The organism is Anaerolineae bacterium (assembly GCA_016931895.1).
Classification (GTDB): Bacteria; Chloroflexota; Anaerolineae; order 4572-78; family J111; genus JAFGNV01.
Genome location: JAFGDY010000091.1, coordinates 1 through 50,423, shown reverse-complemented (window position 1 = coordinate 50,423; position 50,423 = coordinate 1). Strand labels below are relative to the sequence as shown.

Here is a 50,423-nt window from a genome sequence, read left to right as displayed (position 1 = left end):
TGCGGAGCGGGCAAGACGGGCAAATTGTGCGTTTGCATGGTAACCTGGAAAAACTGCCGCCGGAGTTTGTTGAGAAGATCAGTAAGATTGGAATGGCGCTGGTCACCACTACAATTCACGACGATTATTTTATGTTCATCAAGCTCAATTTCACTATGCCGGTCAGCCCTACCAATAGAGATGAGGTGGTCAGAGCGGAATTGGAATTGAGAAGGCGTCAGGCCAAAGCCATAGACCTGATCAAAACATCCATTCCCGGCTGTGAAAAAGCCTTCATTGCCAGAACCAGCCCCTCGTTGTGCATCAGGCGCGGCAGGCTGATTGCGTGCGATTATGACATCACCTTGAGCGACGTGCTTGAGGGTAGACATTTTGACGACGAAATTATGGTTTACGGCTTTCACGACTCCGCCCCTCGCTTGCAGATTAAAAACGGCGGCACGTACGGCATCCCATATAGAGCGTTGTTGGTCAGAGGCATAGATAACCTGTTGGTGGCCGGGATGATGATTACGTCGGACCATGAGGCCCACATGTCTACCCGGAATACGGTGAGTTGTATGGGCCAGGGCCAGGCGACCGGGACGGCCGCAGCCTTGAGCGCAGCGCAAGGTATAACCCCGCGAGACCTGGATGTGCAGGTTTTGCGCCAAACCCTGCTCAGAGATGGCGTATATCTGGGGAAATGATAATGGCCTAATCCTAACCGTCCAGCACGGCGCGCACTTTGCGGGCCAGGTCCAGCGGGCTGAACGGTTTAGGGAGCAGTTCAACATCGGGGTCCAGAATGCCGTGTTGGGAAATAACGTGGCCGGGATAGCCGGACATAAAAAGCGTTTTCAGATTGGGGTGGGTTTGGGCTAACGCTTCGGCTAGGGCTTTGCCGCTCATTGTAGGCATGATAACGTCGGTCAGCAGGAGGTGAATGGGGGCGGCATGGCTAACTGCCAAATCCAATGCTTCTGAGCCGTGTTTCGCTTCTAGCAGGGTGTAGCCGCATTCCTGGAGCACGCGCTGCGCCAGCAAGCGCACCACGGGGTCATCTTCAACCAACAGGATTGTTTCGTCCCCTCGGGGTATTTCCTCCGCAATATCCGGCCTGAAAGATAGCGGCCTGGTTTCGGCGACGCGCGGTAGGTAGATCTTAAAAGTAGCGCCCAGCCCTTCCTCGCTATACACCCAAATATCCCCTCCGCTTTGTTTGACAATGCCATAGACCATGGCTAAGCCCAGGCCGGTCCCCTGGCCGACCTCTTTGGTGGTAAAAAACGGTTCAAAAATGCGTTCTTTAACCTCTGCGCTCATGCCCATCCCCGTATCGCTAACGGTCAGCAGCACGTAATCGCCTGGCGGCGGCCCCTGGTGATTGGCAATAAACGCCTCGTTCAGCGTGGTATTGGCCGTTTCAATGATCAACTGCCCCCCTTGAGGCATAGCGTCGCGGGCATTGACAACCAGATTGACGATGACCTGTTCAATTTGGGTAGGGTCTACTTCAATTGGCCACAGATCCGACGCCAAAATTGTGTTTATTTGAATATCTTCCCCAATGATGCGACGCAGCATCTTCTCCAGATCAAGCACAATGTTATTGAGATTAACTACCTGCGGCTCAACAAGTTGCTTGCGGCTAAAAATCAGCAGTTGCCGAACCAGGTCGGCGGCGCGGCGGCCGGAGCTTAATATCTTTTCGGCCAATTCATGGAGGGGGTCATCCGGCGATAGTTCAGATTTCAGTAAAGCCGCAAAGCCGTTGATAGCGGTCAGCAGGTTATTGAAATCATGGGCAATTCCCCCGGCCAGTTGGCCAACAGCCACCAGCCGATCCTGACGCCGCATCTGTTCTTCGGCCTGTTTGCGGTCGGTGATGTCAACCGATGTGCCTTGAATAATAGAGGAGGCCGGGTCTATCCCCTTGATCAAGTTTACATTCTCCAGAATCCAAACCGGCGTGCCGTCTTTGCGTCGCAGATACGTTTCAAAGCTGGTTAGCGTGCCTTGCTCCTGTAGCCGGGCAATAAATTTGTTCCGGTCGGCAGAGTCGAAATAGAATTTTGTAGCCTGGCACTCAATCAACTCTTGCGGCGAGTCATAGCCCAAAATCTGGGCAAAGGCCTGGTTACATTCCAAAATACGCCCGGCCAGGGTGGTGCGATAGACCCCGGCCAGGTTTTGCTCAAACAGCATCCGGTAGCCTGCCTCGCTCTGGCGTAAGGCATCTTCTGTTTGTTTGCGTTTGATGGCGGCGGTCAATTGTCCAGAGATAGCTTCCAGCCGGCGCATATCTATTTCCGCCAGAGGTTCTTGGCTGGAAATATCCAGCAGGCCAATGACTTCGCCTTCAGAAACCAGGGGCATATTGATAACCCCATGTACATTCAGGGTTTTTTGAATTTGGGGAATCAGCTTGCGGAGCGCGCGGCGCAATTGCCGATTGGGAAGATGGACGGTATAGGTGAATTCTTCAATTAAGGCCCGGATTTCGGCCGGATCATTGACGAGCCGCGGCTTGCCATTTTGGAGCAAGGCCCTGTAAGGACCGTTAGGTCTCAGAGGGATTTTGATGGGTGGGATCTGGATGTGGATGAGTTGCTCAATACGCTTGAGCACAGCGGGCGAAGGGGAAAGGGTTTGCATGACCAAATATTTTTTGTCTTCGCTGAGCAGATACACGGAGGCTTCGTAGCCGGAGAAAAGCTCTTTGGTGGCGTTAGACAGGAGGAGAATAACGTCTGACAGGCTGTCGCCGCGATTGATGGCTTCGTTGAGCGCATTGATCAGGGCCAGGTCTGCCGTGCGCTGTTGCGCTTCTTGCTCGGCCTGTCGCCGTTCGGCGATTTCGCGTTCCAGGGCTTCATTGGCCGCTGTCAGGGCGGCGGTGCGTTCGACCACCCGAGCCTCTAACTCCGCGTGCGATTGGTGCAGTTTAGCCTCCGATTGCTGGAGAGCGGCAAATAAACGCGCATTGGTTAAGGCAATGGCCAGGTGATTGGCAAACACCTCCATCGCCGGGATGTCGTTTGGGGTGAGGCCGGGGCCGGCTACAAACATAACGCCCAGAAAACAACCCCCCGCTATCAGCGGCACGTAGAGGCAGGGAAACGAACCAAAGACCTTGAGCAAGCGTTCTATCATGGCGGGGGGTATTTCAACCGGGAACATTTGCAATAGGGCCTCTTTACTGTCCGGCGAAAAAATTGGCTCGCCTGTTTGCGTTATCTGTTGGTAGACCTCTATTTCGGCAACGTTGTAGACATATCCTTCGGCCTTTAAGCCCGCCATTTTTTCAAATTTGACCACCCACTCCATTTGACCCGGATAAACAATGGCGTGCAAGGCCATCTGTTTCCCCGTCTCATCAAACAGGCCGAGGCTGCCGTTCAAGCCAAGCCGGGCAATCTGCTCTTTGAAAGCGTCAAAAACTTCGGCTTCGGAATGGGCCGAGCGTTGTAACGAAGCTGCGGCAGCATTAAGGGCGTGCAGTAGTTCCGCCTCCCGGCCTTGTCTGGACCAATCAATCCCTGGCTGTGTTGTTTTTTGTCCCATGCTGTCCCTCATGGCGGCGCTTTGTGGATTATTGGCTTATGCTCAAAGTTACCTTAATTCCGTCGCCATCATCGGCGGGCGTAATAATGATGGTCAGCAACCGGCCTTCGCTGCTGAAAAGTAGGCGTGCTTTTTCATTGAAGATGGCGGCGTCTTTTTCGGCCCATTCCAGTGTAGCCAGGGTATCTTGATAAAAGATCGTCGCGCTGATGGCGCTGATGGCGCTGGTGTATTCAATGAGAGTTGGAAAAACTGAAATCGGTTTGGCGTCGGGCAGTTGGGGCAGGTTGCTCAAGATGTTGTTGGTGGCAATGTTTGTTGGCGGCGTAATGGCGGTATCGGCGTTTATGTTAGTTAGCGTATAGTATAACCTGAGTTGCCCCTGGTCAAAAATATGGGCCTGCGGGTTGGGCACAATCACCCGCAGGCTGGCGGAGATGACATATTGGGCCACGTAGTCTCCGGCAATCCATACTTCGCCCTGGGCCTGGTGAAAAATTACGTTGGGGTCATGCAGATCGTTTTCACTGAAACGGTAATGCTGCACGCTGAGGCCGTGCAAGGTTTCCGTAAGGGGAGGGCTGGAAACCAGCCGGGGCAGGATGATGAGTTGTTCCGGCGTGGGAAAGCCAAACTGCACAGGGTGGCTGTTTTCATCGGCAAAGTGGGACCAAATATTATCGCCTGCCTTTTTAAGATACACCTGGCCGTTTAGTTGATAAAACTCTGACACCCCAACCGGCAAATTTGATTTAGGAAGTTGGCCCTCCAGCTTGAGATAAAGATGCCGGGCGGGCGGCGATTGGGTCACTTCGGTTAAGGACTCGATGCGCCCGGCTACCGGTTGGCCGTTGTAACCGCCGGTGAAATCTACGGTTAAATTGGCCCGGTAACTTTTTAATTCAGCCAGGCCGTTATTGATCGAAGTGGGGCCAGGGCTGAATTGGGCCGGGGTAGGGGTGGGCGCAGGAGAGGTATCGCCTATGGGCCAGAAATGGGGGGGGCGGTTCAGGCCACAAGCAAGAATGATAACGATGGTGAGAAGTAATGCGAATAAACGGATGAGCCGGGCCATTTTTTCCTTTCCGGGTTACTGCCAGTCCCCCTGGCCTTCTTTTGTTTGTAAACCGATGCGACTCACCGCAATCTGGCTGCCGGGATCATCGGCCTTAAAGGTTAGGGCAACCACATCTCCGGCCAACGGCGGTAAATCCACCGCCCAGGTGGAATAAGTTTGGGTTACGGTAAATTGGCCTGCCGGTTCCGCCTCAACAAAGAGGATTAATTTTTGCGTTATAGGGGCGGCGGCAGTTATTGCCAGAATAAACGTTTGTTGTTGGGGATGATGCAGAAATAGCTGGGGCGGGCTTTCCGGCCTTGTTGAGAGAACCCGGAACGGGCCGGCTTCGTTTTTTTGGGGTTCGCTCCAGCCGGTGCCCAGGGTGAGATAGGGTTGGCAGCCGGTTTTTGGGGGAGCCTGGTACACCTTCAGGCGGTCGTCGGCATAAACCGGCGCAACGCCGGGCAAAGCTACCGCCACCCATTGCTCCGTGCCGTTCCGTTCGGGGCCGGGCGGCATTTGCCAATAATCAAGCACAATGTAACGCAGGTTATAGTCGGCAAAAATCGTTGGCGCAATCACCTCAAGCGGCTGGGTTATGATGTCCGGCCCTAAATAACGCCACTGCTGAAACACAGGCGTGCGCCGGGCCAAATCTAAGGGGTGGTCGCGGGAAGTGTAGGCCGTGAGCAGGCGTTTATGGTGCACCGTTTGGTGCAGCAACGGTGTTGGCCTGTCCCAATTCATAGGTAATTCGGCAATTACATAATCTTCTGTCTGCGTGGCCAGGTCAAAATACAATTGCGGCACCTCTATTTTTGAAACAGGATAGGGGGCAGGCAGAAATTCAACACAGATGAGCAGGATAGCCAGGGGCGTACTAAAACGTGAAACGAAAAGGGCAAAACGTGATTTGGCCGGCCGGTTTGACAGGTGGGCCAGGGCCAGAGCCACCAGCACGCCCAGCCCCAGCATCACCATTAAATCGTAGCGGCTGAGAGAACGGGTGAGGCCAATAAAGGGAATGGTTTTGTAAAGCAGAAGGTAGGGCATGGGCAGGGGCCAATGGCCAACGGACACAACTTTGCCCATAAGGTGCAGGTATGGCCCCAGGGCCAGGATAAAAAATGTGGCAGACACCAGCAGCCAAAATTTAACAATATGGCTGACCCACCGGCGAATGATAATGAACAGGCCCAAGGCCAGGGGAACAAACCCGGCAAAAATGAGTCGCTCCGAGGTAGTGCTACTGAAATTGTGGGCTATGCCGGCAGCCCACCGGCCCCACAGGGGGTGCATTTCTGAAGGTAAAACAAAGGCCAGCAGGTCGGCGGAAAGGGTAATATTTTGGGCCAGGCCGGTTTCCAAATCGGGCCGGACGTTGGCTTCCTGGATCATCGGGATGAGCAGGGGGGAAAGAACAAGGGCAAAGCCAAAGCCGATGAGCAGGACAATCCAGAGGGGGTGGAAAAGCAAAGCCGATGGCGCATAACCTAAATCCTTTGTTTGGTTTTGAGCCGGCTCTTTGGTATTTTTGTTCCTCAGCGCCGGTAAACGCCGTCCCCACAACCACAGGAGAACCAGCCCGGTAAAAATGAGCAGGTACAAAGTATGGTACCAATCAACCAGGGTGGCGAGGACGAGAAAGAGCGTGGTGAGGGCCACGTCGCGCGGCGCATAACGGGGCGGCGGTGAAGCGGCCCACGGTTTCAGCGTGCGCAGGAGCCACAAAACGTAAAAGGGGGGCCAGACCATGCTGAACACTTGCATGTGCCCCAGCAGGTGGGCCAGGTGAAAGGGCGACATGGTAAACACCAGCCCTCCTCCAAACGCCGCCGGGCGCAGCCCTTTAGGCCCGGGCGGTCGCCATTGACTCAGCGTATGCAGCGAGAGCAGATAGCCGCCATAGCCCGCAAACACAAAACTAAAAAAAACAATACTGTTGTAGGCCACAGCCAGGCCAATGTTCAATTGCAGGGGTAATGTCCACCCAAAATTGAAGATGTTGAGGGTGTGAAAAAGCAGGTTGGTGCCGGCCGGGGGGTAGAGATAATCCGTAAAGTATGGACTTTGGCCCAATACCAGCGCGGCCTCTTTGCTCCACCATAAATTCCAATAGTTTTGCCAGCCGTCAAAGCCGTCGCCAGGGATACCGTCGGTCAGGTGCAGAACGGTGGGCCAGGTCATTAATACGGTGAGCAGAAAATAAGCGGCCAAAACGAGGAGATGGGAAGTGGAAGATTTGAGTTTGGAAGTGATTGGCGATTTTGTCATATTGATTTCCTTGCGTATCTCAAACAATTCTGGCCTGCTGCCTGCATTTTGTCAAAAATGGCTGCCCCAGACCAAAATCTTCAAAGCCTGGGATAGCTCGTAAATGATTGACTTATCTCATCTACCTGAGTAAACTTGTCTCAGAACTTAATTTTAAGGGAAGTTTATGTTTGGTTTAAATATTGATCCCAGAAATGCCAAGGGCAATCCCACCCCCACCGAACTGCGCGAACTGGGGGTGGAAATGGTCCGTTTTACCTATGCCGATCCCGGCAGCGGGGACCGGCTTGATCCGGCCCAGCTTCAATTCTACCGGGAAAGAGTGCGGGCCTATCGGCAAGCCGGTATTGAGTCTTTGCTTATTTTAAACTATGAAACCTATCCCCACAAGCCCGACCCCAACGCGGGAGAGGGGGAATGGGATGCTTATATTGACCGGCTGGCCCGTCGTTGCGGGCAGATTGCCGGGGAGTTTCTGGCCTGGCAACCGGCCTTTCAAATCTGGAACGAGCCGGACCATCCGGTTCACCCCGGTTACGCTCCCACCATCCGCGAGGCGGTATTTGGCCGAATGTTGCGCCAGGCCAACCAGGCCATCAAGGCTGTTAATGGCAATCTGTTTGTGGTGGCCGGGGGATTGGCCAAGGGCGATCCCGGTTGGCTGGAGCGCGTGGTCCAGGCGGTGGGGGGCAACTTGCCCGTTGACGCCATTGCCGTTCATCCTTATGGCCAGCGTCCGGCCCGCGATTGGCCCAGGCCGGATTGGTTTTTTGGGTATGTAGGGGATTTGCTGAACAAATATTACCAGGTGGGCGGCCAGCGGCCCATCTGGATCACCGAAATGGGGGTCAAAGAAGAAGACCTGGGTCACAACCGGGATTTGGTGGCCGAGTTTCTGCGTCGTTATTATCGCCTTATCACCACCTACTATAGTAACAAGGTGCAGCAATTGATCTGGTTTTGTTATAGCGATGGGATGGTGGCGCCTTTTGGCTTGCTTGACAGCGCGGGCACGCGCAAGCCGGCCTATCAAGCCTACCGTGAGGTTGCCCCCAAACGGTTACAACCGGTTACACCTTCATTGCCGGTCGGCCCGCCGGTTATTACCCCCCCCGTTACGCCTTCGCCGCTGCCTCCCCCGCCGCCTCCTATTTTTCCGGGTTCGCTGGTCAGCCCTGCCGGGGGCGCTCCGCCCGCGATTAGCGAGGAGGCGTTAGGACAACTCATACAGCAAGCTGCGGTGTGGCAAGCGCAAGCGCAGCAGTTACAAAATCAAGTAGCTCAATTCCAGAGCCAATTGCAGCAGTTGCTCAATCAGCAATTACAGAATCAGCCAGGGCTGCGGCCACCAGAAACCGGAGAACCGTCTGTTCCCCCTCCGCCGGGCCTGGGTATGCCCCCCATCCAAAATATCACCAACCAACTCAAACGCGACCCTAACCGGCAATTTCCTGCCCGTCCTTTAAGCCAAATCCGGCGGATTATTATTCATCACACTGCCATTGCCCCCACAATTGGGGCCGAGCGTATTGCCGAACACCGGGTAGATAAGCAGGGCTGGCCGGGTATTGGCTACCATTATTTTATCACGCCCAATGGCCTGATTCAGCAAACCAACGAATTGACCACGCAGGCCAAACATGCCGGCGCTTACGACCCTGTGGCCATCGGCATCTGTTTTGCCGGAGATTTTACCGAGGCCACACCCTCGCCGGCCCAGATTGAGGCCGGGGCGCAGTTGATTGCCTGGCTCATGGTTCAATTTGGTTTGGCCATGGCCGCTGTGAACGGTTACAAAGAATTGGCCAACACCCAAAGTCCCGGTTTGCAGTGGGATAGCGGGGCCAGGTGGGGAGATCGGCTTAAGGCGCGAGTTCAAGGATATGTAGAAAGCAGAAATTAGCCTCAAAAATCTGATTTAAGAGTGTTAAAAATATTAAAACACTAAACTTGTCAAAATTAAGATTTTAGGGTACGATGGAGTTAACATAAGGTAGCAAAGGGTGTTTGCCAGGCGTGATTTGTTAATGAAGACAGAAATAATCGCCGTTAGAATCCACACTTGTACTATCATCCCTCAAGAAAGGAGATGAGATATGGCTTATACTTACACAAATTCCAAAGGGCAAAGCTACATCCTGCACTCTAAAGAGATGACGCTCAAGAACGGCAATCCGCAAACTATCTACTTTTTTGCCAAAAATAAGCGAGAGTCCGCTCTGGAGACAGTGCCCACGGGATATCAGGTTTCCGAAAGCAAGAACGGCCTGCCTGTCCTCAAGCGCGTTAAGTAAGGGGTTGTCTTAAAACAGTTCAGTTCCCCGGCTTTGTCTGTAAATGGTAAGCGTAAAGCGCAAGCTTCTTGCGCCCGGACAAAGCCCGGATTGACGAGGGCGCAGTTAGGGGATGCAACCTCGCCATCGGTTGTAAGTTGCAATTGGGCAACGAGGCGTACATGTAAGGAATAGTCGGTGTGGAGATCACCCTCTGCCTTTTCTCCGCAAGGAGTCAAAAAGGTCTTCCGCAAGATAGGGAAGACCTTTTTGACTGGATAGACCATTAGGGTTTCTAAAAAGCCTGATGGTTTTTTAGTGATATGGCGGCAGCCAATCACCGTGAGCCTCAATCAGTTCGTCTACCAGATTCCAGATTTGTTCCAGGTCGAGTTCGGCTCCGGTGTGTGGGTCGAGCATGGCGGCGTGGTAAATATGTTCCCGTTTTTGGGTGAGCGCGGCTTCCACCGTGAGCGCCTGCACGTTGATATTGGTTTGCATCAAGGCGGCCAGGTGGGGCGGCAGGGCGCCAATTTTGACCGGCTGGATGCCGTTTTTGTTTACCAGGCAGGGCACTTCTACGCAACAGCCTTGGGGCAGGTTGTCAATCAGGCCGGTGTTGGGCACGTTGCCATAAACCACGCGCGGTTGGCCGGTTTCAAGGCTGTGAATGATGCCCGAGCCGTACTCGTGGCTGCGGGTGATTTGGTCCATCTCCTTAAATGCGCCGACCGTCCACTCGATGGCCCCTGGCATGACGGTGATTCCTTCTAGGCGGCGGCGAAGTTCCGCTTCCGAATAAGCGCCGGGGTTGCCCTGGATTTCCTGAGCATAATCCCAGGCCTTTATCTGTATTTCGCAGCGGCCCAGGTATTCATCCAGGGGAATGTTGAACTTTTCAATCAGGTCAGGCCGATCTCGTTTGATGAACCAGGGCGTGTATTCGCTGAAGTGCTCGCTGGATTCGGTGACAAAGTAGCCCAGCCGCTTGAACATCTCGTAGCGAACACGGTTGTAATCCGGCACGCGACCTTCATCGGCCACCTTCTGAACCAGGGGGTACAGGTTCTCGCCGTTACGCTCAAATTTCAGGTAAAAGGCCATGTGGTTGATGCCCGCGCAAAGGTAATTGATCTCTTCAATGGGCACACCAATATCATGGGATAATTCCCAGGCCGTGCCTTGCACGCTGTGGCATAGGCCCACGGTTTTAATCTTGCTGACCCGGCTGACGGCCCAGCAGAGCATGGCCATCGGGTTGACGTAATTCAAAAAAGTTACGTCCGGGCAGAGTTCTTCCATATCCCGGCACATGTCCAGCAGAACAGGGATGGTGCGCAGTCCGCGCATAATCCCGCCGATGCCCAGGGTATCGGCAATGGTCTGGCGCAGGCCATATTTTTTGGGGATTTCAAAGTCAATTACGGTGCCGGGTTTGTAGCCCGCTATCTGGAACATACTAATCGCGTAATCGGCGCCATCAAGTGCGGCGCGCCGGTCGGTGGTCACTTGAAAAGTAGGATTGACCTGGAGCTTGTCGGCAATCCAGTGCGCCACCCCCTCAGATTCCCGCAAGCGTTTCTCATTAATATCGTGCAGGCTGATGGTGGCGTTAGCCAATTCCGGGTAACTGAGAATATCGCCCATCAGGTTTTTGGCAAATACGGTGCTGCCGGCACCGATAAAGGTGATTTTGGGCATGGGGTTTATCTCCTCAAGTCATGAATAGGGGTAAGGGATAGGAATTAGGCGGCATGTATCCCTTTCTGATGCCTACTTATTGGCCGTAAATGTTGGTGTAGCGATAATGCAATTTTTTTACATCTTCCGGGTCAATCTCATCCGGCTGGCCGATTTGCAGGGCCAGCCACACCGTTTTGGCTACGTCTTCCACCATCACCGCTGCTTTGGTGGCCTTTTCTACGGTTTCGCCGATGGTGAAGACGCCGTGATTTTTCAGCAAGACGGCCGGCGAACGGCCAATTGATTCCACTACTACTTTGCCAATGTCTTCGCTGCCGATGAGGGCAAAACCGCCGCAGGGAATAGTCCCGCCAAATTCGTCGCCATGGGCGGTCAGGTAAACCGGAATGGGTTTGTTGACCGCGGCAAAGGCCGTGGCGTAAGGCGAATGGGTATGCACCACCCCGTTCACGTCGGGCCGGTGGCGGTAGATGTAAAGATGGCTGGCTGTATCGGATGAATATTTGAGCCGGCCTTCAATCACTTGACCCTGCAAATCCACAATAACCATGTGTTCCGGTTTCAGGGCCTCGTAGCGCACCCCCGAGGGTTTGATGACCACGTAACCTGTTTCCGGGTCGCGGGCGCTGATGTTGCCGCCGGTCCATTTGACCAAATCATTTTTGGGCAGCTCCATGTGCAGCTCCCATACCTCTTGTCGTAAAGCTTCAAGCATGGCGGGTTGGTCTCCTTAGCCTCAAAAAATTGCTATTTATTGCGGACTTCTGCTTTCAAAGCCTTGAGCCGTTTCATTACGTCGTTGGCTCCCCGGCCAAAATAATCGTGCAGCGTAACGTACTCGGCAAAGAGTTTGTCGTAGACTGCCTTGTTTGCGGGAATGGGTTCGTATTTGTCGTCGCGCAGCCAAGCCATTTTCTGGCTGGCTTCAACAATGGTATCGTAGCCCCCGGCTGCTTTGCCCGCTGCCACTGCTCCGTGCATGGCCGAACCAAGCGCGCCGCCCTGGCTGGTTCCGGCCACGCGAATGGGCCGGCCGGTCACGTCGGCATAAATCTGCATCAATAGCTTGTTCCGGTCGGGCAGGCCGCCCGTGGCCACAATCTCGTTGACCGGCACGTCGTTATTGGCAAAGGTTTCAATAATGATGCGGGTGCCGTAGGCCGTGGCTTCAATCAGGGCGCGATAGATTTCTTCCGGTTTGGTGGCCAGGGTTGCGCCCAGCAGCATGCCGGTCAGATCAACGTCTACCAATACGCTGCGGTTGCCGTTCCACCAATCCAGAGCCAGCAGGCCGCTTTCGCCCGGTTTCAGTTGGCCCGCTTTTTCTTCCAGCAATTCATGGACGGAAAGGCCGCGTTTTTTGGCTTCCGCTTCATAGGCCGCCGGCACGCAATTTTCCGTAAACCAGGCAAAGTGGTCGCCCACGCACGATTGGCCGGCTTCGTAGCCGTAAAATCCGGGAATGATGCCGTCTTCCACATAGCCGCACATGCCGGGCACGATGCGCTCTTCCGTGCCCAAAACCATGTGGCAGTTGGACGTGCCCATAATGATGACCATCCGGCCCGCTTCGGTCACGGTAGAAGCCGGCACGGCCACATGCGCGTCAACATTGGCCACGGCCACGGCAGTGCCGGGCTTAAGGCCGGTCCACTGCGCGGCTTCTGCGGTGAGGCCGCCTGCTTTGCCGCCCAACGGGGCAATATCGTGGCTCATTTTTTCATCAATAATGTTTTCCATACGTGGGTCGAGCGCCTTAAAAAATTCCTTGTCCGGGAAGCCCTCTTTTTTGGACCAGATGGCCTTGTACCCGGCGGTACAGGAGTTGCGCGTTTCGTTACCCGTAAGCTGCCAGACCACCCAATCTGCGCCTTCAATAAGCCGGTCGGCAGCCGCGTATACTTCCGGCGCTTCGTCCAGAATTTGCCATGCTTTGGGAAAGAACCATTCGGAGCTGATTTTGCCGCCGTAGCGGTCGAGCCATTTTTGTCCCATCTGGCGGGCAATCTCGTTAAGTTTGTTGGCCTCCGGCTGGGCGGCGTGGTGCTTCCACAGCTTTACCCAGGCATGGGGATTGTCGCGCCATTCCGGCAAAAAACGCAGAGGCGTGCCGTCGGCTTTGGTGGGCAGCATGGTGCAGGCTGTAAAGTCAATGCCCAGGCCAATTACATCGGCGGGGTCCACGCCGCTCTCTTTAAGTATCGCCGGGATGGCGTGTTTAAACACTTCCAGATAATCGTTGGGGTCTTGCAGCGCCCAGTCGTGTTCCAGGCGGATACCGCTGCCCGGTAGTTTTTCGTCAATTACGCCGTTGGCGTAGATATGAACATAAGCCGCAAGTTCCTGGCCGTTTGCCACATCCACTATCACGCCCCGGCCGGATTCGGTGCCAAAATCCACACCAATGGCGTATTTGCTGTTACTCATATTGACCTCCTCAAATTATACTGAGATTAGTTTGAAACCGTTACTTTCAGTAACAATGGGGGATATGTCATTCGATGCCGCTACGCTTACAGGAGAAATCTCCTCAAAACCGTATCTCTAGAAGGAGATTTCTCGGCCTATGGCCTCGAAATGACATTCAGCTTGTCGCTCAACAGAAGTATCGGCCTCATTCTGTTTTTATAGTATCAAGTGTCACGTATCATGTGGCGATTTTATTGATGATAGTACACATCCCAACCCAGGTATTTGCCCAGGGCTTCGTTGACGGCGGCCGCGGTTTGGGACAGATTGATGGCGGTGTGGTGTTCGTAGCCATTTTCACAGATGTAGGCCAGTAATTTTTGCAGGTTGGGCACCTTTACCACGCCGTAACCGCCAAAGGTTTTGAGCGGGTCGGTAGTCAGTTCGCCTTCGCCCACGTAGGCCAGGATTTTACCATTGAAGTCGTCGGTGGATACGCGGCAGTAAGTGAACGGCTTGGCTCGCACGCGACCCACCAAGGTGCCATAGGTGTTCTCTTTGCCCACCGTACCGGCAATAATCTCTTGATAATCCATCACCGGGATGTCATCGGGCGAGATGAGACCAGGGTCGTCTTTATCGGTGAAGACGCCTTTGGGTAGGTTAGAGCAGTGAAAGACAACGGCTTTGTTTGGGTCGTCGCCGTAGTTATTGTTCCAGTCCACAATGGCGCTGGGTTTCTGCGAGGCCAGGGCCATAACGTACATGCCCATCACTCCGGCGATGTCTGTTTCGCAGGCCGAAGGCATCAGCGTGTTGCTCATCATGCTCATCAGGGCACAAGGCACCACGCCGTAAAACTCCTGCATAGCGGTCCAGCATTGAATGGCCGTGGCTTGCAAGTTGTTTTCGGCCATCCAGTTGTCAATGACCACGCCCAATTTAGCCATTTTTTCCAGGGCCTCGGCGGGGATGCCTTTGGTGGGCACGTAATCTTTGATTTGCTCAATTTTGGCCTTGAGCTTGGCGTCGCCAGAGGCAATGCGGCCGGCCAGGCCAAAAAGTTCTGATAGGTCCAGGGTATCCACCGAGATACCGGAGCGGTCTAGCAATTTTTCGCTGAAGCGCACAGTCTTAAAGGCAGCCGGTCGCGCCCCAATCATGCCAAAGCGCGCCCCCCGGAGACCGCCGACCACCCGGCAGGTGGCGGCAAAACGGCGCAGGTCGGCCCGGAAGCTATCGCTTTCGGGGTCAACGGTGTGCAGGCTGGTGAGCGAATATTTAATGCCGTATTGGTAGAGGTTGTTGCAGGCCGACATTTTGCCGCAGAAAGAATCGCGGCGGTCGGCGATGGTCATTTTGGCAGCGTCATCGGGAAACGCCTGGATCAGCACCGGCACGTTTAGTCCGGCAAAGCGCAGGGTATTGGCAATGCCGCGCTCGTCGCCAAAGTTGGGCAGCGTAACCAAGATGCCGTCAATCTCATCCCGGTGTTTTTTGAAGAGGTCGGCGCACTTTTGGGCCTCGCTCAAACTCTCCACACTGCCGTAAGGGGTGTCATCGGGCGAAAGCGCGATGGCTTTGATGCCCTCTTCCTGCAACACTTTCAGGATGATTTCCCGGCCAGTGCTGCACAGATGGCTGGGGAAAAATCCACGGTTGCCAACAATAACGCCTAATGTTACTTGTTTCATGTTTAAGTCTCCTTTGCACTTAATTTAAATTGGGTTTTTGAGGGAACTTTCTCTAACAATTAATTGCGGTTTGAGCCAAACCGTTTCCGGCTGGTAAACACCTTCAGCAGACTCCCGGCTGGCTTCAATCATGCCGATGATTTCTTGGACAGCCGTGCTGCCTAACTCGTGCAGATTGTGTTGGATGGTAGTCAGGGGGGGATAGAAGTAAGCCGATTCGGGAATATTGTCAAAACCAACCACGGCCAGGTCCTGGGGCACCCGCAGCCCCCGGCAGTGGGCCACCTGCAAAACGGTCAAGGCCATTTGGTCGTTGGCCGCAAATACGGCATCCATTTCTGGATATTGGGCTAATAGTTGGGCGATGGGCGTGACCGCACTTTGGGAAGACCAATCGCCTTCAAGCCGGTGATTTTTTTCTACCTGCCGGCCGGCATCGGCCAATGCATCATGCCAACCGGCCTGGCGCTGTCGAGCCTCCCACCAGGTCAAGGGGCCGGCCAGGTGGCCAATGTGCTGGCAGCCTTGCTTAAGCAAGTGTTCTGTAACCAGCCACCCGCCCAGGTAGTTATCAACGGCCACAGTGGAGAGGGTGCTTTCTTGGTGCATAGTCAGAAAGATTATCGGGACCGGTAAACCGGGCAGGCGTTCATGCAGCCAGTCGCAATTGTTGCCTACTTCGGGCACAGCCCAGATGATGCCGTCCACCTGGCGGGCCAACAAATCGTTAAAAATGGGTTCAACATTGCCGGTATCAAAGCGGGGCAATTTTTTAAGCAGAAGGGAATAACCCTTTGCCTCGGCCTGGGTGGTGATGCCGTTGAGTGTTTGCGAGGGGCCAATGTAACGCAGCCCGGCGATGACCACGCCCAGGGTATAGCTTCTTTGTTGGATGAGGCTACGGGCCAGGGCGCTGGGTTGGTAACCCAGCCGATCAATGATGTCCAGGATTTGCTGCCGGGTTTGAGAAGCCACGTCGGGCCGATCATTGAGCACGCGGGAGACGGTTTGGGTGGATACGCCCGCCTCTTGCGCCACCTGTTTGATTGTGATTTTTCTGGGTCTTATAGCCATCCGCAAACCTATTCGTTATCGTTCACGGGAACGATAACAGTTTAGTACAGAAGGTTTTTAGAGTCAAATGGCCTAGAGGTTGAGGGCTTATCCCTCCGCAGAAATTCAAAGTCGAATGTCTGTATTTATTCCCCCTCAAGATTTTTCAACACAAAACACCAATTCATGCTCAAACATGATCTCGGTCACCGGCCACGGCCTGTCTTTGATGAGAGCAAAGAATAGCTCTCGATACTGTTCGGTCAGGCTGCGGCGGCCGCTCAAACTGCGGGTAGGAAAGGAGATCACCAGGTGGCGGACGCGCAAGGCATCTAGCAGGGGGAGCGTACAACCCGGCTGGCGCCGTTCAAAACGATGAACTTCTTTTAGAATCAAGGCCACGTCGCCTGTTTCTTGGGGAAAATCAAGCAGAATATCTTGATGTCTGGCCAGGGGCGGCAGGCCCTGGCCGCGGAAAAAGTGATTCAAAAAATCTATGCGGGTTTGATGAATATCGTAGGCGTAGTAAAGGACGGCGGGAGGCAAATCCATCCAGGGGAGGGCCAGGGGATTCAGACCGCAGGCCAGGTCCAGCAGGCGGGCGGGCCGGCCGGTTATTTGAAAAATACGTTCGTAAAAATCGGCCAGAACGGGCAGCCGTTCTCGGGTGGTGGCATGGGTCTGCATCAGGCGGGCGCAGGTGGCTTTGAGAGTTTCCGGGTGGGCCGTTTGAAAGGCGGCGTTTAATTCGGCCGTAGCTGTGGCGTAGTTGGGATCGCCCAGGTAAGGAGCGACGACTTCGTGCAGTTTTTTTCGGGCCGCTTTAAGGACATCCGCCTTTTTAGAATGGCGGGCCAGTTCAGTGGTTAACAAGTCCCGAATGGTTTCTTCGCAGACGCCGAGGTGGCGGTATTTTTTGGATTGTTTGATCTCGGCCACAAGCGCTTCGAGGTCAACCTTGGATTGGGCTGAAGTCATTTTTTGTTTACCAGAAATACCAGTTCATGGGCAAAGGCAAACCGTTTCATCGGCCAATCTCTGTTAGCCATCATCTCCTCAAATCTGGCCTCGTAGCTAACGGCCATCCCTTTTCGGCTGCCCCCTAAACTATGCGCCGGAAATGAGACCAGTAGATAGTCAGCCTGGAGGGTGTCTAGCAAACGAGTACCCGCCGCTTTGTTCACTTGTTCTAGACAGGGAATGGCCTTGAGCACCAGGGCTAAATCTACGGAGTGGGTGGGACAGGCATGGATCACGTCGCGGGCTTCGGCCCGGCCGTTGACGCCCGCGAGGTCCATAAATTGGGTCAAAAACTCTATCATGTCCCGGTAAATGTCGTAAGCAAAATATTCCACCTGGCCAGGCAGCGACATCCAGGGGATGGACAGCGGATTAAGGCCGCAGGCAAGGTCAATGACCGAGTGGATAGGGGGCAGGCCGGCCAGGACGGTGGGGTAGAATTTTTCCAGGCCGGGCAGCCGTTCCCGGGTGGAAGTGTGGTGGCTTTGGATGCGGAGACAGGCCCGGAGAAAGTCTGCTTTGCCGGCGGCGCGAGCTTCACGCAGTTCGGCCAGCCAGGCGGCGTAATCTGTTTTGCCTGGCCAGTAGGCCCCGCCCACCTGGTGCAGTTTGTTTTTGGTGACTTTAACGGCTTCTTTTAAATTGCGCCGTTTGGTCAGTTCCTGCACGCCAATGTTACGGACAAAATCCCGGCAGATATGTTTGTATTTGGGGCTGGCCAGAATGGTTTCCACCAGCCGGTCTAATTGATCGGCGTTCATAATTTTTAGAGAATCTTAAAAATCGCGCAACCGTTCGGTCAGTTGGGTCATAAAGCGGAGATTGTGGATGGTGGCCAGCCGGAAGAAGAGATTGTCGTTAATTTTGAATAAATGATGCAGATAACCCAACGAGTAATTGGCGCAGCACAAACAATCGCAATAGGGCGATACGGGCGCATCGGTTTTGATGTGTTTGTTGTCGGGAGCGTAAACGTAGGTGAACCATTCCCCGGCCAGGCCGGTTTCAGTCGTAAAAGCGTACAACCGGCCGCGCCGGGCATCGCGGGTAGGCATAGCGCTGTCGAATAGATCGTAGCCCAGCCGGGCGCAGGCGACCACGTTGGCCGGGTGTCCGACGCCCAGGGCGTGCAGGGGATACTCCGGCGGTACCAGTTCCCGGATGTAAGCCAGGGTTTCGGTGAGTAAATGGCCGGCCGCATCCAGGGGCCAGCCGCCGTAACCATACCCGTCAAAGCCAATGGCCAGTAACTCCTCCGCGCACGCCCGCCGCAGGTCGCGGAAATCTCCGCCCTGGATCACGGCGTATAGTTTGGGTTGTTGTTCTACAGCAAGGTTTTTTTGTTCAATGAGCCGCCGGAAGGTGTTTTGGCCGCGTTTGGCCCAGGAAATGGTCCGGCGCACGGAAATCTCCTGGGTTTCGCGGGGGTCGTGGGGATGGGTGCAGTCGTCCAGGCAGATCACAATATCGGCGCCGTAGTTCATTTGCAACTGGATGGTTTTTTCCGGGGTGAGTTGGTATTTCCGCGCGGCGCCTTCCGGCCAGAAGGTGAGGCCCTGCTCGCTCAAACGTCCGTTTTTGGGGTTTTGTCGGATCAGGGAGTAAGCCTGAAAGCCGCCGGAGTCGGTGACAATGGGCCGCGGCCAACCCGCCATTTGATGCAGCCCGCCCAGGGCCTGCACGGTGGACGAGCCAGGCCGCTGCATCAGGTGAAAGGTGTTCATCACCAGGGCCTGCACGCCGCAGCGTTCCAGGTCGGCGCTGTCCACGGCACGCACCACGCCGCGGGTGGCGTCGGGCAGGAAAGCCGGGAGGGATAGCCGGCCGTAGGGGAGGTTTAAAATGTTTCTGGCCGGAGGCATGGTTTATACTCTACTTTCGGTGCCCGCAATCACAATGGTATACTCGCCGCGGGGTTCAACGTTTTCCGTTTCGCTGACCAACTCGGCCAGGGCGCCGCGTTGGACCGATTCGTACAGTTTGGTCAGGTCGTTGGCGATGGCGGCTTTGCGATTGCCAAAGATCTCCAGAGCGTCGGCCAGGCAGGCTTTGAGGCGGTAGGGACTCTCGTAATAAATCAGGGTGTGGGGCGACTCCTGGTCTACCTGGAAAAAACGCCGCCGCGGGCCGGCCTTGCGCGGGGGAAAACCGCGAAAGGTAAAGCTGTGCACTGGCAGGCCCGACAACACCAGGGCCATCACCAGGGCGCTGGGACCCGGAATCATGGTCACTTCCAGGCCCGCGTCAATGGCCCGGCGGACCAGGGTGAAGCCGGGGTCGGAGATGCCGGGCGTGCCGGCGTTGGTGACCAGGGCCACGGATTGACCTTGTTCTAGCAACGCCATAATTTTCTCGCCGGCCCGCGTCTCGTTGTGTTCGTGAAAGGAGAGTTGGGGTTTGCCGATCTGGTAATGTTTGAGCAGCCGACCGGTTTTGCGGGTGTCTTCGCTGGCAATCAGGTCAACCTGGCCCAGCGTTTCTAACGCGCGCAGGGTGATGTCGCTTAAATTTCCAATGGGGGTGGCTACCAGATAGAGCATGGCCTCTCTTGGCGCGTTGGCTGTTGGCTAGAGCCAGGACATTGTTGTGTTTCTGCCCGGCAAAAAATAAAAACTTTTTTCTAAATACCTGTCGGAAGGGAAAAGAATACATTCAAGTTTGGGACGTATCCAACCAGACAACTTCCTGGCGCAGGGTTTGGGCAAAACGTCCCCCCCTGGCTTGTAGTTGCTCCCACTCGGCCTGAGTATAAACCAGAAGTTCCGCCGGAACCGGCAGGGAGGTTAGGTTCCAGGTTAACGCTCGCCGTTCAAACGGCTCATCTGTTTCGCTGACTACGGCAATCAAATCCAGATCGCTGCCTACGCCCCAATCACCGCGGGCATAAGAGCCAAAATATCCCAGCCGTATCAATTCAGCGTGCCGGGGTGCTTCTCGGTTAGCCCATTGTTGCACTGCCCGGCCAATCTGGGCTTGATCAGGCCATTTGAGTACGGACGAATTCAAGGATTTCACCGGCATATTGAATTGCCTCGCGACTTTGTAAATCTCCATAGTGGGCAAAGGGTGGGCCTTCCGGGTGTCCATTGGCGTATCGGGTGGGAATGTAGAAACCATCTAACACTTGCGCTTTTTCAATCAAATTGGTTGTCACCGGAACAGGTAGTTCTTGCAGCAAGCGGGCCACCATGTGACCCCAGGCCTCTTGTCCCAATGCCAAATGAAGCGCCTTCACTGCTTTTTCAGCAGCTTGCTGAGCGGCAAAACAGGCCCATTCGTGGCGCTTTTCTGCGCGCGACGAATTGGCCTGTTCAAGGTCCCGTTCTGCCTGGACAAACCAATCCCCAGACCGATTGGCCATCATGGCTCTCCTCTCTGCATATCGGTATAAGGTATTGTAACCGCATCTTGGTATATCCACAATTGCGGTTCAATCATTCATTATCCCCCTCCGGCGCTATTGGCGCCACCCGCAAAGTAGATTCGTTACGGTAGGTGACCAGGCCCGGGGCAGCGCCTTTGATGGCCCGGACGTGTTTTTTGAGGGTTACGTCCACTTCTACGCCGGTATCGTGGCGGGCGCGGGAGTAATAAGCGGCCACACCGGCGGCCCAAAAAACGTCTGCTTCGGCAGGCAAACCCTGGGCGGTAGGGATGACAACGTGCGCGCCAGGGACGTTACGCGCGTGTAGCCACAGGTCGTCCGGGGCGGCGCGGTTAAAGGTGAGGTGCGCGTTTTGCAGGGCGTTTTTGCCCACCCACACGGTGGCCCCCTTGGGCGCGGCCAGGCGCAGGTAACGGCCGGTCGCCTGTTTTTGGCGTTGTTTGCGCTCTTTTTTGGAGCGATAGTAGCCTACTTCGGCCAGGGCCTCGGCAATCACGTCAATTTCCGGGCGGTCTTCGGCCATGGCTAAATCCTGCTCTAACTGTTCCAGGTAACTTTCTTCCAATTCAACATTTTTAAGTTGGGCCGGAATTTCTTCGGCGGCGCGTTGGGCTTTGCGGTAGCGGTTGAAGTATTGTTGGGCGTTGTCGCCGGGGGAGAGGGCCGGGTTGAGGGCGATCACGGCGGGCGACTCGCCGGGCAGCCAATCAACCACCAATTCTTTTTGCCCCGGTTGAATTTGATGGGCGCAAGCCAGGATCATTTCGCCCTGTTCCTTAAAGGCCAGGGGATTGGCCAGGGCGGCGGCATCTTCTTGCAGCCGTTCGCGGCGGCGGGCGAGTTTTTGGCGGGCGTCGCCAATGGCTTGCGCTAAGGGCGTTTTGGCGGCGGCGTACCCGGCAGCGGCTTCGGCAAAGTAGGTTTCTACGGCGGCAGAGAAGGTGGTAGTGGGTTGGGTGTGGGCCAGGTGGTGGAGGGGATAAGGGGCAAAGGCCGTCGGCAGGCCATCTTTGTCAAAAGCCAGGGTGGGCTGCCACTGGTTTTGCCGGAGGTGGTCAAACAGTTCGTCAAAGGCCTTGAGCAGCGGCGTTAACTCGGCAAGCTGGGCCACTTTGGTATTGGCGTGGCCGGTAGCCCGGTAGACAATCTCCCAGGCCAGGAGAGGGCTGACGCCGGCCAGCACGCCGGTGAGCAAACGAGACAGGTGAAGCTGGGGCGAGGCTTCGCCCAGTTCCCGGCGCAGGGTCAATTCGCTCAGTTCGGTGGGTAGCAGTTTATTCTGGGCTGGTGGGGGTTGGTAGGGCCGGTTGGGGGTGAGCAGGCGCTGACCGGTGGGGGCGGCGGGGTGGGAGAGACGGGCTACTCCCAAGATGGTTTGCCCGGCATCCAGCAAAATCAGGTTGCTGCGCGTGCCCAATAATTCGGCCACCAGGCCGGTGGGGCCAAAGGGTGTGTCGAAGCGAAAATGCAGAATACGCTCGTAGGGCGGCTGTTCAATGGCCTTGAGCCTGGCCCCGCGCATGTATTTGCGCAGAACAAGCATTAAGGGCGTATCGTAGCCGGTGCCGCGGCGTGTTTTGGCCGCTGTCAAATGTAAGCGCGGGGCCTGGGGTTCAGCCGAAAGAATCAGGTAGTGGCGAGTGGGATGGACGAATATCTCCAGGCCAAAGGTGAGCGAGTTGATTTGGGTGACCCGCTGCACCCGACCGCCCAAAATAATCTGGCGTAATTCGGCGGCCATAGCGGCTATAGAAAAGGTATCAAAGTTCATGGGTAACGTAAGGCCAACGTTAAAACGAATTTAATTTATGCGCCAAATCCGCCGCCGTGTCGGTGCCGCGCACGCGGAGACGGGGCAGCTCAAAGCGGTTGGCAAAAGCGTGCTCAATGCCCCATTCGGTGGTGACGGCGTTCCAGAAGTGGGCGGAGTCGAGCACCCGGATGGTCAGGTCATCGTAGCTTCCGGCGGGGTAGGAGAAAAAACGGACCGGCTCGCCGGTGTGGGCCTCAATGGCTTCTTTGGAAGCCAGGATTTCGTAGACGAGAAAGTCAACGTCTTGCCCGCGCATGTCGTAATGGCGATAGCTGTGGGAGCCAAATTCCATGCCGGCCCGGTGCATCTCTGCGACCATATCCCAGGTGAGGTAGTGGGGATCGGCAAAGTCAAGGGGGTAGGTAAAGATGAAAAAGACGCCGGTGTAACCGTATTTGCGTAGCAGGGGGAAGGCATTTTCGTAATTGTCGCGGTAGCCGTCGTCAAAGGTGATGATGATGGGTTGGGGCGGCAGGGGCGTTTGCCGGCTGAGGGCATAGGCGAGTTGTTGCATAGTGATGGTTTCGTAGCCGGCCTGGCGCAGATAGGCCAGGTGGCTTTCAAATTGTTCCGGTGTTACCGAAAGGTCCAGACGATAGACGTCGGCGTCGGCCGGGGGCGCGGAAAGGTAGTGGTACATAAGAATAGGCACTTGCAGCGTAAAACCCTGGCCCAGGGGCGTTGGTTCCGGGGTGGGGGTCAAGGTGTTGGTGGGCGTGGCCGAAGGCGTGGGTGTTTTGCTGGGCGTGAGCGTGCCGGTGGGGGTGTGAAGGGGGGTGGGGGTGCGGGTAGGGCTGGGGGTAAAGGTGGCGGAGCCCAAAGGGGCCGGCGTTTTGGCAGGCGTGGACGTTGGCCGGCCCGGCAAGGACAAGGAGAAGGGCGGTAGAGAAGGCGGGGCGTCGTTTTGTTGCCCTGCCGGCCCGATGATTTGCAGGCCCAGGCCAATACTTTTGAATACCATAAAGCCGGCGCCAAGTTGCAGGCCTACGATCAGGATAAAAATGGGAACAATAAACCAATAACGGGCCAGTATCCGCCTGGCCAGTCCCCGCGTGATTGACATAATTTAAAACACCTGACGGTAATAAAATCAAACTTAAAGTATACGTGGAGGGCGGGGGGATGTCAAAATAGAAGGGATGAGTGTCAATAAAGTTTATTCTCCGGTTTACAATTGGTTTCAGAATAAGTTTTACTCCCCAACACCTCATACAACTGGCCGCTGGCGTCGTCGCCCGCCGGCAGGGGAACGTCCAAACAGGCAATGGGCCGCAGCCGGGCGGCGGCAGCCAACCGGGCAATGGTGGGCTGCACCGAAGGGCCGTCGTTGAGCAGGAAAACAGGCGTGCCGTGATGGGCCATGCGGGCCAGAAAACAAGATAATTCGGCTTCAGTCCAGCCGCCGGGATAAAATATCCAGCGCTGGCTATGCAGGGTGATGGCCCCACCATTATAGTGGACGCCAATAGCGGCGGGGTCAGGGGTGAATAGGTTTATTTTGGCCAGCGCCGCTCGTTCAGAGATGGTGACGTAACCAAATGAGGCACGGTGGGGTTGCCAGGCGCGCGTTACCAGGGGCGTAATGCGCACCAGGGGCAACAGCAGGGTCAGGCAGATGGCGCCCATAATCAGAAGATTGGCCAGGCGGGGGGGCATTTTTGCCGGACGCAGGGGCGCGTTGACCAGTAAGCGCCACGTCCAGGTCCAGCCCAGGCCGGTCCAGACCGCCAATAAAGGGAATAAAGGAAGCAGATCGCGCAAGCGCAGCGACTGGTAGGGCAATTGCAAAAGCAGCACGGCCAGCGCGCCGGCGGCCAGGATGAGCCAGCCGCGCCGGTCTTGTCGCCAGTGCCAGATAAGGCCGACCAATAGAAAGGGAGCCAGCAGGCCAAGTTCAGGCCCTCGGAACATCTCTTGAAAAATACCGGTGAAAGTAGGCCCGATATTGGCCGGGGCAAAGTGGGCCAGTTCACGGGCCTGCGGGTTAGCCAGGGGGCTGCCAAATACGCGCCAGCGGTAGACGATGTCGGGCAGAGCGGTGAGCAGCGCCCCCGCCCCGCTCAGGGCCAATAATGCGGCTTGTTGCCGGCGCGTAACTCCTCTTAACCAGGCCAGGCCAAGGATCAGGCTGGCGCCCAACATCAATTGGGTATACCGCACATCAAAGGCCAGGCCCAGGGCCAGGCCGGCAATGAAAGCCGGCATGAGATAAGACCCAAAGGGCGGCAAAAGCTCTTTTGATTTGTGATGCACTTTGAGCAAGGCCAGCCACATAAGCGTGGTGAACAGGGCGGCGGCCACGTCGGCCATTGGCACCAGGGCGCGGTCAACCACTTCGTAAGAGGTGGCCCAAACTAACAGGGCCGCGCCTCCGGCCATAAAGGCCCAAGCGGGGGGCAGGCCATCCTTAAAGCGGAACCGGTCCATTGCGGTGACCAGGGTGAGCCAGCCTACGCTTAAGGCCGTGAGCAGAGCCAGCAGCGGCGTTGTGATATACAGGCCGGATTCGCCGAATAAACGGTATCCGCCGGCCAACAGGATAGACATACCTAACGGCCACACGCTGGCGGCCTGGCCGGCGGCGTTGAGCGGCAGGTGATACCCCAGGGCAATCACCGGGGCCCAGGCCAGGGGTAAATCGGCAATACGGGGGAACAGATCAAACTGATGCAAAACGGTGCCGCGCTCAACTAGGTCAACCGCCACCTGGGCGTAACCGTAGGGATCGGTGCCGGTGACGCCGTGGGTGCGATGGCTGAACAGTTCAAAGGCCAGCCAGCCCAACGAAGCTGCAATAAGGAGGCCGGCTAAGGGGTAAACCATTATACGGGTGAGGTTTCGCTTTAAGTAGAACAGTTCCAGCAGCAGGGTATACAGCACCGCGGCCACGGTCATACTGCTCAGATAGAAGGGCAGCCAATAGAGCGTGGCCAGGCCGGGGTAGGTGGGCACAGGTAGGGTGGATTGGGGCAGGTTGAACAACAAACACAAGCCGGCGCTGAAGTAGGCCAGGCCCAGCGGCAGTAAGGGCGTTACGTAGATTCGCCGCCGGTGAGGGGAAGTCAGCCCGGCCAGTAATAGCTGAAGGGCCAGGAGGGCGTTCCACAAAACCACACTCCACCAGAAAGGCCGGCCCACAGCGCGCACCCACCCGGCCAGGCCCGCCAGGTGGAAGGCCCACAGCCCTAGCTGCCAGCGTAACGGCAGGGGCGGGCCAACCTCCCGGAAGGTCAGCAGCGCCCAGGCATGGTCCAGGGGGGCGGTGGGACGAGAGGCCCAAACTCTGAGGGCCGGCCCACTCAAGGTCAGGCCCAGCAGCAGCGGCGGCCAGATGCGGGCCGACCAGCCCGGCACCAGGGCCAGCCGCGCCCCCACCAGGGCCAGCCCCGCCAGGCCAATCGCCAGTTCAAAATGAGGCAGGTGAAAAGCCGCGCCTCCACTTTTATGAACCGGCGGGCGAAGTAGTTGCCAACCTGACCAGGCCACCCACCCCAGAAAAAAAAACACGTAAAAGGCATAAATCAGCCAGGCTTTGGCGGTCAAGGGGCCGGGGTCGGGCTGGAACCAGTAAACCGCGTTCAGCATGGCCGGGCCACTTAGGCTTCTTCGTCAAAATCGGCCAGGTCGCCGGAGGGGGATAGGGCTTGAATGGTCAATTCGGCCTGGTCCAATTGCCGGCCGCAGTGTTTAGCCAGGGCCATCCCCCGCTGGTACAGGGCCAGGGCTTCGGCCAGGGGTAAGTTGCCGGCTTCCAATTTTTGCGTTGTTTCTTCCAATTCACGATAGGCTTGCTCAAAGCTCAATGCTTCGATATTGGTTTGACTCTGTTGGCTCATGGTCTTTCCTATTCTCTCTCCCAGGCCAGCGTCCAATTGATGGCCCGCCTGATCCCTTCCGCAAAAGGGACTTTGGGCTTAAAGCCCAGCAATTCTTCCGCTTTGCTGAGGTCGGCAATGTAAAAATTGATCTCGCCGGGCTGGGTGGGTTTGTCAATGATTTGGGGCGTAAGGCCCAGATTGGCGGCAATCGTTTCGGCCAGTTGCAGCAGGGTGGCCGGGCTGCCGGAGCTGAGGTTAAAGGTTTCGTTGATCACGTCTCCAGTTTGCATTTTTTCAATGCCCAACATCAGGCCGTCAATGCAATCGTCAATGTAGGTAAAATCAAGCAGTTTGGCCCGGTTGTAAATGGTGATGGGTTGGCCCCGGCGCATCCGGCTGATGAAGATGTGCAGTACGCGCGTCATACGCTCCAGGTCGCTATCGTAGCGGCCGTACACGTTGCTCAAACGGAAGATGAGGTATTTGAGATTGTAACAATTGGCGTAGGCATAAATCAACATCTCGTCGGCCATTTTGTAGGCGGCGTAGGGGCTGAGGATATGAAACACGTCGGCGGTGATTTCTTTTACCGCGGGGGGTTCGGGCCGGCCATACACTTCTCTGGAACTACTGAAAATAATGGGCGTTTGCTGGCAGCGGCAGAAATCCAGAACATTAAAGGTGATGGTGGCGTTTTCGTGAGCGCGGCTCGGCTCCTGGACCAATTCATGCACTTTGGCATTGGCGGCCAGATGCACCACCAGGTCGGGCCGGGTAAAGCCCGGCTGAGCCATTGCCATTTCCGCCGGAGTCGGCATCCCCTGTTGGGCCAGGTTACGCCGGAGGGTGGGGATTTTGGCCGTCCAGGTGTTTTCCCGCCAGTCAATGCCCAAAACGGAAATGCCTTTTTGAATCAAGGCCAGGCATAAATTGGTGCCAATCTGGCCGCTACTGCCGGTGACAAGAATTTTCAAGGGTGTTTTCTCCAGAGGTTTGTAAATGGCAAATTATTTTACAGTTGCGCCAAACTCACCGTTGCTCACCTGAATAAGCAGGTCATCTCCCGGGCACACCTGGCCGGTTTGGGTGATGACGCTTTGATTTTTCTGCACAATGGCGTAGCCTCGGGCCAGGGTGGCGGGCGGGTTGAGAGCCTGGAGTTGAGCAGCCAGGGTTTTGACCCGTTCTTGTTGCAGGGCCAAGTGATGCCGCAGGGTTTGGGTGGCGCGATTGACGACGACGTCAATACGCTGGCGGTAATTATTGACCTGGACCTGGGGCGAGCGTTGGGCCAACGCCCACTGTTGCTGCTGCAAATGGGTTTGGGCAGTGGCTGCCACTTGTTGGGCGGCGTCGGTTAAGGCGAGTTGGTGATTATAGAGCAATCGTTCCAGTTCCAAACGGTCAGGGGTGGCTAACTCGGCTGCGGCGGAAGGAGTGGGGGCGCGGACGTCGGCCACAAAATCGGCAATGGTAAAGTCAACTTCATGCCCTATCCCGGTAATAATGGGCACGGGACAGGCGGCAATGGCCCGGGCCAAAGCTTCGTTATTAAAGGCCCACAAATCTTCCAGGCTGCCGCCGCCCCGGGCCAGAATGATTACGTCAACCCCTGGTTGATTAACCCCGTATCGAGCCACTGCTTCCAAGGCGGCAATGATTTGAGGCGGCGCCGTTTCGCCCTGAACGGGGGTGGGAGAAAGAATGACCTGCACTAGGGGATAACGGCGGCGGAGAACGTTGAGAATATCGCGCAGGGCGGCTCCCTGGGGTGAGGTGACCAGCCCCAGCCGTTGGGGGAATAGGGGCAGGGGTTTCTTTAGTTCCGGGTCAAACAGCCCTTCGGCGGCAAGCCTGACTTTGAGGCATTCAAATTGGGCGTAGAGCGCGCCCTGCCCGGCCGGCTCAAGATCGTCTACGTAAAATTGGTAATTGCCGCCCGCCTCGTACACGGAGATTTTGCCGTGGGCCAGCACGGCCTCGCCGTCGCCTTGGGGCAAATAAATCAGGCGACTGGCCTGCGAGCGCCAAATCACGCAGCGGATGCTGGCCTGGTCATCCTTGAGGGTAAAGTAGATGTGCCCCGAGGCAGCCGGTTTCCAGTTAGAGATTTCGCCTTCAAGCCACAGGTCTTGCAGGGTAAAGTCGGCCTCCAGTTTTTGGCGGAGGTAGGCATTAATGGCGCTGACGCTGAAAACATGCGGCGAGTCGTCAAAAAGCGTTGGCTGGTACATGGGGATGATGGAATCCCTCTAATCACATTCTATATCGTCTGGGTCAACAATTTCAAACAGGCCCTTTGTCGCCGGGTGTGTTTCTAAGCCCTGGCGTAGTGTTTCGGCTTCATCACGAGGCATTGAGGTGGACACCAGTAAAACTTTGCCCTCTTCTGGCCCTTCAACTCTGCGGAAAGTAACCCTGGTATATTGGCCATGCATGGGGATGGTGAAGGTTTGGTCCAGGAATTGAACAACGTAGTCGCCGGTTAAAGGGGCATAAATTTCAAAGCCGCCCACGCCATACTCCGGTTTGCTGCCGCTGGTTACCGTTGTCTGAAAGCCTTTGGGGTCGGTCATCACAAGGGGTTCGTTAGCCAGGCCAATATCCCCCACCAGCAGCGGCAAGCCGGGGCCGCGTTCGATCTCAACATCCCAACCATCTGAAGGCGGGGCGGGCAGTTGCAGGGTGAGAGTTACTTTATTTTGGCCGGTGATGGTCATGGCCTGGCTGAGGTCGCTCTCTTCAACGGTAACGGTGTAATTTCCGGCGGGCAGGTTCTCAAAAAGAAAGTAGCCTTGCTCATCGGTAGCGTCGGTCAGTTCAACCGTATTGCTGGCCAGGTAAATCAAACGGTTGGCAACGGGTTGGTTGAGGTGATCCGTTAAAGTGCCTTCAATTACGCCAGCAGGTTGAGGCGGCCCGCCGCGCCGGAAAGTGAGTTGGGTGTATTGGCCGTTCATGGGAATTTCAAAGCGATAGGTTTCAACTTCCAGGATATACGTGCCAATTTCGGTGGCGTAGGTTTCAAAGCCGCCGGAACCATATTCCGGTTTGTCGCCGGCAATCACCCGGTTGGTAACCTCGGTTGGACTGGTAAATAGCATTGGCTCGCCGGGGGTCAGCCAATTGCCCACAATCAAGGGCAGGCCGGGGCCGCGGGTAATTTCCATAGTGACGGTGGCATTGGGATCGGGCAGCATCAGGTCAATGACGATATCCTGACCAGGGGTGGTGGTGATGTTTTCTTGTTTCACCTGGTAATCAGGTAACTCAAGCGTATACACCCCGGCGGGGATCTCCATCAGGCGATAAGAGCCGTCGGCCAGGCTCATTGTATCGGCGGCGTAGGTTTTACCGGTTAGAGTAACTTTCACCTCGGCGGCGGGCTGGCCGGTGTGATCCAGGATGGTTCCCAGGATGGTGCTGGTGCGCACGGAAGTGGGGGGGCCAAGCGTAACGCCGGTGTAATAATGTTTGATAATGTCTGGGTAAGAGAGGCCCTGTTCGGCCAGGGCCCGGGCGCCGTATTGACACAGACCCACGCCATGCCCGTGTTTTTCGTCTTTATCGGGGCACGGCACGCCGCGCAGGTAAGGTATAGGCGTAGCTCCAGCAAAAACATCTTCATTGTTTTGGGTATGTCCGCCGCAATTAGCCGAGAAAATGGTATTTGCCGTAGCCCCATCATAACGGGCAATAATATTTTTGGTTTGGGCAATGGCTTCATCTGAGTTGGGATGAATCTTGGCGGGGTCGTAGTTTTGGCAGTGGGTATGGTCGGTGCAGATGTCGGCGTTGGGATGGCGGGGATGTTCAATGGCATATTGGGCAAAACTGCGCGCCGCGACGGCCTGGGCTTTCACGGCTTCGGCCGGCCACAGGGCGGGCATTTCGCCTGGCACTACAGCCCGCAGATACTCTTCCAGGGGCATCACTTGTACGCTGCCGTCATCAAACAGAACGCGGATGGTGGTTTGTTCGGCTTCGTCAGGGGGGTATTCGGTAATAGGCACCCGGGGCATATTCTTCAGGCGTTCGAGGTGTTGACTCAGGTTGACGATGCCTTGCACCCAGGAGTTGGGTAAGTTGCCGGGGGTGTTGGTGGGGTCTAACCAGAGGAAGTAGGTGAGGCAAATTACCCGGCCATCTTTTAAGCAGTTTTCGGCATGATAAATCAGTTGGTCGGTAAAGTCCAGGTCCGACGTGGCAAAGTTGCCGGCCTCGTCAATAATCATTTTGGCGTTGAGGTGGTAACGGGTTTCAAATAATTTCAAGACCCGCCGCCAGCGAAAGGCGTACCAGGAGGAGCGTTCGGGATCGTAGAGCCACTCGTGGATAGAACCGCTGCCGTTGCCCCAATAAGCGTGAAACGTAAGGATGTTGTCAAAGTAGTCGCGCACGGTTTCGTAGAGATAGTCGTATCCGGCCCAACCGAGCAGCGGGTTGCCGTTGTCATCCGGGCTGCCATCTTCATTGTGCCCAAAAGCAAAGGGAGGGGTAATTAGTTTCATTTGGGGGGTAATATCTTTGATGATATCCGCCGTCAGTTGCACCCAGTGGGCATATTTTTGGTAAAAGGCAGGCGTAGTGTAGAGGTGCTGATTATTGGGGTCGGGGTCGCCGTTTTCATAGTGCAGGTTGACCTCGTTGGCAAAGTAAACGTAGGGGTCCAAAGGCCGGATTTCGTTCCATTTGCTGGCGACGGAGCGCCCCAACTGCTCGGCGTAATAGGCCGGGTTTTCATGCCAATTGAGCGGGTGCTGGAAACGGATAACAATGGGGACTTCGGGATGGGCGGCCTTGTATTCGTAAACCCGATTTGCCGCCAGGTAGTCGAAAAAGCAGGTCAGGGCCGCAGGATTCCAATTGAGCATTTGGGCGGGGTTACCGGGGTGTCCATTTGCAACCCACAGCCCAGGCCGACGCATCATTGCTATCTCCTTAATTTAGGGTATCTGGAATTTGCCGGTAGCGCGGACAATTTTGAAATTGAAATTGGTAACGTAGTCAAAGAGTTTTTTTTGCAGTTGTTGCCAATCTTGGCTGGCCAAAATGGACTGCATCGTCTCCATATCTTCGGTGACGCCGCCGGTGAGGATTTGGGGACCGTCGCCAAAAATGGTGTACCAGGCTTCAGTGGGCTGGATGCCCAATTTCATGATGCCGGGGATAAATTCACGCACGCTGAATTCAAAGTAGTCGCTTTCAGAACCAGGCTTGAGGTCCCAACTCATCAAAAGTTTAATCATAAAAAAATCCTTAGGAGCGGGGTAAATTTTACATCAGGAAAGATAGCAGAATAAAGCCGATTCCGCAAGTTGTTTTAAAAAACCAGGCTGCATTTCTATAGAAACGCAACCTGGGGACGTCAAGAGAGGGTCAAGGTTATTCCTGGGGCCACCGTGAACGCAGGCGATGAACCAAAAAGGCAAGGCCCGCCAAGCCCAATCCGCTCAAGGGCAAAATAAGGCCAAGCCCTGTATTGGGGAGAGAATTGGGAATTTCCGCCGTGTCGCCGGTAACAGGCAAAAAACCAGGCGGCACAAATTCCTCGCCCGTGGTGGGTAACCCATTGGGCGGCACAAACTCCTCGCTACTCTCACCCTCTGGGGGGGAAGCAAGCGGGGTAGGGGTAGATGTTGCCTCTAGGGAAACAGGCGTTGGTTCAATCTTGGGAGTAGTGGTGGCAACAGCGGTCAGCGGGGTGGCCGGGATGATGACTGTGGTTGCAGTTGGCAGCAGCGGCGCGCCGCCAGAGCCAATGCTAAAATCAAGGGAGGCCTGGTCGGCTGCGCTTTCCCGATAGAAGAGGGTGGCAGTGTTGGTCAATTGGGTGCGGATGGGCAAATCTGCCGCAGCAATTACGGTAATTTGAATGGTAGCCTTGGCTCCGGCCGCCATGCGCTCAAGATAAACGGCTACCAATTGTCCATCCGGGCCGTTAATGATTTGAGTGTCCCTGGCCTCAACAGAAGTAGAAACATCCAGGGCAATCAGGCCGGGGGGAATCAGGTCGGTTACCACCACGTTGGTAATGTCGTTGGGTAGGGTGTTTTCAAGTTTAAGCGTTATCTCGGTGCCGCCGCCGGGAGGAATAACTTGGTGCAGCGCCGACATCTGGATAGTAGCTGGCGGCGTAAGGGGAGGCTCGCTGGCCAGAGCGATATTGGCAATGGTCGGATATGCACAATTGAGATACACGCCGGCGTCTTGCAGGTGCGGCTCAAATTGTTCTGCCTGACCGGGAGTCAGGGCCACATGTAACACAGCTACGCCTTCCCCCAGGCCGCCAAAGCCATAGTTGCCGTCGGTGGCGCTGATGGTAGAGATTTGCCAACTGCCGGTCTCTAGCTCGGTGGTAACACCGCCTTCGCCACCGTACCCCCAATTGATAATCTGGCCGACCACGGAGGCGCATTTGGTTCTAGTGGTGCCATCGCCGGAACCAACTCCACCCCCAGCACCGCCAGTGCCGCCGGTACCACCACCTCCGCCACCGCCATCCCCCGGTACAACCGTGGGCCGGAGGAGTTTGGCCGGATCAGGCGCGGAATTTACCGGCGCAGCTACCAACAGTAAGATGATGACCACCAGCAAAACAATGAAGCTGACAAAACCAGAAAACTTTGTAGGCATGCGGCTCATTCTCCTGAAACTACGCCTATTCTATTATGACAAGTCTTTGTGGTTTTGTCAAATAACTTAACATAAAAGATATGTTCTATTTTGGGGGCAATAGATCGGGTCTGCCGTTCAACCGGCGGTCTTTTTATGCTGCTTTTTCTAATTCGGTTTCGTTTTGGCGGGCGCCAATGATGCGGCGGGCGTTTTTATAACACTCAATCAACTGTTGATCATTGCCCTTAAAAGTGATAATGGTGTGTCGAGCGCAACGGGCGCAACCGCGCTGGGCGCGGTAGCTATCTCGCTCACAAGAGAGGCAGCCGTTCAGACCAATCATCATAATGGCAAAGGCCAGCACATCGGTATGTGTCTCAGGCAAAGCGGAAAGCGTGTCCATCAATTCAGACCAGGTTTGATTTCTTAAATTGCGTAGTTGGGGGATTAAGTGGGGGGTAAACAGCAGATCATAGTTTCGATAGATACCAACAGGATTGCCCATCACGTACCAAGTCCTGATTTTTAATGAGGCGTTCGCTAATTTTGTTAGCTCTTTAATTATACCCTTTCCGCATTATTATGTCAATATATTTTTGCCGTGTGGGTGCGTCCCAAAATCTTGGCAGTAAGGACAGGACATTGTCCTGTCCCTACCCTATGATCTAAAAATTGGGACAAATCCTTGCCGGGTGGATGTTGGTTTTTTAAGGGTCTAACCAAATCAGGAGTAACTCGGTTCAACTTCCCCCGCCCAGGTTTAATCCTTGGCCCTAACGCGCCCAGTCAAGCTGGGCCATTAACCAATCGGGCCGATTACCATCCCAATCGGCCACCTTAACCGGCGCGCCGCCGGCGGCATTGACCACGTAAATGCCCCAACTGCCCGCCGCATCCGAAACATACGCAATTTGCGTTCCATCGGGCGACCAGGCCGGCAGGCCATTGTTGCCCGGCGACATTGTAATCTGGCGGGGGGCGCTGCCGGCGGGGCTAACGGTATAGATGTTCCAATTACCGTCCTTGGTAGACATATAGGCCAATTGCGCCCCATCAGGTGAAAAATCAGGGGCGCGGTCGCTTTCGTGGTTGGTCACGCGTGTCGGTTCGCCGCCGTTGGCGGGCACCACATACAGGCCGGGATTGTTGCCGTCAGGGTCGGCTCCCTGGTAGGCAATCAGCCTGTTATCGGGCGACCAATCCGGGGTGCGCCCGTCGCCCAAAATAAGGGGGGCGCTTTTGCCGTCGGCAAAACCCAGGTGAATCAGCCAGCGTTGGGTAGCCGGTTCCTGGGCCGCAAACAGAAATTGATTATTATCGCCACCCCAGCGAGGCAGAACGTGTTGCTTATAAAGGGTAATCCGCCGGTCTTCGCCGCTGGTTAAATCATAAACGTGAAACCCCTCGGCCTCAATCAGTTTGGAGTGGTACACCAATAATTTACCGTTAGGGCTAAGGGCGGGCATAGTGCCATTGACCACCAGCGTTTTCGGCGCGCCGCCGTTCACTGGCGTAGACAAAATTTCCCAGCGAGTTTCATTGGGATTAAAGACGGAAAAAAGAATTTGGCCTTGGCCGGATGAGACGACCGGCGTGGCTGATGTTGTGGCGGTGATGGCCGGTGTTGTCGCTGCTGAAGTAGTGTCGGCGCCAGGAGTGGCGGCGCTATCCGTTGCGGGCGAGGTGGCTTTTACCGCAGGCGAGGCGCCGGCTGATCTGGCGGCGGACGTATCCTGGCAGCGGCCGTGGATTTGATCAGACCTGGCCTTAAGTGCATCGTTGGGCTGCAATAAAACCGCTTCAATATACTGTGCCTCGGCCAGGCACCACTCTTCCTGCGCCGCCAATTCATCGCCCCATTGCACATGCAGTTTTAAGAGCCGCTGTTTGACATCCAGATAATTACCATCTTGCAGGTAAAGCCGGCGAAAGGCGTCAACGGCTTTTTCCAGGTTGCCCTGCGCGGCATAGGTTTGGCCGTCCCGGTAAAGGGTAGCTTTGGCCATTTGTTGGTTGGCGGCCTGGTCGTCAGGGCGCTCAACCAAGGCCCGCTCAAAAGAAAGCAGAGCCTCGTCAATCCGATCCGGCGAAATCAATTGCAGGCCCAATTGATAGTTGGCCTGGTAGAGCAATTCCGATACCCGCTCAACCTGGTGGTCGGGGTCAAGGTCGCGTACCTGGGAGAGTTTCTCTACGGCCTCAAACCACTTTTCTTGGATTATCAGCGCTTCGGCTTCATTCAAGAGGGCGGTGGCCGCTGCCAGCCGCGCCTCAGATGTTGGCGTGGGCAGGTTTTGCGAGATGCGTTGCGCTTCGTGTAGCGCCTCGCGGGCAATGTGCAGATTGGGGTTGAGACTGAGGGCCAACTCAAATTCGGCAATGGCCAATTCAATGACCTGGTTGGCCAGATGCTCCTGCCCCCGTTGATAATGTTCCTCGGCTTCGGTTTGGACAACTACTGTGCGTTCTTGCAATCCCTGGCGAATAGCGAGCAAACCAATGCCACCATAAAACACAATGATACATGCCACAATGCCAACACAGCCCAAAAAGATACGTGGCCAGGTGCGGCGGCGCGGCCCAGCCTCCAGGTCATCGAGTTCTTCGTCATCCTCGTCGTAAAATTCTTCGCCGTACTCGTCGTATTCATCCGGCCACGCCTCTTCGCCGGCTACGGCAAAAATATCGTCTTCGGCCAGGGGTTCGTCGAACGGATAGGGAGCCGGGTATTCATCGGTATCCTCATCTGTCACCGGCATGCCAGTTACAGGCGGAAAATATGCCTGGTCAGGTTCGTCACCCTGCCCCGGATAAAATTGGTCGGCAAATTCCTGGTCGGGCAGCAGGTCTTCTGCATAGGGTGGTTCCGGTAAAGGCTGCGGCTGGCCGCAGTAAGGACACACTTCGTCCGTGGCCGGGTAGATGGTGCCGCAGTTTTCACATTGAATGGTTAAGTCTTCGGTCATTTTCTAAAACAAAAACCGTAAAACGTTAATAAGGCTCAACGTTGATACTCTAATAAGGTTGAGTTGTCTTCATCGGCCAGGCGAATCTGTACCGGCTTCTCGGCCGTGGCAAAGTGCCCTTGCCAGGGCAGCGCCGGGTCAGCCGCAAACGTCTCGGTTAAAATAGGTGTCTTCCCGGTAGAGACGGTCACGGTCAGGGGGCGGGGTTGGCTGGTCAAAACCGAAAGCGTATAAACGCCATCCGTCCCTTCCAGATAAATGGCGGCATGGTGATTGGCCCAGGTTACTCCACCCAGGCCGACCAGGGGCCACCAGCTTTCTTGCCATTGCAGCACGCTACCGCTGGTTACAGAAATGTCATCCTCCGGCCAGAAGCCGGTGTTGGCCCCACCCCAAATCTCAAAGTATTGGGAGTCATTATTGGTATAGCTCCGGTCGGGAAAGGTTGGGCCAAAGGCGAATAATTTGTTGCCGGGCACAGCGCCGGGTTCAATGAGGCGCACGATCCCCAGGTTGGTTTCGGGATTGTGGGCGCCCATAAAGGGGACGGCCATATTGGGCATAAAAAAGCCCAGGTAACCGGCCCACTGGCTGTAATCGCGCAGATCGGTTTTGCCAACCCAAGGCCAGGGCGACTCCTGATGGGCGTCCGGCACAGCCCAATCTGTTTCGCCCCGGCTGTGCACCAGCACCTTGTTGGTAGCCGCAATAAACTGCGTGTGCGGCGACATGGTTTCGGGAGCCAGGGCCAGCGCCGCATTGACCCAAAATTGCACCGGCACAGCATGGGCGGTGGCGTTGGTTAGTTTTGGACTAACGGTGAATACCGCGCTCTTGGCCGGTAAGGCAACTTGCACTTCCACGCCAACCCGGTTGGGGGCCGTATCACTGAGGGTAATGGTAGCGCCGTTAGCATTTTGGCTGACCTCATACTGCCAGGGCACGCCCCAACGGTAGCCGTGCTCTTGGGTGGGGTAGGCCCATTCCATGCCCCCGATGGCCAGCCACCAGTTGGCCTCGTAGGGTTGCAGCACCCCGTAGCGGGAGGGTTTGACTACCTGGTTATGGTAAAAGATTTCCTGGCCCGTAGATTTGACCACGGCGCTATACAAGCGCCCGCCCAATTCCGGCAAAAATGTTAAACGTAGATAGGGGTTTTCCAGCACCACGCCGGTATAATCAACGGGGGTAGGCGGAGGGTTGTCGGCCTCAAAGGCCTGGCGCTGGAAGTAGTAGACCGGGATGTTATAAACCGGGTCAATCTGCTCAACCAGGTAATCGCGGAGGGGATAGGTGGGCAGGGTGATGGTAGTTTGGTAAACTTTTACCCCGGCCACAGCCGACTCTGGCGCTGCTATTGAAGTATTAGCAGTGAGGGGTGGTTTTTGGGTTGAAGGGGTTGGCGTTGTTGAGGGCGTAGGCGAAGAAGTGGGGGTCGGTGGCTGTGGCGTGTCGGTTGGCGCTTCAACCTGGCTCAGATCAGGGGTTGGAGAGGCAGTAGGGAGAGCAGTAAAGGTAGGCGGCAGCGCTGTGCCGGTAGGAAGCGGGCTTGGGCTGTAGGTTTGGGTAGGGATAGAGGTGGTCATGAGGCCAACCGCGGTGGGCGGTGGTTGGTTACATGCGGTCATTAAAACTGCCGCCAGGAGTAACAGCGCTACCTTAGCGGCAAGATCAGGTTCAAAGTATAGTAAATAACGTTTCATCAGGGAGGGTATGATAGCACGAAAGAGGGTGGATGTCCAAAAAAATCCCTGAATTAGAGTGCGGAGCGAATGCTCAAAAACCGAACCCGCCTGAATTCCTTTTTATTCCCAGGCCAGGTCTTGGGCCAACTCAGCCAGGGAGCGGCTGCCCGGCTTCTTTTTGCCCGTCATCTTTTCTGCCCCTTTTTTGGCCACAATGCGTTTGGCAATAATGTCGGCCACTACTTTATCGGGCAGGGTTTTGGGCTGCGCGGCTTGCCAGGCCAGGGCTTGTTGTCCCGGCTCGCAGATTTCCAGATACGGGCAATAGCCGTGCGCCCAGTGGTCGGGCGGCAAAACGTCGTCGGGCAGGGAATCCCCGGCCAGCCCCTCCAGCATGGCCTTCACCCGCGCCAGCAGGTCGGCCATCATCTCCGGGTTGGGCAATACTTCCAGGGCCAGGTGTTCCAGGGTGTCCCGGTTTTCGTAATAAATGATCGCCCCTTGCAGGGGAATTGCGCCCTGGTAATAAGTGTCCAGACCCCACAGGTAAATTTGAGCCTGGCGGACGTGTTCCTCTTTAGGCATTTTGGCCACTTTGAGTTTATCAAACTCGCCGGCGGCGGTTGTTTTGAACTCCAAGGCCCAAAAACCGGCCATTGTTTCACCGGTTGCTTTGGCCGGGGGAATGTACAACAGGCCGTCGCAAAAGCCGTGGATGCGGTACTCGGGCACCTCAAAAAAGACCTCCTGCCCCAAACAGGCCCGGCTCAAGCCGCGCTGCAAACGGCGGTGGCTGTCGGTGCCCACCGACAAAATACGTCCCACCCGCGCCTCCAAAAGTGGCTTGGGTTTGCCCAGCAACTCATAGGCCACGTAGCGCAAACAGCCCTTGGCCAGGGAGGATGGTTTGATGTACGGTTCGTCGCTTTTGCCCGGCTTGTCCGCCTGTAACCAGTCCATCACGTAACCGGCGGCCCCTTTTATCTTTTTCATCGTCTGCTCCTGTAAATAATTTTTGTAGCGACAGAATATTTATTCTGTCCCTACCAGTTTTCATCCTTGGGGGTGAACGCAGTTAATGAGAACTCTTTTGGGCATAGCTCACCCTCTCATTTTCCGTTTCTGAAAAAATAGCGCGTTTCGCCCGCCGTATTGATGCCCGCCAGCGGGTCTACCTTGAACATCAGGGGATAGTGGGAGGTGGCCTGGCCAATGGCCAGGGCGTGATGCTGGCGCAGGCGGCGGACAAAGGCGGCCATGGTTTCGTAATCGGTGGCCGCGCCCCGCGATACATGGCGCACGTCGTCGTCAAAGGGGATGCGCAGCAAAAACAGGTTGTCGGCCTGGCGCAGAATGGTCTCGTCCAGGCCGTGGATCATGTTGGTCACAAAAAAACTGGTGATGCCCAGGTGGCGGGCGCGGGTAACAATGTAGTCAATGCTCTGGCGGGAAACATACAGGTGCGCTTCTTCAAAAAAGATAAAGGGAAAACGGTTTGTGCCCTGTTCAATTTCCCACTCGCACAACCCTTTGACCAGTTCGATGATGGCCTGCACAAAGCCTTCGCGGGCCAGGTTTGAGAGGGCCGACACGTCAATCAACAAAGCTCCGCCATTGCGGATTTTACGGTACGACTCCCGCAGCGAAGCGGCCTCTTGCACCGTGCGGGCAAAGATGCGCGTGTTTTTTAAGGCGTCCAGCCGCGAGCGAATGGCCTGGTTCACTACCAGGGCGTTGGAGCCGCTACCGAACTCGTTTTGTTCGGCCATCTGGATGAGCTGCTCCAACCCCACGTAAGGGGCCTGGCCATGCTGCGCTTCCAGGGCCTCGGCCTCGGCCCACAAACGGGCCAGCCGGTTTTCAAAATACAAGGCCGACACCTCGGGCAGGCCAAAACGTTGCAGCAGCGTAAGCAGGGGAGGCAGACCAAACTGGCGCACGCCCAATCTAAAATTGCCCCCGGCCTCCAGGTGAATAACCCCGCGCCGGGTTACCCGGCCGGTTTCGGGATCGGTTTGCACCGGGGGCAGGTGGATATATTCTCGGTTGATGTCAAAGACAATGCAGGGCGCGCCCCGGGCAATCAGTTGCAGCAGAATAACCTTGGCCAGGTGGCTTTTGCCGCTGCCCTTAACGCCGGTGACCACGTTCACTTTTTCCAGGTCCTGCCCTTCCACGTAAAACCTTTGGCCGGTCAGGGCCTGGCCCAGGCAGAGGGGATGGCCCCGGGTGCGGGTGGCGTGCCGAAAGATCTCCTCATCGCTGGTGCGGGCGACCACCACGTCGCGGGTGGGAATCCAGCCATCCCACTCTTCCCAGCGGTTCAGATCGCCGTTCAGGCCAGGTTCAGGGCCATTTGCAGTTGCAATGCCGGATTGCGCCATGTCACCACTTTCCTGATCTTGGCGATAGCCAGTTTTAGATTACTCGTCTCCGGTAAGCTGTCGGAGCCGGGAAGGGAGGGGGGCAAGCTCAGGCCCAGCACTGGCGGCCCTTCGGCCAGCAGTTCCATCATCTCGGTGAGCAGCGAGGGATAAGTGACGGTGCGGAACTCGATAATTTGCACAATCAAACCCCGGTCGCTCCCGTTCTCGCGCAGGGTCAGGTTTTCGCCCACTCGCAAGTCCACCTCCTTGGGATTAAAAAGCAATTCCACCAGGTCTCCCTTGATCTGCCGGATTTGGATGTTCATCAGCGTCCTCCTGTGTTTGCCGGTTCCCCGTTCCGGCCCGATATGACTAATTTGTGTTGACTTATCAACTCAAGTTTCGTCTCAAAAAAATAGTTGCCTTATTTATGACAACTGCTAGGCAGTATAACATACTTGAGTTGACTTGTCAAGTCAAAAAAATTGAACATTTTGGAATCAATGATGGGCTGGGGAGGGGCTACTTTACGTTTGTGTGCTGCGCAGTTTGGGATTAGGGTGGCTCAGGCCGGGTCCGTACCGGCCAATTGCGCCAACTGCCCGGCCAGGGCCGCTGCCTCGCGCCGATAGCCGAATTCGCGGGCCAGGTGCAGGGCCTGGGTGTAGAGCATTTTGGTTTGGGCCACTTGCCCCAGGCTGTGGTAGAGTTGTCCCTGGCTCATAAGGTGGCGCAGCGCCTGCCGCTGGTCGCTGAGGGCGGCGCTGCGGTTGGGATAAAGCCGTCCGTTTGGGGCCGCGTAGACGTAGCCCAGTTCCTCCAGCCGGATTTTGAGCGCAGTAACCGATACCTCAAACTGGTCGCGCAATTGGTACAAGGTAGACCAGCGGCACAAGTCCATTTTGGCAATGGCCGGCAATAGCAGCGACGCCGGCAGCAGCAGGTAACTGGCAAATCGTTCGGCCTGCCATTCTCGCCGGTCTTTAGGCGTACCCTGAAAGCGATACACGTAAACCGGATTAGCCGGCACCGGCTCCAGCAACAAATGCAGTTGGTAGTGGCCAATCTCGTGGGCCAGGGTAAATTGGTAGGTGCCCGGATATTGTTCAAAATAGGCCAGCCGCCGCTCGTTGAACCGGATGGTTTTAGTGGCGGGGTCAAGGTAGGCCAGAATCGGCTCTGTTTCTGTGTCGGCAATATCCAGCCATTCCAGGTTCAACTCCAGCAAAAAATCGGCAATTTCTTCCACGGGCGCCGGCGGCCGGAAGATAGGGGCCACTTCCCGTTCGTACCGCTCCAGCAACTCGTTGGCCAGTTCCTCCAGGTCGGCATCTGCAATATAGGGCACGCGGGGGTTGATTTGCAAGGCTTCGCCTTCTTTTTGGCTCATAGGCGGTTAAGCTGTGTCTGCTAAAAACTTTTTTAGCTGCTTTTGGCTAATGCGCCTGGTTTGTAGGCGTCGTAATAAAATACCCACTTCCGGTATTTCCGCCGCCACGTTTTGCAGCGCTTTTTGATCAAACTTGCCGGCCAGATCCAACAGGGTCTCGGCATCGGTCTCTAAAACTTGGGCCAGGCCGCGAATTAATGCCTCGCTGGGCAGCACTTCCAGCCGGTCATTTTCAATTTTGCTGATGTAGGTAAAATCAGCCTTCAGGCCCAAGGCCTGCACGCTTTCGGCCAGCTCGCGTTGGGTCAAACGTTGGGCGCGACGGAGCTGGCGGATGGTCTCGCCAAAGTTGAGGGCGGTATTGGTTGGGTATTCCCCGGTCATGAGTCAACCTCTCTCCCAAAAATAAGATTTGAATCTAGTGTAGTCCACTTGGGTTGACTTGTCAAGTCAAATTCTGGGAACCGGCTCAGGGTCTGTCCCAATTTTTAGGCCAGAGGGTAGGGATAGAATATTGTCCTGTCCCTACCGCCAAAATTTTGAGACGCATTCGTCAGCCCGGATGCGTTTGACCAATAGTGTTCATCCCTGGTACAATAGCGAAACCGGGGAGATATTACACGTGAGGTTACGGCTTAACGCATAGGTTTACTGAATGTGTAGCCACCAATGATGGATCAACGACGAAGGAAGAATTTTGGTCGTTGGTCCTTCGTCGTTCGTCGTTGTTCAGGAAGGCCAAAGTATGACCTACTTAAACAGCAGCAAGGAGTTTTTGGCTCGTTCTCTCTCTCGCCGCGAATTTCTCCGGTTGGTCGGGCCCGGCTTGCCCGCATTGGCTCTGCTGGCCGGATGCGGTCCGCTCTCCTCTTCCTCCGCGCCATCAGAAATAACCCCATTCCCAACTCTCTCGTTGGCTACCCCCTCCCCAACCGTTACGCCTTTATTGCCCTCCGAAGAAATGTTAACGCCGGACCTGGAGTTCAAAATCGGCCAGATGTTGATGGTCGGCTTTCGCGGGTTGGCGATAGACGGCGAGCACTTTATCGCCCAAGATATTCGGGAGCGCCACCTGGGCGGGGTGGTGCTGTTTAGTTACGACGTGCCCACCCGGCAACCCGTGCGTAATATCGAATCGCCGGCCCAGGTAAAAACGTTGATTGCTTCTTTGCAATCGTTCTCAGCTACGCCCCTGCTGGTGGCCGTTGACCAGGAAGGCGGCCTGATCAGCCGTTTGAACGAACAGTACGGCTTTCCGGCCACCGTCTCGCATCAATATCTGGGGGAGGTCAATAACCTGGCGACCACGTACCAGCAGGCCACGGCCATGGCCCAAACCCTGGCGGGGGTTGGCGTCAATCTCAACCTGGCCCCGGTGGTGGATTTGTGTATCAATCCCGCCAATCCCATCATTGCCAAATACGAGCGTTGTTTCTCCGCCGACCCGGCGATTGTTACCGTCCACGCTTGCCAGTTCATTCAGGCGCATCACGCGCAGGGGGTGCGCTGCACGCTCAAACATTTTCCCGGCCACGGGAGTTCACGCGAGGATTCACATCGGGGCCTGGTGGACGTGACCGAAACCTGGTCGCGGGTGGAATTACAGCCTTACGCTCAACTCATCAAGGCCAGCCTGGCCGATGCCATGATGACGGCCCACGTGTTCAACACCAACCTTGACCCCGAATACCCGGCCACCCTCTCCCGGGCCGCTATTACCGGCTTGTTGCGCCAGGAATTGGGATACGAGGGGGTGGTCATCTCCGACGATATGCAGATGGGGGCCATCGTAAATTATTACGGCTTTGAAACGGCCATCGAGCAGGCGCTTGGGGCGGGGGTAGACGTCTTGGCCTTTGCCAATAATTCTGTGTACGAAGAAGATGTGGCCTCTCGCGCTATGGCCGTGATCAAAGGCCTGGTGCAGGCAGGGGCCATTAGCGCGTCCCGCATAGATGAGTCCTATCAACGGATCCAACGGCTCAAGCGCTGCTGCAAATAGAGTATGAGCGGCGAGACAAGGGTGAATGTTTGCCCGTCCAGGGGCCATGGCCCAAGGTCAAGATTTAGTAATGCTTTTTTGCCAATCAAGTAGGGGAGACAAACTCAATGTACGATTTAATGATTCACAATTGCCATGCCCTGTTGATTACCGACGAGGGACGGGTCGAGGTTCAACGCAACCAGGACATCATTGTTGATGAGGGTAAAATCGTTGCCATCCAGTCTTCCACTGACAGTGAGGTCGCCGGTCAGTCCCACGAGGTGATTGAGGCTAATCAAATGCTGGCCATGCCCGGTTTGATCAATACCCACGCTCATGTGCCGATGGTCATTTTTCGCGGGCTGGCCGAGGATGTGTCCATTGAGCGCTGGTTCAACGAATTTATGTGGCCGCTGGAAAGCAACCTGACCGAAGAGGATGTTTACTGGGGCATGCTGCTGGGCCTGGTGGAAATGATCGAAGGGGGGGTGACCACGGTAGCTGACCATTATTTTTTTATGGGCCGGGCCGCCCAGGCGGTGGAACACGCTGGTACTCGTGCGGCGCTGGGCTGGGCCGTCTTTGCCGACCGGGGCTATGCAGCTCTTGATGAAACCGCCGCCTTTGCCGAACGCTGGCATGGTCAGGCCGACGGCCGGATCACTACCTGGATGGCACCCCATGCCCCCTACACCTGTGATGATGATTTTCTCAAAGCCGCGGCAGCCCACGCCCGGCGGCTGGGTGTGGGTATTCACATCCACGCCGCGGAAGAAATCGGCCAAACCCGGGCCAGCCTAGACAAGCGCGGGATCACACCGATCAAGGTGCTGAAAGAGACCGGCATCCTGGAACTGCCCACCATCATTGCTCACGGCTGTGGTATTCTGCCGGAGGATATAGACCTTCTCCGGCCCTACGCCAACCACGTTGGGGTGGCCCACTGCCCCAAAACCTACCTCAAGCTGGGCATGGGCCTGACCCCGATTGCCGGCTTGCGCGAGGCCGGTATTGCCGTGGGCCTGGGCACCGATGGCGCGGTCAGCAACAATACTCTGGACATTTTTGAGAGCCTGCGCCTGATGGCCATGTTGCAGAAGCACGAGGCGCGTGACCCGGAGGTGATGGCGATTCCCCAGGCCTTGGATATTGCCACGCGAGGCAGCGCGGCCGTGGTAGGTCTGGCAGATAAAATCGGTCAATTAGCCCCCGGTTACCTGGCCGACATCATTCTGGTAGATATGAGCGGGGCGCACTGCCAGCCCTTGCATAGCGTTACCGCCAGTCTGGTTTACCATACCCGGGCCAGCGATGTGCAGACGGTCATCGTCAATGGGCAGATCATTATGCGCGACCGCCAGATTCTGACGTTGGACAAAGCTCAAATCATTAGTGCAGTCAACCAAAACATGGCCCGCCTGGCCCGGCGTATCCCAGAGAAGCGAATTCAGGTTTATAATCCGTAGTGCCGATGATGTTCCGCCCGAAGGTGAGGAATCTCTGGCTCCCTTAGAACAACCGGCACGAGGGCAGAGACTTATCAAACTTGACGAAATTGACCTCATAGCCGGATACTATTAGAAGGAGCAATGATGGCAGAGAGGAGAAAAATCATGCAAAATAATCTTGGGAAACTTTTGTCTCTCATGTTCGTTTTGACTATCCTTGCCCCGGGCCTGATCATGCTGCTGGTTGGCTGCGGGTTAGAAGAGGTAGAGGCAACGCCCACGATGCCGCTACAACCGGCGGCCACGTCCGAGCCAACTATCACCCCGGTCCCTTTGCCGACGGGTCCAGCGATAGACAAGTGGTCTCTGTGGGCGGGCGGCACCCAACTGCGCGGGGCCAACATCTGGCAGCGCGTGGTGGTGCCCTGGGTGGACGGCGACGAGTTTCTGGGCAACGACCACGTGGGGCCGCCTTTTGTTCAGGAAGACTTTGATCGTCTGGCTGCGTTGGGCGCAAATTACGTTAATATCTCCGGCCCTGGCCTGTTTACCGAAAAGCCGCCCTATGTACTGGACGAGGCGGTGCAGGCCCACCTGGACCATCTGCTGGAAATGGCGGCGCAGGCGGATTTGTTTGTGGTGATCACCGCCCGCACCGGCCCCGGCCGCAGCGACTTTACCTTTTACTGGGATGAATCCGCGGATTGGGGCGACGCCAGCCTGCTTAACGATGACGTGTGGCTGAAACAAGACGCCCAAGACGCCTGGGTGAAGATGTGGCGTCATACGGCAGAGCACTATCGCGACAACCCGATAGTGGTCGGCTACGACCTGATGTGCGAGCCGAACGGCCCGGGCCGATTGCTGGACATCTGGAATGGCGAGGACTTTTACTCGGCCTATGCGGGTACGCTCTACGACTGGAACCAATTCTACCCGCGCATTGCGCAGGCTATCCGCCAGGTAGACCCAGACACGCCGATTTTGATTAGCCCTATGGGCTGGGGCAGTGTGCGCTGGCTGCCCTTCCTGGAACCGGTGGACGACCCGCGCACGGTGTACATGGTGCACCAGTACGAGCCGCAAGAGCAGTATACCCACCAGGAACCACCGGCCTCCAACACCTATCCGGGGTCGTTTGACCTGAACTGGGACGAAGCGCCGGATGTTTTTGACCGGGCCTGGCTGGACGGCTATCTCTCGATTATTGATGACTTTAAGGCCCGGACCGGCGCGCCAGTGGCCGTGAATGAATTTGGCGTAATGCGTTGGGCACCCGGCGCGGCAGACTTTATGCGCGACTCGATGGACCTCTTTGAGCAGCGCGGCATGAACCACGCCTTTTGGGCCTGGAATCCCTTATGGCCCCCCTACTCGCATATTGACGACATGAACTACCTGCGCGGGCCAGACCCGGACAATCATACCGACCTGACCACCAACGACATCCTGGACGTTATCACCAACAACTGGGCGCGCAATACCGTTCGACCTTCTACCCCTGCGGAGTAATCATCCACAGGTTGTCGGTAAACGATACGTGTGCTACAATGGGCCGCAATGAAAAAGCTATCGGTTCTGGACAAAACAGTTGTCACAGCCAAAAATGCGCCACCGGTCATAAAAACTATTTGCCCCGGTGTGATAGCGTTTCAGTGAATAGCGGAGCGTAAGCTTTCACCATTAATCATTCACAATTCACCATTCACATTTTTCAGGGAGACCCGGCTGATGACCCATCCCCCCCAACCCGTCACCATCCAAATTACCTACTGCCAGGAGTGAGGTTTCTGGCCGATGGCCGCCAGTTTGGCGGCTGAAATTCAGCACAGGTTTGGCCTTCAGGCCGAACTCATTGCCGGACACAACGGCATCTACGAAATTGCTGTCAACGACAAGCTGGTGTATACCAACCAGGCCTGCACCCATCCGCTGGTAGAGGAAGAAGTTCTTGCCGAGATCAGCCGGTACCAGCCTCCTCTGTCCTGGCCAAGCTTGGCCCAAGATACAACAACGTTCAAAGGCGACGCCCCTTTCTGTAGGTGGTCGCCGCCGGCGTAGCGGCAAAAGAAACAATCAAACTGAAACGGCCGATAGTGATAATGGCAGAAAGTTAATGTACCTCCGTAAATCCATTCATTCCCAGAAAGGCGGCAAAAGGAATAGCGTGACTTCTCCCCTAACAACCAACAACAGATTGATGATTTTCCTCGAAGGCAATATTGGCGCCGGCAAAACCACCTTGGGCCGCACCATTAGCGTTTCTGGGGCGTTTGATTTCTCTGAAGAGCCAACCGCGATGTGGCGAGAAGGGTTTGCCTCTAATATGTTAGACCTGTTCTATCGCGACTCCAAGCGGTGGGGCTTCACCTTTCAGATGTGCGCCCTGCTCACCCGGGCCAAAACGTGGCGCGAGGTATCGTTGTTGAACAATCATCACCGGATCATTTTGGAACGCTCCATTTTTTGCGACCGTTTTGTTTTTGCGGAAAACGGCTATCGCACCGGCCTGTTTTCCCTGGCCGAATACCAACTTTATTGCGATATGTGGGCCTTTATGGTGTCGCTGGCTTCGGTCGAACCCAATCTCATCATTTACCTGCGCACCCCCGCCGAGGTTTGCTTGCAGCGCATTCAGGCCAGGGGTCGTGAGGAAGAGAGCGGCATTTCGCTGGAATACCTGGCCCAGCTTGAACGGCTCCACGATGAATGGTTACTTGACAACCCCAAAACCGTTGTGCTTGATGGCGAGCGGCGCTGGACAACGGAAGAGGTTTTGGCCGCCATGCAGGGAGTCATCAGCAGCGAAAAAGTGGGATCCGCATGATGGCCAAGGCCATCAGATTACATTGTTTTGTGGCGTAAAAATGTCCTGTTTAGGCTTTATCTAAAATCCCCTCGTTTGAGACACATCCTTAAAAGATCCTCAACCCTATTGACAGATGAATAACAAGTTCATATAATATGAACTAAAGGTTCATATTATATGACGCTTTCTGATTGGCCTCAAATTCACACCCATATTCTGCAATTTGAGCAAGAGGGCCTGGTAACCCGCACCTTCCGCCGGCTTGACCCGGATCGCCAGCAGGCCATTCTGGTCGCTATCCTGGACGAAGCGATAGAGAAAGGGCCGACCTCGCTCAATATCAAACAGGTGGCCGAACGGGCCGGGGTGGCGGTCGGTTCGCTCTATGCTTACTTTGGCAATCGAGACGGCCTGCTCAATTTTGCCGTAGAACTGTGCGTGCGTTATATGACCGACATGTTCAACTACTTTGGAACGTATCTGGAACAAATGCCGTTGCGCGAGTCGCTGGCCGCCTATCTCACCGGTGGGGTGGAGTGGAGCCAGACCCAGGCCGGGCTAGTGCACTTTTTTGTCCGGGCCGCCTACCACGGCGACCCGGTAATGGCCGAGCGCGTGGTGCGCCCCATTGCCAACACCATGCGCCAGATGATGCACAACATCCTGGCCCGCGCAGTTGAACGCGGCGAAATCAGGGCGGATGTTGACCTGGCCGCCACCGCCCGCGTGATCAATGCGTTGATGATTGCCGTGGGCGACAGCCAGATTATGCCCTACCTCAACACCTACTTTCAGGTTACCGATGATGAGGTGTCGCCGGAGCGCCTGCTGGAAGCCCTACTTGATTTTATTTTGCGTGGAATTAGCCCATGAAAATTTTGAGCATTGCCAAAAAATCATTGCTGGAACTGTGGCGAGAACCACTGTTGCTGGGGTTGTTGCTGTTCTTTCCTGTTGTTCTGGTTGGCTTTTATTACCTTGCTTTTGGCCACACAGAGGGAGGATTGGCTGCCTATCTCGATGTGCTGGTTGCCAATAATGATGCGGGTACAACCTTGCCCAATCAATCAACCTGGCAGGCGGGAAACGAATTGCTTGACGTTATCCAGGCTGCCGAATTTGAGGACCAGCCCATCTTTGATGTGGCCGTGGTCGCCGATCCCCATTCCGCCGAGATTACCCTGCGCGAGCGCAAAGCCGCCATGCTGGTGGTCATTCCACCCAATTTCAGTCAGGCTCTCGTTGAAGGGATGGCCGGGACAGGCCCGGTTTCTCCGGCAGCAGTAGCGCTAGTAGGCGACCCCAACAACGGCAATTTTATGTTTGCCCGCAGTTTTATGGAAGGGCTAGTGCGCCAATATACGTTACAGACCATGCAGTGGTCGGATGAGCATTTCGCCGTAAATTATGAATTTTTGCCCGGCACCGGCACCATGTCGGACTTTGATTTTGGCGTGGCTGGCATCATTATTTTTGGCATTGCCTTTGTCGTTATTACCACCGCTACCGTGCTGGTTCGCGAAAACGTGCAAGGCACGCTGCCGCGTTTGCGCCTGACCCGCGCCCGGGCCGGTGATTTACTCATCGGCGTCACCCTGGGGCAGATGGCCGTTATTGTCGTCCAGATGTTGCTTACGTTTGGCGCGGCCCGCGTGTTGGGCTTTCAAAACAACGGTTCGCTCCTGCTGGTCATCATCATTGGCTTGCTGTTTAGCCTGGCGGCGGTGGGCGCGGGCCTGCTGGTGGCCTGTTTTGCCCGCAACGACGGTGAGGTAGCCAATCTGGGATCGGCGGTGCTGGTGCCGCTGGTCTTTCTTTCCGGCGCGTTGTTCCCCATGCCCAAAGCGCCGCTCTTCACCATCGGCGGGCGCACCATCGAAGCCTACGATATCTTACCCGCCACCCACACCGCCGCAGCCATGCGCAAAGTGCTTATTTTTGGCGACGGCCTGGCCGATATTGGTTACGAACTGGTGATGATGACGGTATTGTCGGCGCTGATTTTGATAGTAGGGATTGTAATGTACCAGCGGTTACAATTGCGAAAAGGGTAATACCCTATTTTGAAGCTGGTTGGCGACCTGATCAGAAAACTTGGGTTGGCTCGCCAGAAAGGAGGCTTATGATGGTTCTTACCGTTTACTTGATCTCAGCGCTGTTGTTATTGGTTGCCGCCTTTGCCATCTTCCGTATCTTTGTCCGGCGTGATTACCGGCAAACAGGCCGATTAACCTGGTTTTCCAGTTTTCTTGAGCTTTTGATCTGGGGCTTGTATATGAGCTTCCCCTATATCTACAATCCTCCCCAATGGATATGGTTCTGGTCAGATCACGTACCGGTCAGTACGTTCCTCAGGATAATTGGATTGGTTTGCATCATCAGTGGGCTGGCCCTGGCCTTTATTACAATGCTTTGGTTTGGGCTACGTCGAGCGTTTGGGCTAGAGGTGAATGAATTGATCCAAGCCGGTCCATATCGGGTTACCAGGAATCCTCAAATTGTGGGGGGCTTCCTGCTCGTGGTTGGCAGCGTGGTGCTGTGGCCGTCTGGGTATGCGGTCGGTTGGGTTATTCTTTACCTGACAATTTCCCATCTAATGATCATTACCGAAGAGGAACATCTACACAAAGTATATCCTGAGGCATGCCGTCAGTATTGCCGACAAACGCCGCGCTATCTTGGTTTTCCCAGGCGCAAACCAAAAGAATAACCGAGGTAAAAGAGATGTCCAATATTGTTCTGCAAACCAAAGACTTGACCAAACACTATGGTTCGTTGACAGCCGTAAAAAACCTAACTCTGGAAGTTTATGAAGGGGAGGTCTTCGGTTTTCTTGGCCCCAACGGCGCCGGCAAAACCACCTCCATCAATATGATGTGCGGCCTGCTCCGGCCCGACACCGGGCAAGTCACCATCCGGGGCCAGGCGGTGGCCAACGGCAGCGATGAGATCCGCGCCCGGGTGGGCGTCTGCCCGCAGGATATTGTACTGTGGGAACGGCTCACCTGTCTGGAGCAGTTGCAGTTCATCGGCCAGATGTACGGCCTCTCCGGGCATCACGCCCGCCACCGGGGGGAACAACTACTGGCCGAATTGGATTTATCCGCC

The 50,423-nt window shown here is 55.8% G+C and carries 43 protein-coding genes; 12 read left to right on the top strand and 31 right to left on the bottom strand.

Annotation, left to right across the window (positions count from 1 at the left end):
• Positions 1 to 689: FAD-dependent oxidoreductase (locus tag JW953_07285; protein ID MBN1992493.1), on the top strand; the 689-nt coding region annotated here is incomplete at its 5' end.
• Positions 690 to 702: 13 nt separating this feature from the next.
• Here the strand turns inward: JW953_07285 and JW953_07280 are convergent.
• From JW953_07280 to JW953_07270, 3 genes are read right to left on the bottom strand one after another with little or no spacing between them, the layout of a single operon-like run.
• Positions 703 to 3,546 (bottom strand): PAS domain S-box protein, encoded by a 2,844-nt coding sequence (locus tag JW953_07280; protein ID MBN1992492.1) that lies wholly within the window; start codon positions 3,544 to 3,546, stop codon positions 703 to 705.
• A 28-nt stretch (positions 3,547 to 3,574) separates the two neighbouring features.
• Positions 3,575 to 4,621 (bottom strand): hypothetical protein, encoded by a 1,047-nt coding sequence (locus JW953_07275; protein ID MBN1992491.1) that lies wholly within the window; start codon positions 4,619 to 4,621, stop codon positions 3,575 to 3,577.
• A 15-nt stretch (positions 4,622 to 4,636) separates the two neighbouring features.
• Positions 4,637 to 6,880 carry a hypothetical protein gene (locus JW953_07270; GenBank protein MBN1992490.1) on the bottom strand — a complete coding sequence of 748 codons (2,244 nt, stop codon included), beginning with the start codon at positions 6,878 to 6,880 and terminating at the stop codon, positions 4,637 to 4,639.
• Between the two features lie 166 nt (positions 6,881 to 7,046).
• Between JW953_07270 and JW953_07265 the strand changes: the two genes are divergently transcribed.
• Both JW953_07265 and JW953_07260 read left to right on the top strand, forming a co-directional pair.
• Positions 7,047 to 8,783: an N-acetylmuramoyl-L-alanine amidase gene (locus JW953_07265; GenBank protein ID MBN1992489.1), complete on the top strand. Its 1,737-nt coding sequence runs from the start codon at positions 7,047 to 7,049 to the stop codon at positions 8,781 to 8,783.
• Between the two features lie 193 nt (positions 8,784 to 8,976).
• Positions 8,977 to 9,174, top strand: coding sequence for a hypothetical protein (locus JW953_07260; protein ID MBN1992488.1), 198 nt, complete (start codon positions 8,977 to 8,979; stop codon positions 9,172 to 9,174).
• Between the two features lie 294 nt (positions 9,175 to 9,468).
• On the opposite strand, the gene JW953_07255 is transcribed toward JW953_07260, so the two are convergent.
• From JW953_07255 to JW953_07120, 28 genes are all read right to left on the bottom strand, one after another.
• Positions 9,469 to 10,863: an alpha-glucosidase/alpha-galactosidase gene (locus JW953_07255; protein ID MBN1992487.1), complete on the bottom strand. Its 1,395-nt coding sequence runs from the start codon at positions 10,861 to 10,863 to the stop codon at positions 9,469 to 9,471.
• Between the two features lie 67 nt (positions 10,864 to 10,930).
• Positions 10,931 to 11,572: an L-ribulose-5-phosphate 4-epimerase gene (locus JW953_07250; GenBank protein ID MBN1992486.1), complete on the bottom strand. Its 642-nt coding sequence runs from the start codon at positions 11,570 to 11,572 to the stop codon at positions 10,931 to 10,933.
• A 32-nt stretch (positions 11,573 to 11,604) separates the two neighbouring features.
• Positions 11,605 to 13,284, bottom strand: a complete 1,680-nt coding sequence (araB, locus tag JW953_07245) for a ribulokinase (GenBank protein ID MBN1992485.1) — start codon at positions 13,282 to 13,284, stop codon at positions 11,605 to 11,607.
• Positions 13,285 to 13,517: 233 nt separating this feature from the next.
• Entirely contained in the window at positions 13,518 to 14,960 is a 1,443-nt protein-coding gene (locus JW953_07240; GenBank protein ID MBN1992484.1) for an L-fucose/L-arabinose isomerase family protein, read from the bottom strand.
• Between the two features lie 24 nt (positions 14,961 to 14,984).
• Positions 14,985 to 16,034 carry a LacI family DNA-binding transcriptional regulator gene (locus JW953_07235; GenBank protein ID MBN1992483.1) on the bottom strand — a complete coding sequence of 350 codons (1,050 nt, stop codon included), beginning with the start codon at positions 16,032 to 16,034 and terminating at the stop codon, positions 14,985 to 14,987.
• 135 nt (positions 16,035 to 16,169) lie between these two features.
• Positions 16,170 to 16,991 (bottom strand): hypothetical protein, encoded by an 822-nt coding sequence (locus tag JW953_07230; protein ID MBN1992482.1) that lies wholly within the window; start codon positions 16,989 to 16,991, stop codon positions 16,170 to 16,172.
• Entirely contained in the window at positions 16,988 to 17,794 is an 807-nt protein-coding gene (locus JW953_07225) for a 16S rRNA methyltransferase (GenBank protein MBN1992481.1), read from the bottom strand. Before JW953_07225 ends, JW953_07230 begins: the two co-directional genes overlap by 4 nt.
• 15 nt (positions 17,795 to 17,809) lie before the next feature.
• Positions 17,810 to 18,895, bottom strand: coding sequence for a queuine tRNA-ribosyltransferase family protein (locus tag JW953_07220; protein ID MBN1992480.1), 1,086 nt, complete (start codon positions 18,893 to 18,895; stop codon positions 17,810 to 17,812).
• Positions 18,896 to 18,898: 3 nt separating this feature from the next.
• Entirely contained in the window at positions 18,899 to 19,573 is a 675-nt protein-coding gene (rsmI, locus tag JW953_07215; protein MBN1992479.1) for a 16S rRNA (cytidine(1402)-2'-O)-methyltransferase, read from the bottom strand.
• 112 nt (positions 19,574 to 19,685) lie between these two features.
• Entirely contained in the window at positions 19,686 to 20,054 is a 369-nt protein-coding gene (locus JW953_07210) for a nucleotidyltransferase domain-containing protein (protein MBN1992478.1), read from the bottom strand.
• Positions 20,011 to 20,394: a HEPN domain-containing protein gene (locus JW953_07205; GenBank protein MBN1992477.1), complete on the bottom strand. Its 384-nt coding sequence runs from the start codon at positions 20,392 to 20,394 to the stop codon at positions 20,011 to 20,013. Before JW953_07205 ends, JW953_07210 begins: the two co-directional genes overlap by 44 nt.
• A gap of 73 nt (positions 20,395 to 20,467) precedes the next feature.
• Complete coding sequence (locus tag JW953_07200) at positions 20,468 to 22,189, bottom strand: NFACT family protein (GenBank protein ID MBN1992476.1); 1,722 nt, start codon at positions 22,187 to 22,189, stop codon at positions 20,468 to 20,470.
• Between the two features lie 19 nt (positions 22,190 to 22,208).
• Positions 22,209 to 23,294 (bottom strand): polysaccharide deacetylase family protein, encoded by a 1,086-nt coding sequence (locus JW953_07195; GenBank protein MBN1992475.1) that lies wholly within the window; start codon positions 23,292 to 23,294, stop codon positions 22,209 to 22,211.
• An 83-nt stretch (positions 23,295 to 23,377) separates the two neighbouring features.
• The gene (locus JW953_07190) at positions 23,378 to 25,816 is read right to left on the bottom strand and encodes a hypothetical protein (GenBank protein MBN1992474.1); all 2,439 of its coding nucleotides are present in this window, start codon (positions 25,814 to 25,816) and stop codon (positions 23,378 to 23,380) included.
• Positions 25,817 to 25,827: 11 nt separating this feature from the next.
• Positions 25,828 to 26,067 (bottom strand): exodeoxyribonuclease VII small subunit, encoded by a 240-nt coding sequence (gene xseB, locus JW953_07185; GenBank protein ID MBN1992473.1) that lies wholly within the window; start codon positions 26,065 to 26,067, stop codon positions 25,828 to 25,830.
• A gap of 8 nt (positions 26,068 to 26,075) precedes the next feature.
• Positions 26,076 to 27,023, bottom strand: a complete 948-nt coding sequence (locus tag JW953_07180; protein ID MBN1992472.1) for an NAD-dependent epimerase/dehydratase family protein — start codon at positions 27,021 to 27,023, stop codon at positions 26,076 to 26,078.
• 33 nt (positions 27,024 to 27,056) lie between these two features.
• Positions 27,057 to 28,283 carry an exodeoxyribonuclease VII large subunit gene (gene xseA / locus JW953_07175; protein MBN1992471.1) on the bottom strand — a complete coding sequence of 409 codons (1,227 nt, stop codon included), beginning with the start codon at positions 28,281 to 28,283 and terminating at the stop codon, positions 27,057 to 27,059.
• Between the two features lie 18 nt (positions 28,284 to 28,301).
• Positions 28,302 to 30,980, bottom strand: a complete 2,679-nt coding sequence (locus JW953_07170) for a SpoIID/LytB domain-containing protein (GenBank protein ID MBN1992470.1) — start codon at positions 30,978 to 30,980, stop codon at positions 28,302 to 28,304.
• 15 nt (positions 30,981 to 30,995) lie between these two features.
• Positions 30,996 to 31,298 (bottom strand): hypothetical protein, encoded by a 303-nt coding sequence (locus JW953_07165; GenBank protein MBN1992469.1) that lies wholly within the window; start codon positions 31,296 to 31,298, stop codon positions 30,996 to 30,998.
• 136 nt (positions 31,299 to 31,434) lie between these two features.
• Complete coding sequence (locus JW953_07160) at positions 31,435 to 32,685, bottom strand: DUF11 domain-containing protein (protein ID MBN1992468.1); 1,251 nt, start codon at positions 32,683 to 32,685, stop codon at positions 31,435 to 31,437.
• A 133-nt stretch (positions 32,686 to 32,818) separates the two neighbouring features.
• Positions 32,819 to 33,172, bottom strand: a complete 354-nt coding sequence (locus tag JW953_07155; GenBank protein MBN1992467.1) for a hypothetical protein — start codon at positions 33,170 to 33,172, stop codon at positions 32,819 to 32,821.
• A gap of 268 nt (positions 33,173 to 33,440) precedes the next feature.
• The gene (locus tag JW953_07150; protein MBN1992466.1) at positions 33,441 to 35,633 is read right to left on the bottom strand and encodes a PD40 domain-containing protein; all 2,193 of its coding nucleotides are present in this window, start codon (positions 35,631 to 35,633) and stop codon (positions 33,441 to 33,443) included.
• 35 nt (positions 35,634 to 35,668) lie between these two features.
• Positions 35,669 to 37,336: a DUF5107 domain-containing protein gene (locus JW953_07145; GenBank protein ID MBN1992465.1), complete on the bottom strand. Its 1,668-nt coding sequence runs from the start codon at positions 37,334 to 37,336 to the stop codon at positions 35,669 to 35,671.
• Positions 37,337 to 37,438: 102 nt separating this feature from the next.
• Complete coding sequence (locus JW953_07140) at positions 37,439 to 38,311, bottom strand: PD-(D/E)XK nuclease family protein (protein MBN1992464.1); 873 nt, start codon at positions 38,309 to 38,311, stop codon at positions 37,439 to 37,441.
• Positions 38,312 to 38,427: 116 nt separating this feature from the next.
• Complete coding sequence (locus JW953_07135; GenBank protein ID MBN1992463.1) at positions 38,428 to 39,702, bottom strand: ATP-binding protein; 1,275 nt, start codon at positions 39,700 to 39,702, stop codon at positions 38,428 to 38,430.
• Positions 39,654 to 40,010: a hypothetical protein gene (locus tag JW953_07130; protein MBN1992462.1), complete on the bottom strand. Its 357-nt coding sequence runs from the start codon at positions 40,008 to 40,010 to the stop codon at positions 39,654 to 39,656. Before JW953_07130 ends, JW953_07135 begins: the two co-directional genes overlap by 49 nt.
• Positions 40,011 to 40,249: 239 nt before the next feature.
• Positions 40,250 to 41,074, bottom strand: a complete 825-nt coding sequence (locus tag JW953_07125; protein ID MBN1992461.1) for an ImmA/IrrE family metallo-endopeptidase — start codon at positions 41,072 to 41,074, stop codon at positions 40,250 to 40,252.
• Between the two features lie 6 nt (positions 41,075 to 41,080).
• The gene (locus tag JW953_07120; GenBank protein MBN1992460.1) at positions 41,081 to 41,458 is read right to left on the bottom strand and encodes a helix-turn-helix transcriptional regulator; all 378 of its coding nucleotides are present in this window, start codon (positions 41,456 to 41,458) and stop codon (positions 41,081 to 41,083) included.
• A gap of 361 nt (positions 41,459 to 41,819) precedes the next feature.
• Between JW953_07120 and JW953_07115 the strand changes: the two genes are divergently transcribed.
• The 9 genes from JW953_07115 to JW953_07075 all read left to right on the top strand — a co-directional run.
• The gene (locus JW953_07115) at positions 41,820 to 43,076 is read left to right on the top strand and encodes a glycoside hydrolase family 3 protein (protein MBN1992459.1); all 1,257 of its coding nucleotides are present in this window, start codon (positions 41,820 to 41,822) and stop codon (positions 43,074 to 43,076) included.
• A 107-nt stretch (positions 43,077 to 43,183) separates the two neighbouring features.
• Complete coding sequence (locus tag JW953_07110) at positions 43,184 to 44,524, top strand: amidohydrolase (protein ID MBN1992458.1); 1,341 nt, start codon at positions 43,184 to 43,186, stop codon at positions 44,522 to 44,524.
• A gap of 147 nt (positions 44,525 to 44,671) precedes the next feature.
• Positions 44,672 to 46,018: a cellulase family glycosylhydrolase gene (locus JW953_07105; protein ID MBN1992457.1), complete on the top strand. Its 1,347-nt coding sequence runs from the start codon at positions 44,672 to 44,674 to the stop codon at positions 46,016 to 46,018.
• 285 nt (positions 46,019 to 46,303) lie between these two features.
• A complete protein-coding gene (locus JW953_07100) occupies positions 46,304 to 46,567 on the top strand; it encodes an Rdx family protein (protein MBN1992456.1) in 264 nt (87 codons plus the stop codon).
• Between the two features lie 139 nt (positions 46,568 to 46,706).
• Positions 46,707 to 47,333 (top strand): deoxynucleoside kinase, encoded by a 627-nt coding sequence (locus JW953_07095; protein MBN1992455.1) that lies wholly within the window; start codon positions 46,707 to 46,709, stop codon positions 47,331 to 47,333.
• A gap of 159 nt (positions 47,334 to 47,492) precedes the next feature.
• Positions 47,493 to 48,188 (top strand): TetR/AcrR family transcriptional regulator, encoded by a 696-nt coding sequence (locus JW953_07090; protein ID MBN1992454.1) that lies wholly within the window; start codon positions 47,493 to 47,495, stop codon positions 48,186 to 48,188.
• Complete coding sequence (locus JW953_07085; protein ID MBN1992453.1) at positions 48,185 to 49,369, top strand: ABC transporter permease; 1,185 nt, start codon at positions 48,185 to 48,187, stop codon at positions 49,367 to 49,369. Before JW953_07090 ends, JW953_07085 begins: the two co-directional genes overlap by 4 nt.
• Before the next feature lie 68 nt (positions 49,370 to 49,437).
• A complete protein-coding gene (locus JW953_07080; GenBank protein MBN1992452.1) occupies positions 49,438 to 50,025 on the top strand; it encodes a hypothetical protein in 588 nt (195 codons plus the stop codon).
• Between the two features lie 14 nt (positions 50,026 to 50,039).
• Positions 50,040 to 50,423, top strand: a 384-nt coding sequence (locus tag JW953_07075; GenBank protein MBN1992451.1) for an ATP-binding cassette domain-containing protein, incomplete at its 3' end; no start/stop codon positions are given.

What these genes read in the sequence shown, in the direction of transcription:
- JW953_07170 (MBN1992470.1), bottom strand. Translation starts at nt 30,980, where the DNA reads ATGATGCGTCGGCCTGGGCTGTGGGTTGCAAATGGACACCCCGGTAAC.
- JW953_07230 (MBN1992482.1), bottom strand. Translation starts at nt 16,991, where the DNA reads ATGACTTCAGCCCAATCCAAGGTTGACCTCGAAGCGCTTGTGGCCGAG.
- JW953_07130 (MBN1992462.1), bottom strand. Translation starts at nt 40,010, where the DNA reads ATGAACATCCAAATCCGGCAGATCAAGGGAGACCTGGTGGAATTGCTT.
- xseA (MBN1992471.1), bottom strand. Translation starts at nt 28,283, where the DNA reads ATGTACCAGCCAACGCTTTTTGACGACTCGCCGCATGTTTTCAGCGTC.
- JW953_07260 (MBN1992488.1), top strand. Translation starts at nt 8,977, where the DNA reads ATGGCTTATACTTACACAAATTCCAAAGGGCAAAGCTACATCCTGCAC.
- JW953_07135 (MBN1992463.1), bottom strand. Translation starts at nt 39,702, where the DNA reads ATGGCGCAATCCGGCATTGCAACTGCAAATGGCCCTGAACCTGGCCTG.
- JW953_07140 (MBN1992464.1), bottom strand. Translation starts at nt 38,311, where the DNA reads ATGAAAAAGATAAAAGGGGCCGCCGGTTACGTGATGGACTGGTTACAG.
- JW953_07110 (MBN1992458.1), top strand. Translation starts at nt 43,184, where the DNA reads ATGTACGATTTAATGATTCACAATTGCCATGCCCTGTTGATTACCGAC.
- JW953_07250 (MBN1992486.1), bottom strand. Translation starts at nt 11,572, where the DNA reads ATGCTTGAAGCTTTACGACAAGAGGTATGGGAGCTGCACATGGAGCTG.
- JW953_07105 (MBN1992457.1), top strand. Translation starts at nt 44,672, where the DNA reads ATGCAAAATAATCTTGGGAAACTTTTGTCTCTCATGTTCGTTTTGACT.
- JW953_07085 (MBN1992453.1), top strand. Translation starts at nt 48,185, where the DNA reads ATGAAAATTTTGAGCATTGCCAAAAAATCATTGCTGGAACTGTGGCGA.
- JW953_07125 (MBN1992461.1), bottom strand. Translation starts at nt 41,074, where the DNA reads ATGAGCCAAAAAGAAGGCGAAGCCTTGCAAATCAACCCCCGCGTGCCC.
- JW953_07225 (MBN1992481.1), bottom strand. Translation starts at nt 17,794, where the DNA reads ATGAACGCCGATCAATTAGACCGGCTGGTGGAAACCATTCTGGCCAGC.
- JW953_07160 (MBN1992468.1), bottom strand. Translation starts at nt 32,685, where the DNA reads ATGCCTACAAAGTTTTCTGGTTTTGTCAGCTTCATTGTTTTGCTGGTG.
- JW953_07155 (MBN1992467.1), bottom strand. Translation starts at nt 33,172, where the DNA reads ATGGGCAATCCTGTTGGTATCTATCGAAACTATGATCTGCTGTTTACC.
- xseB (MBN1992473.1), bottom strand. Translation starts at nt 26,067, where the DNA reads ATGAGCCAACAGAGTCAAACCAATATCGAAGCATTGAGCTTTGAGCAA.
- JW953_07275 (MBN1992491.1), bottom strand. Translation starts at nt 4,621, where the DNA reads ATGGCCCGGCTCATCCGTTTATTCGCATTACTTCTCACCATCGTTATC.
- JW953_07165 (MBN1992469.1), bottom strand. Translation starts at nt 31,298, where the DNA reads ATGATTAAACTTTTGATGAGTTGGGACCTCAAGCCTGGTTCTGAAAGC.
- JW953_07190 (MBN1992474.1), bottom strand. Translation starts at nt 25,816, where the DNA reads ATGCTGAACGCGGTTTACTGGTTCCAGCCCGACCCCGGCCCCTTGACC.
- araB (MBN1992485.1), bottom strand. Translation starts at nt 13,284, where the DNA reads ATGAGTAACAGCAAATACGCCATTGGTGTGGATTTTGGCACCGAATCC.
- JW953_07280 (MBN1992492.1), bottom strand. Translation starts at nt 3,546, where the DNA reads ATGGGACAAAAAACAACACAGCCAGGGATTGATTGGTCCAGACAAGGC.
- JW953_07080 (MBN1992452.1), top strand. Translation starts at nt 49,438, where the DNA reads ATGATGGTTCTTACCGTTTACTTGATCTCAGCGCTGTTGTTATTGGTT.
- JW953_07100 (MBN1992456.1), top strand. Translation starts at nt 46,304, where the DNA reads ATGGCCGCCAGTTTGGCGGCTGAAATTCAGCACAGGTTTGGCCTTCAG.
- JW953_07235 (MBN1992483.1), bottom strand. Translation starts at nt 16,034, where the DNA reads ATGGCTATAAGACCCAGAAAAATCACAATCAAACAGGTGGCGCAAGAG.
- JW953_07270 (MBN1992490.1), bottom strand. Translation starts at nt 6,880, where the DNA reads ATGACAAAATCGCCAATCACTTCCAAACTCAAATCTTCCACTTCCCAT.
- JW953_07095 (MBN1992455.1), top strand. Translation starts at nt 46,707, where the DNA reads ATGATTTTCCTCGAAGGCAATATTGGCGCCGGCAAAACCACCTTGGGC.
- JW953_07205 (MBN1992477.1), bottom strand. Translation starts at nt 20,394, where the DNA reads ATGGCCAATCGGTCTGGGGATTGGTTTGTCCAGGCAGAACGGGACCTT.
- JW953_07150 (MBN1992466.1), bottom strand. Translation starts at nt 35,633, where the DNA reads ATGACCGAAGACTTAACCATTCAATGTGAAAACTGCGGCACCATCTAC.
- rsmI (MBN1992479.1), bottom strand. Translation starts at nt 19,573, where the DNA reads ATGCTCTATCTGGTAGCCACCCCCATTGGAAATTTAAGCGACATCACC.
- JW953_07210 (MBN1992478.1), bottom strand. Translation starts at nt 20,054, where the DNA reads ATGCCGGTGAAATCCTTGAATTCGTCCGTACTCAAATGGCCTGATCAA.
- JW953_07090 (MBN1992454.1), top strand. Translation starts at nt 47,493, where the DNA reads ATGACGCTTTCTGATTGGCCTCAAATTCACACCCATATTCTGCAATTT.
- JW953_07120 (MBN1992460.1), bottom strand. Translation starts at nt 41,458, where the DNA reads ATGACCGGGGAATACCCAACCAATACCGCCCTCAACTTTGGCGAGACC.
- JW953_07195 (MBN1992475.1), bottom strand. Translation starts at nt 23,294, where the DNA reads ATGTCAATCACGCGGGGACTGGCCAGGCGGATACTGGCCCGTTATTGG.
- JW953_07220 (MBN1992480.1), bottom strand. Translation starts at nt 18,895, where the DNA reads ATGCCTCCGGCCAGAAACATTTTAAACCTCCCCTACGGCCGGCTATCC.
- JW953_07240 (MBN1992484.1), bottom strand. Translation starts at nt 14,960, where the DNA reads ATGAAACAAGTAACATTAGGCGTTATTGTTGGCAACCGTGGATTTTTC.
- JW953_07265 (MBN1992489.1), top strand. Translation starts at nt 7,047, where the DNA reads ATGTTTGGTTTAAATATTGATCCCAGAAATGCCAAGGGCAATCCCACC.
- JW953_07200 (MBN1992476.1), bottom strand. Translation starts at nt 22,189, where the DNA reads ATGAACTTTGATACCTTTTCTATAGCCGCTATGGCCGCCGAATTACGC.
- JW953_07145 (MBN1992465.1), bottom strand. Translation starts at nt 37,336, where the DNA reads ATGAAACGTTATTTACTATACTTTGAACCTGATCTTGCCGCTAAGGTA.
- JW953_07115 (MBN1992459.1), top strand. Translation starts at nt 41,820, where the DNA reads ATGACCTACTTAAACAGCAGCAAGGAGTTTTTGGCTCGTTCTCTCTCT.